This window comes from Rufibacter latericius, from assembly GCF_003721515.1.
GTDB lineage: Bacteria > Bacteroidota > Bacteroidia > Cytophagales > Hymenobacteraceae > Nibribacter > Nibribacter latericius.
In genome coordinates this window covers 1-57,671 of record NZ_RJJD01000007.1, presented here as the reverse complement: position 1 = coordinate 57,671, position 57,671 = coordinate 1, and the positions used below count along the sequence as shown (strand labels likewise).

The 57,671-nt window shown below is 50.3% G+C and carries 44 protein-coding genes (1 of these 44 running past the window's edge); 30 read left to right on the top strand and 14 right to left on the bottom strand.

Going from position 1 to position 57,671, the window contains the following annotated elements:
• The 13 genes from EFB08_RS11770 to EFB08_RS11710 all read left to right on the top strand — a co-directional run.
• Positions 1-107, top strand: the end of a protein-coding gene (locus EFB08_RS11770) for an NADH-quinone oxidoreductase subunit A (protein ID WP_227006312.1). 346 nt of this gene lie to the left of the window's left edge; 107 of the gene's 453 nt are visible here — the last part of the coding sequence; its start codon lies beyond the left edge, outside the window; it ends in the stop codon at positions 105-107.
• A complete protein-coding gene (locus EFB08_RS11765; RefSeq protein ID WP_123127167.1) occupies positions 88-726 on the top strand; it encodes an NADH-quinone oxidoreductase subunit B in 639 nt (212 codons plus the stop codon). Before EFB08_RS11770 ends, EFB08_RS11765 begins: the two co-directional genes overlap by 20 nt.
• Positions 727-864: 138 nt before the next feature.
• On the top strand, positions 865-2,616 hold the full coding sequence (gene nuoC, locus EFB08_RS11760; protein ID WP_123127166.1) for an NADH-quinone oxidoreductase subunit C/D: 1,752 nt from the start codon (positions 865-867) through the stop codon (positions 2,614-2,616).
• A gap of 343 nt (positions 2,617-2,959) precedes the next feature.
• On the top strand, positions 2,960-3,424 hold the full coding sequence (nuoE, locus tag EFB08_RS11755) for an NADH-quinone oxidoreductase subunit NuoE (RefSeq protein WP_123127165.1): 465 nt from the start codon (positions 2,960-2,962) through the stop codon (positions 3,422-3,424).
• 18 nt (positions 3,425-3,442) lie between these two features.
• The gene (gene nuoF, locus EFB08_RS11750) at positions 3,443-4,717 is read left to right on the top strand and encodes an NADH-quinone oxidoreductase subunit NuoF (protein WP_123127164.1); all 1,275 of its coding nucleotides are present in this window, start codon (positions 3,443-3,445) and stop codon (positions 4,715-4,717) included.
• Position 4,718: 1 nt separating this feature from the next.
• Positions 4,719-7,454, top strand: a complete 2,736-nt coding sequence (gene nuoG, locus EFB08_RS11745) for an NADH-quinone oxidoreductase subunit NuoG (protein ID WP_123127163.1) — start codon at positions 4,719-4,721, stop codon at positions 7,452-7,454.
• Entirely contained in the window at positions 7,424-8,389 is a 966-nt protein-coding gene (nuoH, locus tag EFB08_RS11740) for an NADH-quinone oxidoreductase subunit NuoH (RefSeq protein WP_123127162.1), read from the top strand. The genes nuoG and nuoH overlap by 31 nt, the downstream gene beginning before the upstream one ends.
• 52 nt (positions 8,390-8,441) lie before the next feature.
• Positions 8,442-8,957 (top strand): NADH-quinone oxidoreductase subunit NuoI, encoded by a 516-nt coding sequence (gene nuoI / locus EFB08_RS11735; protein WP_123127161.1) that lies wholly within the window; start codon positions 8,442-8,444, stop codon positions 8,955-8,957.
• Positions 8,958-8,968: 11 nt separating this feature from the next.
• Positions 8,969-9,496, top strand: a complete 528-nt coding sequence (gene nuoJ, locus EFB08_RS11730; protein WP_123127160.1) for an NADH-quinone oxidoreductase subunit J — start codon at positions 8,969-8,971, stop codon at positions 9,494-9,496.
• On the top strand, positions 9,493-9,801 hold the full coding sequence (nuoK, locus tag EFB08_RS11725; protein WP_123127159.1) for an NADH-quinone oxidoreductase subunit NuoK: 309 nt from the start codon (positions 9,493-9,495) through the stop codon (positions 9,799-9,801). Before nuoJ ends, nuoK begins: the two co-directional genes overlap by 4 nt.
• A 2-nt stretch (positions 9,802-9,803) precedes the next feature.
• Positions 9,804-11,696, top strand: coding sequence for an NADH-quinone oxidoreductase subunit L (gene nuoL / locus EFB08_RS11720; RefSeq protein ID WP_123127158.1), 1,893 nt, complete (start codon positions 9,804-9,806; stop codon positions 11,694-11,696).
• Positions 11,693-13,270: an NADH-quinone oxidoreductase subunit M gene (gene nuoM / locus EFB08_RS11715; protein ID WP_123127157.1), complete on the top strand. Its 1,578-nt coding sequence runs from the start codon at positions 11,693-11,695 to the stop codon at positions 13,268-13,270. The genes nuoL and nuoM overlap by 4 nt, the downstream gene beginning before the upstream one ends.
• A complete protein-coding gene (locus EFB08_RS11710; RefSeq protein ID WP_123127156.1) occupies positions 13,257-14,708 on the top strand; it encodes an NADH-quinone oxidoreductase subunit N in 1,452 nt (483 codons plus the stop codon). The genes nuoM and EFB08_RS11710 overlap by 14 nt, the downstream gene beginning before the upstream one ends.
• 173 nt (positions 14,709-14,881) lie before the next feature.
• On the opposite strand, the gene EFB08_RS11705 is transcribed toward EFB08_RS11710, so the two are convergent.
• Positions 14,882-15,904 (bottom strand): alcohol dehydrogenase catalytic domain-containing protein, encoded by a 1,023-nt coding sequence (locus EFB08_RS11705; RefSeq protein ID WP_123127155.1) that lies wholly within the window; start codon positions 15,902-15,904, stop codon positions 14,882-14,884.
• A 436-nt stretch (positions 15,905-16,340) separates the two neighbouring features.
• Between EFB08_RS11705 and EFB08_RS11700 the strand changes: the two genes are divergently transcribed.
• Both EFB08_RS11700 and EFB08_RS11695 read left to right on the top strand, forming a co-directional pair.
• Entirely contained in the window at positions 16,341-16,577 is a 237-nt protein-coding gene (locus tag EFB08_RS11700; protein ID WP_125077720.1) for a hypothetical protein, read from the top strand.
• Between the two features lie 335 nt (positions 16,578-16,912).
• The gene (locus EFB08_RS11695) at positions 16,913-17,128 is read left to right on the top strand and encodes a hypothetical protein (protein WP_125077719.1); all 216 of its coding nucleotides are present in this window, start codon (positions 16,913-16,915) and stop codon (positions 17,126-17,128) included.
• A gap of 236 nt (positions 17,129-17,364) precedes the next feature.
• On the opposite strand, the gene EFB08_RS11690 is transcribed toward EFB08_RS11695, so the two are convergent.
• Positions 17,365-18,486, bottom strand: coding sequence for a PAS domain-containing sensor histidine kinase (locus EFB08_RS11690; RefSeq protein WP_123127152.1), 1,122 nt, complete (start codon positions 18,484-18,486; stop codon positions 17,365-17,367).
• 496 nt (positions 18,487-18,982) lie between these two features.
• Here EFB08_RS11690 and EFB08_RS11685 point away from each other — a divergent pair, with 496 nt between their 5' ends.
• Complete coding sequence (locus tag EFB08_RS11685; RefSeq protein ID WP_123127151.1) at positions 18,983-21,028, top strand: DnaJ domain-containing protein; 2,046 nt, start codon at positions 18,983-18,985, stop codon at positions 21,026-21,028.
• A gap of 249 nt (positions 21,029-21,277) precedes the next feature.
• Here EFB08_RS11685 and EFB08_RS11680 read toward each other — a convergent pair whose 3' ends face one another.
• Entirely contained in the window at positions 21,278-21,610 is a 333-nt protein-coding gene (locus EFB08_RS11680) for a hypothetical protein (protein WP_123127150.1), read from the bottom strand.
• Between the two features lie 133 nt (positions 21,611-21,743).
• Between EFB08_RS11680 and EFB08_RS11675 the strand changes: the two genes are divergently transcribed.
• The 4 genes from EFB08_RS11675 (at position 21,744) to EFB08_RS11660 (ending at position 26,572) form a co-directional block, all read left to right on the top strand.
• Positions 21,744-22,772, top strand: coding sequence for a glycoside hydrolase family 43 protein (locus EFB08_RS11675; protein ID WP_262707481.1), 1,029 nt, complete (start codon positions 21,744-21,746; stop codon positions 22,770-22,772).
• A 188-nt stretch (positions 22,773-22,960) separates the two neighbouring features.
• Entirely contained in the window at positions 22,961-23,152 is a 192-nt protein-coding gene (locus EFB08_RS11670) for a cold-shock protein (protein WP_062545387.1), read from the top strand.
• Positions 23,153-23,382: 230 nt separating this feature from the next.
• Complete coding sequence (locus tag EFB08_RS11665) at positions 23,383-24,459, top strand: DUF4145 domain-containing protein (protein ID WP_123127148.1); 1,077 nt, start codon at positions 23,383-23,385, stop codon at positions 24,457-24,459.
• A 157-nt stretch (positions 24,460-24,616) separates the two neighbouring features.
• Positions 24,617-26,572 (top strand): T9SS type A sorting domain-containing protein, encoded by a 1,956-nt coding sequence (locus tag EFB08_RS11660; RefSeq protein ID WP_123127147.1) that lies wholly within the window; start codon positions 24,617-24,619, stop codon positions 26,570-26,572.
• Between the two features lie 36 nt (positions 26,573-26,608).
• Here EFB08_RS11660 and EFB08_RS11655 read toward each other — a convergent pair whose 3' ends face one another.
• Positions 26,609-27,331, bottom strand: a complete 723-nt coding sequence (locus EFB08_RS11655) for a pseudouridine synthase (protein WP_123127146.1) — start codon at positions 27,329-27,331, stop codon at positions 26,609-26,611.
• A 482-nt stretch (positions 27,332-27,813) separates the two neighbouring features.
• Between EFB08_RS11655 and EFB08_RS11650 the strand changes: the two genes are divergently transcribed.
• From EFB08_RS11650 to EFB08_RS11640, 3 genes are all read left to right on the top strand, one after another.
• Positions 27,814-28,830, top strand: a complete 1,017-nt coding sequence (locus EFB08_RS11650; RefSeq protein WP_227006310.1) for an SDR family NAD(P)-dependent oxidoreductase — start codon at positions 27,814-27,816, stop codon at positions 28,828-28,830.
• Between the two features lie 298 nt (positions 28,831-29,128).
• Positions 29,129-29,884 carry a class I SAM-dependent methyltransferase gene (locus EFB08_RS11645; RefSeq protein WP_227006309.1) on the top strand — a complete coding sequence of 252 codons (756 nt, stop codon included), beginning with the start codon at positions 29,129-29,131 and terminating at the stop codon, positions 29,882-29,884.
• Positions 29,885-30,685: 801 nt separating this feature from the next.
• On the top strand, positions 30,686-32,662 hold the full coding sequence (locus tag EFB08_RS11640; protein ID WP_123127145.1) for a cellulase family glycosylhydrolase: 1,977 nt from the start codon (positions 30,686-30,688) through the stop codon (positions 32,660-32,662).
• Between the two features lie 200 nt (positions 32,663-32,862).
• Here EFB08_RS11640 and EFB08_RS11635 read toward each other — a convergent pair whose 3' ends face one another.
• Positions 32,863-34,269, bottom strand: coding sequence for a S8 family peptidase (locus tag EFB08_RS11635; protein ID WP_227006308.1), 1,407 nt, complete (start codon positions 34,267-34,269; stop codon positions 32,863-32,865).
• A 712-nt stretch (positions 34,270-34,981) separates the two neighbouring features.
• Here EFB08_RS11635 and EFB08_RS11630 point away from each other — a divergent pair.
• Complete coding sequence (locus tag EFB08_RS11630) at positions 34,982-35,707, top strand: hypothetical protein (RefSeq protein WP_165864870.1); 726 nt, start codon at positions 34,982-34,984, stop codon at positions 35,705-35,707.
• Between the two features lie 543 nt (positions 35,708-36,250).
• On the opposite strand, the gene corA is transcribed toward EFB08_RS11630, so the two are convergent.
• Positions 36,251-37,201 carry a magnesium/cobalt transporter CorA gene (gene corA / locus EFB08_RS11625; protein WP_123127143.1) on the bottom strand — a complete coding sequence of 317 codons (951 nt, stop codon included), beginning with the start codon at positions 37,199-37,201 and terminating at the stop codon, positions 36,251-36,253.
• 409 nt (positions 37,202-37,610) lie between these two features.
• On the opposite strand from corA, the gene EFB08_RS11620 reads away from it, so the two are divergent.
• The 3 genes from EFB08_RS11620 (at position 37,611) to EFB08_RS11610 (ending at position 43,769) form a co-directional block, all read left to right on the top strand.
• On the top strand, positions 37,611-37,976 hold the full coding sequence (locus EFB08_RS11620; protein WP_123127142.1) for a BlaI/MecI/CopY family transcriptional regulator: 366 nt from the start codon (positions 37,611-37,613) through the stop codon (positions 37,974-37,976).
• A gap of 11 nt (positions 37,977-37,987) precedes the next feature.
• A complete protein-coding gene (locus tag EFB08_RS11615; protein ID WP_123127141.1) occupies positions 37,988-40,378 on the top strand; it encodes a M56 family metallopeptidase in 2,391 nt (796 codons plus the stop codon).
• 913 nt (positions 40,379-41,291) lie between these two features.
• Positions 41,292-43,769: an outer membrane beta-barrel family protein gene (locus EFB08_RS11610; protein ID WP_123127140.1), complete on the top strand. Its 2,478-nt coding sequence runs from the start codon at positions 41,292-41,294 to the stop codon at positions 43,767-43,769.
• Here the strand turns inward: EFB08_RS11610 and EFB08_RS23345 are convergent.
• Positions 43,756-43,986: a hypothetical protein gene (locus EFB08_RS23345; protein ID WP_125077718.1), complete on the bottom strand. Its 231-nt coding sequence runs from the start codon at positions 43,984-43,986 to the stop codon at positions 43,756-43,758. The two genes, EFB08_RS11610 and EFB08_RS23345, sit on opposite strands and share 14 nt — an antisense overlap.
• Before the next feature lie 124 nt (positions 43,987-44,110).
• Between EFB08_RS23345 and EFB08_RS11600 the strand changes: the two genes are divergently transcribed.
• Positions 44,111-44,476 carry a hypothetical protein gene (locus tag EFB08_RS11600; protein ID WP_123127138.1) on the top strand — a complete coding sequence of 122 codons (366 nt, stop codon included), beginning with the start codon at positions 44,111-44,113 and terminating at the stop codon, positions 44,474-44,476.
• Positions 44,477-44,558: 82 nt separating this feature from the next.
• Here the strand turns inward: EFB08_RS11600 and EFB08_RS11595 are convergent, their stop codons facing one another.
• The 4 genes from EFB08_RS11595 to EFB08_RS11580 all read right to left on the bottom strand — a co-directional run bounded on the left by EFB08_RS11595 (position 44,559) and on the right by EFB08_RS11580 (position 50,694).
• A complete protein-coding gene (locus EFB08_RS11595) occupies positions 44,559-44,813 on the bottom strand; it encodes a hypothetical protein (protein WP_123127137.1) in 255 nt (84 codons plus the stop codon).
• A 253-nt stretch (positions 44,814-45,066) separates the two neighbouring features.
• The gene (locus tag EFB08_RS11590; RefSeq protein WP_123127136.1) at positions 45,067-47,493 is read right to left on the bottom strand and encodes an FtsX-like permease family protein; all 2,427 of its coding nucleotides are present in this window, start codon (positions 47,491-47,493) and stop codon (positions 45,067-45,069) included.
• 68 nt (positions 47,494-47,561) lie between these two features.
• A complete protein-coding gene (locus tag EFB08_RS11585; protein WP_123127135.1) occupies positions 47,562-49,970 on the bottom strand; it encodes an ABC transporter permease in 2,409 nt (802 codons plus the stop codon).
• 19 nt (positions 49,971-49,989) lie between these two features.
• Positions 49,990-50,694, bottom strand: a complete 705-nt coding sequence (locus tag EFB08_RS11580; RefSeq protein ID WP_123127134.1) for an ABC transporter ATP-binding protein — start codon at positions 50,692-50,694, stop codon at positions 49,990-49,992.
• Positions 50,695-51,095: 401 nt separating this feature from the next.
• Here EFB08_RS11580 and EFB08_RS11575 point away from each other — a divergent pair, with 401 nt between their 5' ends.
• Both EFB08_RS11575 and EFB08_RS11570 read left to right on the top strand, forming a co-directional pair.
• A complete protein-coding gene (locus EFB08_RS11575) occupies positions 51,096-52,454 on the top strand; it encodes a sigma-54-dependent transcriptional regulator (RefSeq protein ID WP_123127133.1) in 1,359 nt (452 codons plus the stop codon).
• Positions 52,444-53,796 (top strand): sensor histidine kinase, encoded by a 1,353-nt coding sequence (locus EFB08_RS11570; protein WP_123127132.1) that lies wholly within the window; start codon positions 52,444-52,446, stop codon positions 53,794-53,796. The genes EFB08_RS11575 and EFB08_RS11570 overlap by 11 nt, the downstream gene beginning before the upstream one ends.
• A 143-nt stretch (positions 53,797-53,939) precedes the next feature.
• Here EFB08_RS11570 and EFB08_RS11565 read toward each other — a convergent pair whose 3' ends face one another.
• The 3 genes from EFB08_RS11565 to EFB08_RS23510 form a co-directional block, all read right to left on the bottom strand.
• On the bottom strand, positions 53,940-55,352 hold the full coding sequence (locus tag EFB08_RS11565) for a Gfo/Idh/MocA family protein (RefSeq protein WP_123127131.1): 1,413 nt from the start codon (positions 55,350-55,352) through the stop codon (positions 53,940-53,942).
• A gap of 233 nt (positions 55,353-55,585) precedes the next feature.
• Positions 55,586-56,770, bottom strand: a complete 1,185-nt coding sequence (locus tag EFB08_RS11560; protein ID WP_193553968.1) for an MFS transporter — start codon at positions 56,768-56,770, stop codon at positions 55,586-55,588.
• A gap of 190 nt (positions 56,771-56,960) precedes the next feature.
• A partial coding sequence (locus EFB08_RS23510; protein ID WP_123127130.1) for a hypothetical protein occupies positions 56,961-57,671 on the bottom strand: 711 nt, incomplete at its 5' end.

Genomic DNA, 57,671 nt, shown 5'->3' with positions numbered 1-57,671 from the left:
GGCGCAACGGGGCCCTGGACTTCGGTCCGGATGGCAGGAAGATTCTGCAGGCATATAAGAAAATCACCTTTAAAGAAGAGACCCGGCATGAAGTGGTGGCTGAGTAGACCAGAACAACCCACGGGCACCGTGAAAGGCACGGGCTCTTACGAGGACACCATGCAGCAGAGCATTATGCTCAGTTCCATGCAAAGTCTGCTGGCCTGGGGCCGCCGCAATTCCATGTGGCCGTTCCACTTCGGGCTGTCCTGCTGCTTTGTGGAGATGGCCACCAGCATGACGCCCAAGTACGACCTGGCCCGTTTCGGGGCAGAGGTGATCCGGGGCACGCCCCGCGAGGCCGATGTCATGATCATCGCCGGCACGGTCTTCATCAAAATGGCCCCCATTATCCAGCGCCTCTACGAACAGATGATGGAGCCCCGCTGGGTGATCTCCATGGGCTCCTGCGCCAACTCGGGCGGCATGTACGATATCTACAGCGTAGTGCAGGGCGTGGACAAATTCCTGCCCGTGGATCTGTACGTACCCGGCTGCCCGCCCCGCCCCGATGCGTTCATGGAAGGCTTGGTGCTGCTGTCAGAATCGGTGGGGAAAGAGAAGCGCCCGCTGAGCTGGAGCGTGGGCGAACAGGGCATCATCCGGCCGGATAAAACCGAGGTAAAGGCGCGCAAAGTGGAATACCGCCGGCAGATGACCGATTTCCGGTCGCCGGACGAGATATAGTTCAGGATACCTTCAAGTAGAATTCAAGACATCAGGATAAACCCAAATAGTTAGTGGAACCCCGTCAGTGTAGAGGAATGAAATAGGTACGCAAGGAAAAGGATCTGCCCCTGAATGGGGGTACAAAACTCCTGTACAATGGAAAGCAACGGCAACCTTCTGGCGCAACTGCAATCCCGTTTCGGTGAGGGCACCTTCACCGTCCAGACCACCAAGGATGAGATCCTCACCCTCTGGATGCCCGTGGCCCAAGCCAAAGAGATCCTGCATTACCTCAAGAAAGAAATCCCGCAGCCTTTCCCTTTCCTCTACGACCTCTGCGCCCTGGACGAGCGCACCCGCAACCGCGCCACAAACCACGTCCCCCACGCTGATTTCACGGTCGTCTACCACCTGTTCTCCTACACCCGAAACCAATTCATCCGGCTGAAGGTGGGTTTGTTTGGCGAGTACCCTTCCCTGCCCAGCATCACCGGGCTTTGGGCTAACGCCAACTGGTACGAGCGGGAGATCTATGACCTGTTCGGGATCAAGTTTGAGGGGCATCCGCACCTGTCACGTATTCTCATGCCCCGCACCTGGGAAGGCCATCCGCTGCGCAAAGAGCATCCGGCCCGGGCCACCGAGATGGGACCGTTTCGGCTGTGGGACGAAAAGCAGGATCGCGAACAGGAGGCCTTGAAGTTCAAGCCCGAGGAATGGGGCATGGCGCGCCAGAGCGAAGACAGCGATTTCATGTTCCTCAACATCGGGCCGCAGCACCCGGGAACGCACGGCGTTCTGCGCATCATCCTGCAACTGGACGGCGAAGACATAGTGGATGCGGTGCCCGAGATCGGGTTCCACCACCGCGGGGCGGAGAAGATGGGCGAGCGACAATCCTGGCACACCTACATTCCTTATACTGACCGGGTGGATTACCTGGGCGGCGTGATGAACAACCTGGCCTACCTGCTGGCGGTGGAGAAACTGGCGGGCATTGAGGTACCCGAGCGGGTGAAGGTGATCAGGGTGATGATGTGCGAGTTCTTCCGGATTGCGAGCCACCTGGTGTGGTACGGCACCTTCGCGCAGGACCTGGGCCAGCTCTCGCCGGTCTTCTACATGTTCAGTGACCGCGAGAAAGTCTTTGAGGTGGTGGAGGCCATCTGCGGCGGGCGCATGCACCCCAACTGGTTCCGCATCGGCGGCGTGTCGCAGGATCTGCCCAAAGGATGGGAAACGCTGGTGCAGGGTTTTCTGGACTATTTTCCCAAAAGGCTCAAAGAATACGACAGCATGGTGCTGAAAAACAGCCTGTTCAAAGCGCGTACCGTGGGCATAGGCATCTTTACCGCCGAGGAAGCCATTGAGTGGGGCGTGACCGGCGCCAACCTGCGGGCCTGCGGCCTGAACTGGGATTTCCGGAAAACGCGGCCTTACTCCGGTTATGAGCTGTTCGACTTTGAGGTGCCCACCGGGCAGAACGGCGACTGCTACGACCGGGCGCTGGTGCGCGTGGCCGAGATGCGGCAGAGCCTCCGCATCATTGAGCAGTGCCTCAAGAACATGCCCGCGGGTCCGTTCAAAGCCGACCACCCTTTGACCACGCCGCCCATCAAGAAACACACCATGCAGGACATCGAGACGCTCATCACGCACTTTTTGAACGTGAGCTGGGGACCGGTAATCCCGGCCGGAGAGGCCATGAGCTGCATTGAGGCCACCAAAGGCGCCAACAGCTATTACCTCACCTCAGACGGCAACACCTCGGCCTACCGCGTCCGCATCCGCACTCCTTCCTTCCCCCACATGCAGATGCTGCCCTACATCACCCGCGGCTACACCGTCGCCGACCTGCTTTCCATCCTCGGCGCCATGGACTACGTGCTGGCGGATATTGACCGGTGAAGAATGAGTGAATGAGTGAATGAGTGGTTGAGAGAATGAAGATGGATCATTCGGCAGAAGCGCTACCAACAGACTTCCGTTTTGAGGCCGATTTTTGGAAAACAGGTCTAAAACGACCTAGCAGAAATCTGGAAGTTGAAGGTTGCGGCAGAAAGCCGAGGAGTTCTAAAGATACAGTGAATGTCCGCCTGAGTTCTCTGTTTTTAGGCTGGTTTCTGGAAAACAGGCCTGAAACAGGGAACATCAGGTGAGTTAACCAAGACGAAAACATCGACTTAAGCTATAGAACAGCGGGGCTGCTGCCTTTGCTGAGGAAAACAACCAGAACCTAACCCAAGAACAGATGCTGACCACGGAGGAAATCGCGCAGATTGAACATGAGATTAGCCTGGTGCCGCAGAAGAAGGCGGCCTGCATTGAAGCCCTGAAGGTGGTGCAGCAGCACCGCGGCTGGGTCTCAGACGAAAGCCTGAAGGACACCGCTACCATGCTGGGCATGTCGGCGGAGGAGCTGGACAGCGTGGCCACGTTCTACAACCTCATTTTCCGGCAACCGGTGGGCCGCCACGTGATCCTGCTCTGCGACAGCATCAGCTGCTGGGTCATGGGCTACGAGCAGATCAGGGACCACCTCATGCAGAAACTGCAGATCAAGTATGGCGAGACCACCCCAGATGGCCGCTTCACGCTCCTGCCCAACGTCTGCCTGGGCACCTGCGACCATGCCCCCGCCCTCATGATTGATGACCATCTGTACCAGAACGTGACTATTGAGGAGTTAGACGCCATCCTGCACCACCACCGATAAACCGCCCCGGCAAAGCCCATGGAAAGACCCTTGACCAAACACATCCACCCGGATAGAGAGCCTCTCAGCCTGCAGGAGTACGAGCACGTGGGCGGCTACCAGGCGGTCCAGAAAGCCCTGCTGGAGCTCTCGCCCGAGGCGGTAGTGACGCTGGTGAAAGACTCCAACCTGCGGGGCCGAGGCGGGGCCGGATTCAACACCGGGCTCAAGTGGAGCTTCGTACCGATGGGGCCGGACGTACCGAGACCAAAATACCTGGTGGCCAACGCCGATGAAATGGAGCCCGGCACTTTCAAAGACCGGCTGCTGCTGGAAGGCAATCCGCACCAATTGATTGAGGGCATGATCCTAGCCTCCTACGCTATTGGGGCGGATATCTCCTACGTGTTCCTGCGCTGGGCCTACAAAAAGGCCGCGCAAGGCATCATCAAAGCCATTCAGGAAGCCTATGACGCGGGTTACCTGGGGAAGAACATTCTGGGCACGGATTTTAGCCTGGAGATGCATTTGCATACCGGGGTGGGCCGCTACATGTGTGGCGAGGAAACCGCCCTGCTCAACGCCTTGGAGGGCAAACGCGCCATGCCGCGGGCCAAACCGCCGTTTCCGCAGGTGAGCGGGCTGTACGGCAAACCCACCATCGTGAACAACGTGGAAACGCTCTGCTGCCTGCCGCACATCGTGAACCATGGCGCCGAATGGTTCAAAGGCCTGAGCCGCACCCAGGATGCGGGCACCAAGATCTACGGCGTGAGCGGCAAGGTGAAACGGCCCGGCGCCTGGGAACTGCCCATGGGCGTGACCATCCGGGAATTGGTGGAAGAATACGCCGGCGGCATGCTGGACGGCTACAGGTTCAAGGGCGCGCTGCCCGGCGGCGCCTCCACCGACTTTTTGGTAGAACAGCACCTGGACACGCCTATGGATTACACCTCCATCGCGGCGGCGGGCAGCCGCATGGGCACGGGCACCATGATCATTTTGGATGACCAGACCTGCCCCGTGGGTTTCGTGCACAACCTCCAGCATTTCTTCGCGCAGGAGTCCTGCGGTTTCTGCACGCCTTGCCGTGAGGGGCTGCCCTGGGTGGAGAAAGTCCTACTCTCTATAGACCGTGGCGAAGGTCGGCCCGAGGACATGAACATTCTGGATTTCCATACCAAATACCTTGGTCCGGGCAACACCTTCTGCGCCCTTGCTCCCGGTGCCATGGAACCCCTGCAGAGCGCCCTGAAATATTTTAGGGAGGATTTTGAACGCCACATCCACGATCACCAATGTCCCTGGAAGTAGCATGCCCACCATCTACATAGACAACGTGCCCTACGAGGTGAAGCCCGGCAAAAACCTGCTGGAGGCTTGCCTGAGCTTAGGCAAAGACCTGCCCTATTTCTGCTGGCACCCGGCCATGGGATCGGTGGGGGCTTGCCGCCAGTGCGCCGTCAAAGTTTTCAAAGACGAAGCAGATACCAGAGGCCGATTGATCATGTCCTGCATGGAGCCGGTTCGCGACCTAATGCGCCTGTCCATTGAAGAGCCCGAGGCCAAAGAGTTCCGGGAGCATGTGATTGAGTGGCTCATGACCAATCACCCCCACGATTGCGCCGTCTGCGACGAAGGCGGCTCCTGCCACCTGCAGGACATGACCGTGATGACGGGCCACGCCTACCGCCGCTTCCAGTTCAAGAAACGCACCTACCAGAACCAGTACCTGGGGCCGTTCCTCAACCACGAGATGAACCGGTGCATCCAGTGCTACCGCTGCGTGCGCTACTATAAAGATTATGCCGGCGGCAAAGACCTGGACGTGTTCGGGGCGCACAACCACGTGTACTTCGGGCGGGCCGAGGACGGCGTTCTGGAGAGTGAGTTCAGCGGTAACCTGGCGGAAGTCTGCCCCACCGGCGTCTTCACTGACAAAACCCTGAAACAGCACTACACCCGCAAATGGGACCTAACCATGGCCCCCTCGGTGTGCCACCACTGCAGCCTGGGTTGCAACATCACCGCGGGTGAACGCTACGGCTCCCTGCGGCAGATTGTGAACCGCTACAACGGCGAGGTGAACGGTTATTTTCTCTGTGACCGGGGCCGCTTTGGTTATGAGTTCGTGAACAGTCCGCCGCGGTTAAAGAAAGCTTTGGTGCGGAGCAAACTGCCCGAAGCGGTTTCCCGCCAGGAGGCTTTGCAGGAAGTAACCACGCAACTCAAGAACGCCCGCGTCATTGGCATCGGCTCGCCGCGGGCTTCTTTGGAGTCTAACTTCGCGTTGAAGGCGCTGGTGGGCGAAGACAACTTCCACAGTGGCGTCTCAGACACCGACTATGACCTGGTGAACATGAGCCTGAAGATTCTGCAGTACTCGCCGGCGCGCACCTTCAGTATGCGGGAAGTAGAGAAAGCCGATGCGGTTTTCATTCTGGGCGAAGACCTGATCAATACCGCTCCCCGGTTGGGTTTGGCCGTTCGGCAGTCGGTAAGGCAACAGCCCATGGAAACGGTGATGCAGGCCAGTATTCCCTACTGGCAGGATGCCGCCGCCCGCCAACTGGTCCAGGACCAGCACGGCCCGCTTTTCATCGCCACGCTTACCGCCACCAAACTGGATGAGATCGCCACCGCCACCGTACATGCCTCTCCCGATACCATCGCCCGACTGGGTTTCGCCGTGGCCAACCTGATCAGCGCCGAATCGCCGGAGGTGCCGCATCTCGCAGAGGAAGAACAGGTCCTGGCAGAACGGATCGCGCAAGCCTTGGTACACGCGAAAAAACCTTTGATTATCTCGGGCTGCTCCAGCGGCAGCGAAGCCGTGCTGGAGGCGGCGGCCAACCTGACCGCGGCCTTATACGCCCAGAACCCCGAAACCGGCATCGTACTCACCGTGCCTGAGTGCAACAGCCTGGGACTGGCTATGCTGGGCGGTCACCGCTTGGATTCCGCGTTTGCGGCCATCCATAACAACTACGCCGATGCGGTCATCATCCTGGAAAACAACCTACACCGCTGTGCTGAGAAAGCAGAGGCAGACCGGTTCCTGAGCAAAGCCAAACAGGTCATCGTGCTGGACCATTTGCACCACGCCACCTCTGAGCAAGCCCAGATAGTGCTGCCCGCTGGGGCCTTCTCTGAGGCAGACGGAACCTTGGTGAACAACGAGGGTCGGGCCCAGCGCTTTTACCAGGTCTACCCCACCGCCGAGGACATCCAAGAAAGCTGGCGCTGGCTCGCGCAGATAGGCCAGGCGCTGCACGTGCCCTTACTGAGTCAGTGGGAAAACCTGGATGACGTTATCCGGGGGCTCATGGAAGTCGAACCAGGGTTCAAGGGTCTGGAAGCCCTGGCTCCACCTGCCGGTTTCCGGATTTCGGGCCAGAAAGTGCCGCGCGAGACCCACCGGTTCAGCGGCCGCACCGCCATGTTCGCCCACCACAGTGTGAGCGAGCCTAAACCACCCGAAGACCCTGATGCCCCGCTTTCCTATACCATGGAAGGTTACCGGGGCCAACCGCCTTCGCCTATCACGCCTTTCTTCTGGGCGCCGGGCTGGAACTCCATCCAGTCGGTGAACAAGTACCAGGACGAAGTGGGTGGGCATCTGCGGTACGGTGATCCGGGCGTGCGGCTCATAGAACCCGGGCAGAACGGCGTCCACCGCTTTTACCACGAGGCACCCGAGGACTTCCAGCCGTTGAAAGACCACTTACTCGTGCTGCCGCTGCCCCACATCTTCGGGTCTGAGGAGTTGAGCTGTTTTTCGCCCGGAATTGCAGAAAGAGCCCCAAAACCCTATGTGGCTTTGAACCCGCTGGATGCGCAGAACTATGGTTTGGAAGCCGGCGAGATTCTCAACTTCTCCCTGAACAACCAGACCTTCCGGCTGCCGGTGAAACTATATCCTGACCTTCCGGCGGGCACCGCGGGCTTACCCCTGGGCCTCCCCGATGTTCCTTTTGCTGACGTACCCGCCTGGGCCATCATCCTTAAACAAGAACCGGCATGGAAGAATCAACCTCACACTATCTCCTGATCATAGGAGGCGTGTTGTTCGCACTGCTGAACGTAGCGGCGGGCCTCATCTGGGTGGAACGCCGGATGCTGGCGCTCTGGCAGGACCGTTACGGCCCTAACCGCGCCGGTCCCTTCGGGCTGTTCATCGTGCTCGCCGATACCCTGAAGCTGTTCTTCAAGGAGGACTGGATTCCGCCGCTGGCCGATAAGGTGGTGTTTGTGATTGCGCCCGCCATTGTGCTGGTGACGGTGCTGCTGGGTTTTGTGGTGGTGCCGTTTGCGCCCGGCATTGTGGTGGCGGACCTCAACATCGGCATCCTGTTTTTCCTGGCCATGTCTTCCATGGGTGCTTACAGCATCATTCTGGGCGGCTGGGCCTCCAACAACAAGTACGCGCTGCTGGGCGCCATGCGCGGCGCGGCGCAGATGATTTCCTACGAGGTATTCATGGGCCTGGCCTTGATGGGCGTAGTTCTCCTGACCGGTACCTTTAACCTGACCACTATTGTGGAGGCCCAGCGCGACCTGTGGTTTTTCATTCCGCAGATCCTGGGGTTTGTCATCTTCTTCATCGCCGGCGTAGCCGAGACCCATCGCCTGCCCTTTGACATCCCAGAATCGGAGAGCGAGTTGGTGGCGGGGTTCCACTCAGAATACTCGGGCATGAAGTTCGGGATGTTCTTTATCGGAGAGTACCTGGGCATTACGCTGATTTCCTGCATGGTGGTGACGCTGTACTTCGGGGGATGGCTGGGTCCGGGTTTTCTGCCGCCGCTGTTCTGGTTCGCCATCAAGGTGTTCGCCTTCATCAGTCTGTTCATCCTGCTGCGCGCCTCGCTCCCCCGCCCCCGCTACGACCAACTCATGGAATACGGCTGGAAGATTCTGCTTCCCCTTTCCCTGGTGAACCTGCTGGTAACGGCAGCCATTGTTTTGATGCAAAACGAATCATAACGCATAATCCGTCCTCGCTCCCTATGGGCCTGGCATAAAGAAAGGAGCTGATATGTTTAGTATTCTCAGAAGCATGGGGTTAACCTTCCTGCACGCGTTCCACAAGCGCGACACCATCCAGTATCCCGAGGAAAAGGCCAAGCTCTCCACCCGCTGGCGCGGACGGATTGTGCTCACCCGCGACCCGGACATGGGCGAGCGCTGCGTGGGCTGCTACCTCTGTGCCGCCGCCTGTCCGGTAGACTGCATCTCGCTGCAGTCCACTGAGGATGAGAACGGTCGCCGGTACCCGGATTTCTTCCGGATCAACTTCTCACGCTGTATTTTCTGCGGGTTCTGCGAAGAGGCCTGCCCCACCTACGCCATCCAGCTCATACCAGACTTTGAGATGGCCGAGTACAATCGCCAAAACCTGGTCTACGAGAAAGAAGACCTGCTCATTGACGGGCAGGGCAAATACCCGGGCTACAACTACTACAAAGTGGCGGGCATGGCCATTGGGGGCAAGGGCAAAGGCGAAGGAATCAATGAGAATCCGCCGGTAAACGTCAAAAGCCTGCTGCCTTAACCAGAACTGCCATGGAACTGACCTTTTTCATCGCCGCTGCCGTCGCTATCCTGGCCACCATTATGGTGGTGACGCAGTACAACCTCATCCATGCGCTGCTGTACCTAGTGGTGTCGTTTCTGGCTATTTCGGTGGTGTTTTTCACATTGGGGGCTCCTTTCATGGCCGCTCTGGAGATCATCATCTACGCCGGGGCCATTGTGGTGCTCATCATCTTCGTGATCATGATGCTGAACCTCACCCAGGAAGACATCCAGCACGAAAAGGAATGGCTTCAGCCCCGCGTCTGGATCGGGCCGGCGGTGCTGTCTTTCATTCTACTGGTGGAGCTGGTCTACATTTTCACCATTGACACGCCAGACACCTACCGCAGCACGCCCGTGGAGGCGCAGGCCGTGGGCATGTCTTTGTTTGGGCCTTACGTGCTGGGCGTGCAGTTGAGCGGCATGCTGCTGATGGCCGGCATTGTGGGCGCCTATCATTTGGGCCGGCAGAAAAAGAAAGTGGTACATCGTTTTTTGGAAAGGACCGACGCATGACTACCCTTCCTATGGAATACGGCTTGCTGCTGGCGGGCACCCTTTTCGTCATCGGGCTGGTGAGCCTGCTCATCCGGCGCAACATCATCTTCATGCTCATCTCGGTGGAGATCATGCTCAATGCCGCCGGGCTGGCCTTTATAGTGGCCGGTGCCCGCTGGGCCCAGGCCGATGGGCAGGTCATGTTCATTTTCATCATCACCATGGCCGCTGCCGAAGTCTCCGTGGGCCTGGCCCTGATCCTCCAGTTGTACCATAACTTGAAAACCCTTGACAGCGACGCAGCCAACCTAATGCACGGATAGCTATGGAAAATCTACTCTGGGTCATTCCCGTTTTGCCTTTTGCCGGTGCCCTGCTGCTGATCCTGTTTGGGGGCAGACTGCCCCGCACGGTGGTGTCTCTGATAGGCGTAGGCAGCGTTGGGCTATCAGCGGTGCTCACGTTGCTGTTGGGTTTTCAGTTTCTGACCGATGCACCTGCAGGAGGCGTGTACCGGCAGGAAGTCTGGCAATGGTTTGACGTGGCGGGGTTCAGCCCCAGCATCGCGTTTCACCTGGATGCGCTGTCGCTGGTGTTCATCTTCGTGATCACGTTTGTGGGTTTCCTGATTCACCTCTACTCCACCGTTTACATGGCCGAGGACGAGGGCTTCACCCGTTTCTTTGCCTACATGAACCTGTTTGTGGGCTCCATGCTGGTGCTGGTGCTCGCGGATAACCTCTTGCTGCTGTACCTCGGTTGGGAAGGCGTAGGATTGTGCAGTTACCTTTTGATCGGGTTTTGGTATAAAGAGCCCCAAAACGGCTATGCGGCCCGCAAAGCCTTCATCATCACCCGCGTAGGCGACACCGCCATGGCCATTGGCCTGTTCATGCTGTTCCATTATTTCGGGACGCTCCACATCCAGAGCATTTCCACCGAAGCCGCGCAAACCTGGCCCGTAGGAGCCCAACCTGCCACTATCATTGCTTTTCTGCTGCTGGGCGGAGCCGTGGGAAAATCTGGCCAATTGCCGCTGCAGACCTGGCTCCCAGATGCCATGGCTGGGCCCACGCCGGTGAGTGCCCTCATCCACGCGGCTACCATGGTCACCGCGGGCGTCTACCTCATTGCCCGGATGCACGTCTTATTTGAACTAGCGCCACTGGCCCAGTTTACCGTGGCCGTGATTGGGGCAGTGACGTTGCTGCTGGCGGGCTTCTCGGCGCTCACCCAGTCAGACCTGAAGCGGGTGCTGGCGTACTCCACCATCAGCCAGATTGGCTACATGTTCCTGGCCTTGGGCGTGGGGGCCTGGAGCGCGGGTATTTTCCATTTCATGATTCACGCGTTCTTCAAAGCGCTGCTCTTCTTAGCCGCCGGGGCCATCATCATCTCCCTGCACCACGAGCAGAACATGTTCAAGATGGGTGGCCTGAAAGAGAAGATGCCAGCCGTGTTCTGGACCTTCCTGATTGGGGCGGCTTCGCTGGCGGCCTTGCCTTTGGTGACGGCAGGTTTCTACAGCAAAGACCAGATTCTGTGGTTGGCCCTAGCGGGCGAACGGGGCAATATCTGGCTGTACCTGGCCGGATTGGCAGGCGCGTTCATCACCGCCATTTACACCTTCCGGATGGTCTTTCTCACCTTTTACGGCGACCCCAAAACGCACATGGAGCATCCGCCGGGCAAGCTCATTATCCTGCCGCTGGTGGTACTAGCGATTCTTTCCACGGTAGCTGGTTTTATTGAGTTGCCGCACAACTTCGGGCACGTGGTCTTGTTCTCTTCCTTTTTGAGCCCAGTTTTGCCAAATCTGGCCATAAACGAGAGCATGGCGCCCTCAGAGTGGATGTTCCAGGCCATTGCGGCGGCGTTCTCTCTGGCCGGGGTTTTCATCGCCTATCTGTTGTACTTAAGGCAACCTTCCCTGCACGAGAGCATCCGGAACTCGGCTCGGGCCATGGCGCTGCACCGGTTCTGGTACGCGGGTTGGGGGTTTGATAAGCTGTACGATACCTTATTCGTGCGGCCTTTTGTCTTTCTCTCGACTTTGAACAAGGGAGATTTCATTGATAAAATTTACGCCTTCGTAGCAGGGTTGGCGAACTTCTTGAATCGAGGATTGGCCCAGACCCAGAGCGGCATTTTGCGCTGGTATATGATGGGGGTAGTGGTTGGAGCACTCGTGATTCTCACCATAAGTCTATTCCCATGATACTGGCCTGGATCATTATACTACTGATGGTGGGTGGCGTGCTGGCCTGGATGGGCAGCCGGGTTCATCCCCACCTACCCCGCTGGATCGCTCTGGGAACGACCTTCGCCTGCCTGCTCACCACCTTACTTCTCTGGTCAGAAAGCCCTCCTTCTACAATGGGAAGTACAACCTGGCTGCTTCGGTTTGAAGTGCCCTGGGTGCCGCAATGGGGCGTTTCGTTTTCGTTGGCTTTGGATGGCTTGAGTTTACTCATGCTATTGCTGACCTTCTTTCTGGGAACGCTTTCCATCCTGGTTTCCTGGAACGAGATCAAAACCAAGGTTGGCTTCTTCCACTTCAATCTTTTGTGGGTTTTAGCAGGCATCACGGGTGTTTTCCTCACCATGGATCTGTTCCTGTTCTACTTTTTCTGGGAGGTAATGCTGATCCCGATGTACTTTCTTATTGGCATCTGGGGGCACGAAAACCGACGGTACGCGGCCTACAAGTTCTTCATTTTTACCCAAGCCAGCGGCCTTCTCATGCTGTTGTCCATCCTTGGGCTTTACTTCGTCCATGGCGCAAACTCCGGAACCTTTTCCTTCAGCTATTTTGATCTGCTGAACGCCTCTTTTTCACCTGAAACGGAACGCTGGCTGATGGCTGGTTTTCTGGCCGCTTTCCTGGTAAAATTACCAGTGGTGCCGTTCCATTCCTGGTTACCCGATGCCCACTCCCAGGCTCCTACGGCGGGAAGTGTGATTCTGGCGGGTCTACTGCTTAAAACCGGGGCTTATGGATTGCTTCGGTTCGTGATCCCGTTGTTTCCCGAGGGAGCGCAGGCATTTGCGCCCTGGGCCATGCTGCTGGGTGTAGTGGGAATTCTCTACGGCGCGATCCTGGCCTATGCGCAAACGGATTTGAAACGCCTGATTGCCTACACCAGCGTGAGCCACATGGGCTTTATTGTGCTGGGGGTGTTCGCGTTCAACCAATGGGCGTACCAAGGCGTGGTGATGCAGATGATCACCCACGGGATCAGTACCGGGGCTTTGTTTATCCTGGCTGGGTTTCTGTATGAGCGCCTTCATACCCGGGACATTCGGCTGATGGGCGGTTTTTGGGCCGAAATCCCAAAAATGGGGGTAATTGCGCTGGTGTTTGTAATGGCCTCGTTGGGCCTGCCGGGACTGGGTAATTTCATTGCTGAATTCCTGACATTAGTGGGTAGCTGGAGGGCCAACCCCACGCTCACCATTTTTGCCACTGTTGGGTTAGTAGCCGCCACGGTTTACTCGCTCCGCATCATGCAACGAGTTTTCCTGGGCCAGAACAAAGCCCGACAGGAGTTGCGGGATCTCTCTATCAGGGAATTTGCCATTGCTTTGCCCCTGGTAGGAGCCATTCTCTGGCTGGGACTTTACCCGCAACCGGTACTTGACCGCGCCCAAGCTTCCCTGGAAGAGCAACTGCAGACCTATACTTCCCCGGATGTCAAGACCAAAGCACCGATACCGGTATCATTCGATACCCAAAAGCAGGATTCTATAAAAATTCCTAAACTGAAAGGAGGCAGCCATGCGCTTAAGTGATCTACCCTATCTGATGCCGCTTCTGGTACTGGTGGGCACTTCCATTGTTACCATGCTGTCGGTGGCGGTGAAGCGAAACCACCGCGTTGTCTTTGGGTTAACCCTTTTGGGGCATCTGATTGCCCTCACCACGGTGGTGGATTTGCGGGGAATAAACTACGCCATTCCTCCCTTTCTGGTGGTGGATGGGTGGGGCGTATTCAACATCGGGTTGATTTTGTGGACTTCATTGGGCGTGACCATGATGTCCTATGCCTACTTTGAACAGCGCGAGGAGCGGAAAGAAGAGTTCTACATCTTGCTGGTCCTGGCCACTTTGGGAGCGTGCGTCTTAGTCATCAGCCAGCACTTCATGGCACTGTTTCTGGGTTTGGAACTGCTCAGCGTGTCTTTATACGCCCTTATTTCGTACCTGCGTACCCGGGAGCGCTCCGATGAAGCCGGAATCAAATACCTGATCCTGGCAGCAATGTCGTCATCTTTCCTGCTGTTTGGAATGGCCCTGATGTATGCGGTGACCGGCTCCATGGGCTTCACCCAAATTGCGGTGTACCTTCAATCCGTTGAACAAATTCCTATGTTGCTGTTAACCGGTTTCGGGCTGACGGTAGTGGGCATCGGGTTTAAGCTGGGAGTGGTGCCCTTCCACATGTGGGCCCCCGATGTGTATGAAGGGGCTCCCGCTCCGGTCACGGCTTTTATCGCGACGGTCTCAAAAGGCGGAATGATGGGCTTGCTGATCAGGTTTATCTCCGAGGCTGATGGTTACCGGTATGACAGTATGGTTACGGTGTTCACCATCATCGCCATTGCTTCTATGCTGGCGGGCAACCTGCTGGCCCTTCGGCAGAAAAACATCAAGCGCCTGCTGGCGTATTCGTCCATCGCGCACCTGGGCTATTTGCTGGTCGCTTTTCTGGCTGGAAACCAACTGGGGGTGGAAGCGGTCAGCTTTTACCTGGTGGCCTACTTCATTACAACCCTGGGCACCTTTGGAGTCGTGGCCCTTTTGTCTGACAACGAACGCGACGCTGACCAGATGGAAGATTACCGGGGTCTGTTCTGGCGCCGGCCCGGCACTGCCGCGGTATTTACGGCTATGCTGCTTTCCTTGGCGGGCATTCCGCTTACGGCCGGATTTGTGGGTAAATTCTATCTTCTGGCCTCCGGGGTTAACACACAGCAATGGATTTTGGTCCTCATGCTGGTGTTGAACAGTGTGCTGGGGTTGTATTATTACATCAGGATTATTGCGGTCATGTTTGGGCCGGCAGAGCAGCCGCAGGAAATGCGCAAGGTTTTACACCCCGCAATTTCCTTTGCCAGCGGGGCAACCATGGCTGTACTGGCCCTTCTGCTGATCTGGATTGGGGTTTACCCTAGCACCTTGGTGCAAATTATCAGGGGCTTGCTTATCACTTTTGTCTCATCGAGGTAAAACCAAAACCCTTCCAATCCTCGCCCAAAAGTTTATTAGATGGATATTCCTGTTTCTGCCTTGTTTTTCAAAATCTGGTCAAAAACAGGTTTTGTCTCTTTCTACCTACATTTGAGCTTACCTGATGAACCCCTTTCAGATAAGGGTATTATCTACTCTTTCTGAAAAGGCAGCTACACCGTCACCACTACTTTGCCAATGGTTTTTCCTACCTGGAACAGGCGGATGGCTTCGGGCAAGGCCTCAAAAGGAAACACATGACCAATGTGCTGGGGCTTCAATTGGAGGTCCTGAAGTTCGGCCAGAAGCTGGTGCAGGAGATCGGTTTGCTCGTACAGGTAAATCAGGTTGAAACCCATCAGGGATTTGTTTTCGGCGGGTAGCTTCAGGGGATCTATTTTGGGTCGTTGCAGGAACTTGAGGAAAAGCCGCGGGTAGTTGGGTTTAGCGCCGTGGCTGGAAAAACTGGCGTTACCGTACACCACCATCCGACCCATGGGAGCCAGCTCGTTCCAGCCTTGTTTCAGGATTTTGCCCCCAATACACTCCATAATCAGGTGGAGCGGACGCACACCCAGCGCCTCCCGAAGTTTCTCCTGAAAAGCACCATCCCGCAAGAGCACCGCATCGTAGCCTTCCTCGCTGCGCAGGAAATCCAGTTTGTTTTGCTGCCCCACGGTGCCAATGGTGTACGCTCCCACCTTTTTGCAGATGCGGTTGGCCAGAAGGCCTACTCCACCCGCAGCGCTGTGGATGAGCACGTTCATTCCCTTCTGCAGGTTCCCTAACTGGGTAAGCGCGTAATAGGCTGTAAGGCCCTGCACCAGAAAACCTGCCCCCTGCTCAAAACTCCAATCAGCGGGAAGGGCGGTTACGTAGTGGTGATGAATGTTCAGGTGAGAGACATAGCCCCCGAACCTGGTAACGCCCATCACCCGATCGCCAACCTTCCAGGTTTCCACGCTTTCCCCTACCGCCATAATCTCCCCTGCGAATTCCAACCCTGGGATAAACGATCCTTTGGGTGTTGCGCTGTAAAGGCCCTGCATGGCAAAGATGTCTGCGAAGTTGAGCCCGATGGCTTTTACTCGCACGCACACCTCCAATACGGTGGGAGCTTCCAAGGGTTCCTTTTCTAGGGTCAAGTATTTGAGGGAACCCGCTTTTGGCATGCGGTAAACCAGACGTTCAAGCATAAAGGAATGGATGTTTTCAGTGCTTTTAACGGATAAAGGAGGTCGAGTTTAGGAAGACACAATTTTTCTTTTTATAAAAGTGAATCAGGTTTAAGACAGAAGTATTTATAAAGGACCGAAGTACTAATTCCGATTGTTTTCAACAAAATGAATTTAAATCAAGAGAAATTAATCGGAAAATGAATACTAAAAAGAACGAACCTTCCTTTCACAGCCCCTGATTAATTTCAAAATAGAATTCCAAAGTAAACCCTCACTTAAAAACTGGCTCGATTTTGGTGTCCTCCTTTCTCTTTAGAAGTCTAATCTGTATTCAGGAATTTATAACCTATCAGGTATAATACTTTTAAGTTAAAATTAGGTTTGTAAATGACTTAACAAAATACAATATTGCTTATGGAATAAATCGTAGCACGCATTTTGTAGTACAATGGGCATGGTAAATTATGCGAAGGAACAGGTTTCAAAGGAGGTTTTAGAAATTATTCTGGACCATTATACCCCTAAACTCACTTCCAAGGAGTGTAACCTGTTTGGCATATCCATAATCTATTATTTTCCACAGGAAGACCAGATTGAAAACGACTGTAACCCAGTTGCTTTCATCGTAAGGGAAAACGCCGTGGACTCTTGCTACATTCTGGCCAGCCAGGTTTCAGATGCCCATAGATAAGAGAGAAAACCAAAACAGATGAACCTCCTCTTCTATCAGAAGAAGAAATGCTTTATACAAAAGAGCATTTAGATAAAATAGAAGAAGAAAACACCAGTTCTTTCACCGATAAATGCCCATGTTTAAGGCCTTGTTTCCAGAAAAGAGGTTTAAAATAATCAAAAAATAATAACCGAGCCACTGAGTTACTTTGCAAAAAGAGGATTAACAAGTGCCTCTATTTAAAAGTGTATTGAATAGGGAAATACATAACAACAAAATAACCTAAGTTCATTTTTGCCAAAATAATTATTGGGGGAGGCACAATGGAGAAAAAGGATACTATATTAACCGCTATGTTGGCAAGAGTAGGGACTCAACAGGAGCCTTATGACCACCCTACCCTTTCCGGAGATATAGCGCAAGAGACAGCTCTTCCGCTGCCCTTTGTACTGACCCTTTCCGAAGAACTGGCCGAAGAAGGGTTGGTTGCTATTAGTCCGTTGAATGATCCGCCTTTGCTGTACTTAACCAGATCTGGAGTAAGCCGGGCGCGCCGCATTGCTTCCTAAAAAACAAGGCTAACAGGAGACACTTCAGGTCGAGAAGCAGGTGACGGATCTATTCACCTTGCTTCAACTTCTTCTAAAGCATAACTCTACACTTTCAGGGTGTTGAACTACAAGTAAATCTTCCTACTAACAGGCTAACTCTCCTCAGTAGAAAAACGAAGTGGGGCAATAGCTTGCGTTGGGAAGAAGATTTAAGCCTCTTTTATAGAAAACAGCCCCAAAACAACAGGTTGCTTTTATGAAAGAGGCTGCTTTTTTTGAGCCACTTGGCTAGGGTTTCGAGGTAACCGGATGTAGAACGTAGTGCCTTTGTTCTCCTCACTTTCAAACCAGATATTTCCGTGGTGCCAATCTATGATAGTTTTCACGATGGACATGCCCAACCCAATGGTTTTCTCGCCCCTTAGGCCCGGTCTTCTGGCTTGAGTGAATTTATCAAAAAGGGTGGCATGAAACTTCCGGGGAATGCCAACTCCGGTATCAGCTACGGTTACCAGCACAGAGTCAGGTTCCTCTTCCAGCCGGATGTCAATGGTCCCACCATCGGGCGTGAATTTTAGCGCGTTAGAGATCAGGTTGGTGATGACCTGCGCCAATTTTAGATCGTCAATATCAGCGTAGATTTCTTGGCTGCTGCAGCTGAAACTCACCGTCTGGCCCATCAGTTCGCCGCCCACATTCTTATACTCCTCCAGCATCTCCCCAAGTTTCTGCACCAGGTTTACCCGACGGGTCACCAGATCAGTATGCGAGGACTCTAGGAATTCCTGGTTCATGAACTCCCGCAGCAAGTCAGAGCCTTGCCGACTGATCCGTTCAATGAGTTGCAGCACTTCTTGGGTGTCGCCGTCGTCCTCAGGTTTCAACTGCCCCGCTTGCATCTCAGAAAGGTTCTGGATCATGCCTAAGGGGCCGGCCAGATCGTGAGCCAGGATGTTAAGCACCGAGTTCTTTTTATTGGAAAAGCGCTTGAGGTGGTCATTGTAAATCCGTTGTGAAGTTATATCTTCTACATGCCCCATCACCATTAGCTCCGCGCCTTCTCCTCTGGCAGAAGTTTTCATACACACCCATTGCTCCTCCTGCCCTGAAATCCGGCACCGAAACTCCAGGGTGGCAAGCTCCCGTTTGCTGAGCACCTGCGATAGTTGTTCCTGCACATAGGGTTTGTCTTCTTCGTGCACCATAGAAAACAGCATGTCAGGGCCCGAGTGTTCTTCCGGAATCTGAAAGGAACTCAGAAAGGCTGAGCTTCGGAAAAAGAAACTGCCCGTCTGGATGGAATAGACAAAAAATGCTTGTCCGGTTTGTTCAACCAAGGCAAGGGCTAGTTCAGGATGGCCTTGTAGTGAAGACATGCGGTTTAGCTCAGAGTATAGGCGGGAAACATTTCACCTCCATTTACTAAAAACAGTGTAAAATGTTTGATTAAGTACTATTACAGGTTCCTTTTTCTGGTTTAACACGCTTTAAGCCTTAAAATCGGGAACGAAGCCCTAAACGGAAGTACCTCGTTCCAGGGGCAATTCCTAAAAAAGAATTTTCCATAAAATATATGGATATTCTTGACGGAAAAGGTGGAGAGTAAAACGTATTCAGGAAGGTAAAAACCCGGCCTTTCCAGACCTGTGGCTAAAAAAATCAATCCATTTCCTGAATTAACTTTATTCTTCTCCCTAATGACGAAGAAAAGTAATAAACATGTATTTTGTAAAATAATATTTTGAAATTTTATAATTATAACTATATTAGAAGGTCGAAAAACTAATTAGTAAAGCAAAAGGGTTCCCTAAGTCCCTTTTGGGCATTTGGAAGAATAAAATTACCTATTGAATATACCAGATAAAATCAAGGATGAATAAGAACTACTACCAACTACTTGGAATAAAGGAAACGGCCTCGCACCTGGAAATAAAGGATGCTTACCGGAAACTTTCAAAGCGGGTGCACCCAGATCTGAATCAGGGGGAAACCTTCTTTGAAGAGTATTTCAAGGAAGTAAAAGAGGCTTACGAGATTTTATCTGATCAGGAAAAGAAACGCCAGTATGACAGCCGCCGGTTCAGGCCCACCATTACTGCTGCCAGTGCCCCGGTCATGCCCAGCAACATCAAGAACCTGGAGTACCAGGTGAGCAAGCTAGAACTTCGGCTGCGCGACCAAACCGAACAATACAACCAACTGCTGGCGGAGAAAAAGTCCCTGAACCAGGAAATGGAGCATTTTGTGCGGGCTTTGTTTGAGGTGAAGAGCGAACGAAGTTTCTTGCAAAACAAAGTGAAGGAGCTGGAGCAGCAAACCTCCGCTTTGAAAAAAAGCCAGCCTGCCGGTTCTAAAACACAGGATGGTCCCCTACCTTCAGAACTGCAGCGCAAAATACAGGAGTTGGAGCAGGAACTGAAAACCGTCAAGGAAAAGACCTCTGGCTGTGCCCAGGAACTGGCTCGGGAGAAAGAACAGAAACAAGCGTTGGAGAAACGGATACAGTCCCTGGTGTTGGAAGCCGCCCAATTGCCCATCCGGGAGAAAGAACTGCAGGCATTAGCCCAGGAATCTGACAAACAGAAAGCCCGCCTCCTGGAACTAGAAAAACAAAACGAGCAGGTGAAAACCGAACTGCAAGGCAAAGCCAAAGAACTGGCCCTGGCTTTACAGCACCGGAAAACCCTGCAGGAGCAATTACAGGACCAGGAGAAACGCCAGCAACAGCAGCCCCAATCCACGGCCCTAAACGCCCCAAAAGGTGAGAAGAACCACCAGCAGCAAACTCAGCTTCTGGAAATCACGACCCAAAAACAAGCCCTCCAAAACAAAGTACACGACCTGGAAATGGCTGCTGAGCAACTGAACCAGGTTCTGCAGGAGAAAACCAAGCAATTGCAACAGGAAAAAGCCCTGCAGAAGGAACTGCGTGCTACAATACAGGCTCTGGAAACGGAAGCGACCCGCCAGAACGAAGCCTTGGATAGCAAAACCCAGCAACTGCAAACGGAAATCAAGGCTAAGCAGGTTTTACAAGAACAAGTACAGCACCTGCAGAAGGAAACCGCAGGGTACCAGGCCCAGTTGAAAGCGAAAACCGGGGAGCATTCCCAACTCACCCAGCAAATTCAAGGCCTGCAGACACAGATGAAAAACCTGGCGCAGGAAGAAACCAAACGACAAGCCGCACTTCAAAAACTGGAGCAACAAGCCGCCAAAGATCAGGTTGAGTTGCAGGGTAAAGCCAAAGCGTTGGAGACCAGCCACAGCCAAAACCAAGCACTGCAGAAACAACTGGAGGAGCAAAAGAAAGCATCAGCCGCTGGACAAATTGAATTACAGAAGAAAACCCGGGAGTTGGAGCAGGAAACCAGCCAGAAACTGTCGGTTCAGGCCAGGCTACAGGAACTTGAAAAAGAAAAAGCCACTCAGCAACTAAAAGTAACCGAGCTGCAGAAAGACATCGTTTCGGTGAAAAGCCGCTATGCGCACCTGGCCCGCGTTCAGCCTTTCCTGGTGGAGCACATGGACTTTTTCAACTCCGCGTTACCTGATGAGTACGGCAACTCCTTTGACCGTTCCGAGATCAAGTACATGTTCAGCCGCATGAAAATTGCCGTGCTCGCTGACAAACCCGGTAAACTGAACGTGTTGGTGAAATACCTGAAACCCAACGGTCAGCTGTACTTCAACCCGAAGTCCTCTCCTACGGGCTACTCTTTTTCTGCCACCCTCAGCTATAGTCCCCAAAATGAGTACCTGTACCTTTCAGGTTGGGGCAGCGACCGGGATACCACCTTCGTGGCCGGAGACCACCGCGTGGAGATCTACGATGAAAACGGCCGCCAATTGGCCAAAGCCAACTTCGTGGTGAAAGATAAAATCCTGAGCATGTCTAAAATCAAGAGCTTCTTTTAAGTGACTAGGAACAAGCCGCGAAAAAGACCGACTAGCGCTTTAGGGTCGCTTTGAATTTCAAGGCAAAATTTAAGTCCTATGCTAGCAAATAAGGTAGACATACCAAAGAGAAGCTGTTTAAGAGAAGGTGTTTAAGGTAAATCAACAAGAGGCAGGAACAATCACCTGCCTCTCCTTTTTGCCTCCTTTCCGGAAATCAGGTTTAAAATGTAATTGGTTTGGGAATTTCTCAATATTTCGCTCTGTGGCTTATTTCCCCTTTATTGAAGTGGTAAAAAGAAAGTAAAGCGGCAGTTGTGTTCTTATTCCCTCTTGAACCAATTCCATTTGCCTAATTGGTGCCTTTAGTCTATTTGGAGTTACTGGAATAAAAAAAGGTGTTTCTAAACGGGCAACTTGATTTGGTGCTTCTTTCGGCAAAAGAGGCCTAAAACAAAAAGAAAAATCTTGTAAGGTTTCCTGGTTACACCTCTCTCTTTCTGCATTACCTCTATAATACAGGCTTTTACCATCCATTTCGGCTCTGGTTTCCCCTTTCGGTGCTGCTTTCTTTTTCTTATTTTTAATTCGTCCTAACCTCACCTTGTCAATGATCTGGAGAAAAAGCTTTCTGATAATATCCCTTGGCCTGGGGATAGCTGCCTGCCAGCCTGCCCAACCAACACAGGCTCCCGGAGTTGCTACCCAGGTGCAAACGGGCGTATACCAAAACCCTTTGAAGGTTGCCTTCGGAGATCCTTATGTGTTGTATGATGCGGCCAGCCAACTCTATTATATGTACGGTACGGGTGGCGGGGCTAAGGAGGGTTTCGCGACGTACTCGTCCAAAGATCTGGTGAACTGGAAAAGCGAGGGACAGGTTTTCTTTGGCAATACCTCCGGCTCCTGGGACGTGAAAAATTTCTGGGCTCCCGAGGTCTACCAAGTGAAAGACAAATACTACCTGTTTTACTCCGCCGATTGGCGCCACAACCCCGGCAACGAGGAAGAGAATTTCCGGATCGGTGTTGCCGTGGCCGATAAACCCACGGGTCCGTTCAAGAACATCGCAGACAAACCCATCTTTGATCCGGGTTATCCTATCATTGACGCCAACGTGTACTTTGAGCCCAACGGCAAAATGTACCTGTATTACTCGCGCTGCGCCTATGAACACCCTGTTGAAAGCGAAGTTGCCGATTGGGCCCGGAAAAACGGCACGTTTAAGGAGGTGGAGGAAAGCTGGGTCTATGGCGTGGAGCTGAAATCCGATTTCAGCGGGGTCATCGGAGAGCCGGTCCTGCTACTCAGGCCACCGGTGACCATGAACGATACCCAAGCCGAGTGGGAAAGCCGATCGGTTACTTCCAAAGAAGTGAATCGCCGCTGGACCGAAGGGTCCTTTACCTTCAAGCACGGCGACACTTATTACATGATGTACTCGGCTAACTTCTTCGGGGGCAAGAATTACGCGGTTGGTTACGCCACAGCCAAACATCCGCTGGGTCCTTACACCAAGGCGGCGAACAACCCCGTGCTGCAAAAGAACACCGAACAGGGCGGCGAAGTTACCGGAACAGGCCACAACAGCATTGCGTACTCACCGGACGGCAAAAAGATGTTCTGTGTCTACCATGGCCGCACCACTGCCTCAGGCGAAGAGCGGGTGGTTTTCATTGATCCCATGCACATAGAACCAGACGGCCGTCTGGTAGTGGAAGGCCCCAGTACAACTCCTAAACCTTTGCCCTTGAGTAAAAGGTAGCCCTAGACTTTCTTACACCTGCGGAAAAGGCTGCTGGCACTACCATGAAAGTTCTTCCCGAAAAAAGTTTGCCTGTCTTTCTGCCTTGAATGGCTCCAAACCAGGTTTCTGAAAGTATCTGGTTTATCTTCCAGCTATAATGAACGATTCCCCGTATAGGAGTGTCATTACAGTATAATAACAACAATATGAATCAAGGAACAGTAAAATTCTTTAATGATGATAAAGGCTTCGGCTTCATTAAAGACAGCAATTCAAATCAAGAGTACTTCGTACACGTGTCTGGTTTGATCGATGAAATCAGAGAAAACGACGAGGTAGTCTATGAGCTTCAAGAAGGAAGAAAAGGACTAAACGCCACCAACGTAAAACTGGCTTAGTCTTTCGCTATAAAGACAGATTGCTTTAAAAGCCTCTCCCACAAGGAGAGGCTTTTTTATTGCCATTTCATTACTTTAAAGCTTTTGAAATAAACCCACATCTTCATCCCTTTAGGTAATTAAATCTTTTATATTTCTATTTCTACAACACCATAGTACTGAATTTCAATTTTCAAATATTTAGCAATACAAATTAAAATTCTATTTTTATCAACTGAGCCTCTCGCAATATGTCGTATCCCAACTTTAGCTATCTAGAAAAAGAATTTCCTATTCTATTAAACATTGGACAATCAGCAGAGTTTCACCTATTCCAGGGCCCTGTAACTTCACTTTTCAAGATCCGGCTGCTTGGGGAAAGGCTCACTGAAAAGCTTTTTGAGGAGCATGCACTGGAGTTTCCTTATGAGAACTCCTTTCATAACCGCTTCAAGACGCTTGAGTATGAGAGAGTGCTGCCTTCTAATAACAAAGATCTGCTCTTTTACATCAAAGATAAAGGCAATGTGGCGGTGCACCAGAACAAGGCTACGGTTTATTATGCTAAGCATGGGCCAATTTCTGCCTTTAAACTAAGCAAGTGGTTTTATGAAACCTATGTCTGTGCTCCTCAAGAAATTTCAGGGGTTAAGTTTCATGTACCTGAGAACCTGGATAACCGCCATGCGCTGCTTGTGCTGGAACAAGAGTACAAAGAACTGGAGCAGCAGTTTAAACAACTATTGGAGGAACGCGAGACAACTGTTTTACCAGAAGAACAGCAACATGTTATTCAGCAGAAATCTGAGAAAGCGGCCAGTAAGATAAAGATCCCTGAAAGTGTGTTTGACTATGATATCAAGCAAATTTCCAGAAAAACTTTCGCCGAGTATCTGCTTGAAAAAGAACAGGGCGAGCTCTCAGAAGCTTTCTGGTCCGCTTCCCTGCCGCAGAGTTTAGATACCTCGGTAGCCAGTAGCACATCCTTTCTGGTGTTCCGGGCCGGGCAAGTAAAAGCCAATGACAAAGGTTTTCTCTCCATATTCATCACGGTAGCAGACCTAATTACACATAAAGGAGACATTCATCACCTGTTTCCTAATGAATACCTGAAGAAGAACGGGCTGGACAGAGGCAAGTACAACCAGAATGCAAACTCCGCCTACATGCAAACCGAGATTAACATAAAAGTAGGTAGCAAATCACCAGCAGAATACTTCCAAATTATCACCGACCAAATTCAAGAACAGAACTTACAGCTAACCGGTCTTTCATCAGGTCAGGAGCTGAATGAAAACTTAAAAAAAACGCCGTTCCTACATTCTTAGGAGGCGTAAGTGTGCAGCATTACCAAGATTTACTGATTGCCCGCCGCAGGCTTATGTCAGAAAAAATAAAAGAATACTATTTTTCTCTCTAGACGCAAATACATTACATTAAAAAAATTTAGTCTCTTAATTTTACTAGAGTAAAAATCAACGCAACATGAAACACCTTTACAAAATTGTATTCATATTCCTTTTAGTTGTAAGTAGTTTAGAGACTTATGCACAAAGTTGGACTTGGGTAGTAAACGCAAAGGGCAACCACCAAATGTCTGATGCTGATCGTAAAATAGTGACAGACCATGCAGGGAACGTATATATAGCAGGTTATTACACTGGATCATTTAAATTAGGTGAATTTACTCTGGTAAACTCTTCTTCTTACAATAGTAAGATTTACTTGGCAAAATTAGATCCGGAAGGTAATGCCCAATGGTTGCATGATTTAGAAACAGGTGATTCTTACGCACATGGAATTGCTATTACCTTAGATGAGGCAGGCAACTTCTATCTTACCGGTACTATTGGTGGGTCAATTTTCGTGTCTAAGTATGATACTTTAGGCAACCTGACCTGGTCAAATAATTTTAATAATGAGTTTTATGGTTATGGTAAAAGCATTGCACTTGACCAAGCAGAAAATATCTATGTAATTGGTGAAACTGGTTGGTCTCCAAAATTCAACAATGGAGTTTTTCTATCAAAACTAACCTTAGAAGGTGAAACGGTTTGGTTGAAAGTATTTGAAAGTACATGTCACAGCAACGGGGCTTCTGGAGGCGATATAGCCGTTGATGCATTGGGGAACAGTTATATCACCGGGCTATTCGCCTGTGACAATCTAAGTTTTGATGGGATCAAGGTTGCTAATGGAGGTGGTTGGCAGGACAAAACCTTCCTGGCAAAAATCAATACTGATGGTCAGGCGCAATGGGCTCAACAGATCCCTAATTTAGTCAATATTATTCCACAGGTTTCCTTAACTGAGACAAATGAAGTAGTGGTAGCAGGTATGGCAAGTTTTTGTTGTTCACAGGCTACTCCTCAGCTATTTAAGTTCTCTGCACTGGGCAATTTGCTCTGGATAAAGGAAGGAAAAACATACCAGGGTATACCCCAAGACATTGCCACTGATTATGAGGGTAACATCTATCTGGGAGGAACCAGCTTTGGTAACTACGGAGGAACCGAAATGGATTTCCATCTGGAAAAATATGGGCCTGATGGAGAACTGCATTGGAATAGAGAAGTCAAACTAAGCGTGAGCGAGTACCTCATGGGCATCAGTTTAGATAACAAGGGTAATCTTTATGCTATTGGGAGTTCAATGGTTGAAGGATTGGGAGTAATAGGAAACAGTTATTCCCAACCCTCCACCACCTTTGTGGCAAAGCTAAATACGGGTAGTACAACAACTCAGCGTCCTTATAAACCAGTGGTTCCTTCTTTGTATCCAGTGTGCGATGGCCAAAAAATCCCTGAACTAAAAGCAATAGGTGAGCAAATAACCTGGTATGACTCTCCCGCATTACAGGTACCTATTTCTAAGGGAAATACTTTTTCTCCTGTACTATCTAAGACTGACACCTTCTATGTTACGCAAACCATTGACCAAATGAGAAGTTGGGCCAAGCCGGTTATTGTGCAGTTTTCAACTCTAAAAAGCTTTTCAATTAATGAAAGCAATGACACCCTTTATGCACCCGCATCTGTAGACTATACTTACAAATGGTTCCATAACAATATATTGCTAGAAGATAGTACACGTTCTTATATTGTAACGGATACTACCGGTATTTTCAAAGTTGTTATTTCAGATACCTATTGTTCCAAAGAAACTCAAATAACAAAGAAGGATTTGATTGAAGAAGATCAATTAATAGCTTACCCAAACCCTTCACCCGACAAGATTACTTTGCAAGTAAAAGTTAATAAACCAAGCAATTTTACGTTGAATGTTTACAGCAGTAATGGACCTTTAATTTTTAATTATACTTTAAAAGATAAGAAGGAATTAAAGAAAGAAATTGACATAAGCCATTTACCAAGAGGCTTGTATCTATGTGAATTGATATATGGCTCTGAACGAAAAAATGTTAGAGTGTTAAAGGAATAGAATATCACTTAAGTTTGGGTAACTTTAACCAAAGGTTTAAGGTGTGTACGGAATGTCTGCCTTGAACCTTTTTTTACAATCAAATTCATAATTACTTAACTCACGCCACTCTCCCGGCTGCAACTCCCCCAATCCAATATTGACCATCCGCACTCGTACCAACCGCTCCACTTCATAACCCAGCTTATAGCACATGCGCCGAATCTGTCGGTTCAGGCCCTGGGTTAAAACAATGGAAAACGCCTTCTCTCCTATCTGTTGTACCTGGGCAGGCCGCGTCTTTTTGCCCATAATGACCACACCTGTGGCTAGGTTATTTAAAGCCTCAAGTGTCAAGGGCTTGTCAACCGTCACCACGTATTCCTTTTCCTGATGGTTTTCTGCGTGGCTGATGCGGTTGTAGAGGGCACCGTCATTGGTGAGCAGCATCAACCCTTCCGATTCCTTGTCCAGCCGCCCCACCGGGAACACCCGCACATGGAGGTTTAGGGCCTGGGCCAGGTTGTCCTGGATGTTCGGGTTGAGGGTAGATTCCACGCCGCGGGGTTTGTAGTAGGCCAGATACGTAAATGTTTGGGGCGCTTTCAGGACCTTTCCGTCTAGTTGCACTTCATCCTCGGGGTGAAGCACCTGCTGCAGCTGGCCTTTCTGCCCGTTCACCAGCACCTTACCCGAAACAATGCACCGTACTGCTTCTTTGTTTGACAGCCTGCCTCTCTGAACCACAAAATGCTGCAAGGAAGACGTTAGGGATTTCATTTTAAACGAAAAGGAATTGCGATAAAGAAAGTAGCTGGCTTGAAACCTCTGCAAAGGTAAGGGTACCTGAAATACGAAGGTTGAAGTTCAACATAACATTCCGGTCTTTATGCCATTCAAAATAAACAAGGGGCTTCCTTATAGGAGTGATCCTCCATGCTCCTTCTTCAAAGGATTTCGTTCCTGAGGCTTCATGAGATTAAGGAAGTGATTTCCGGTGAGATAAATCCAGAATAAAGTATGGAGCTTACCTGGTATCGGGATATCCGAGCTGAGGGCTTCACAACCTTTTCCCAGTTCTCCCGTGGAAATCCTGAGGTAGAGGCAATTGCCTGAAGACTCATTCCACCATTTAAATTTCCCCCATGATGAACCTTTTACCAGGGAATACCCCTGCTTTTCCACTCTTTCCTTTTTCAAGGAAAACAACCGAAGTGCCAGAGCATCCCAAGCAGAACCCCAAAAAGATTCTTTTTCGAATTTTGAAAAGAGGCCACCTCTTGTTGCTCCTGGTGCTGGGAGTATTTCTGAGTAGCTGCGCCACCTCAGAGCTGGGCTCATCGGGCCAGAAGAAAATAGCCGGGAAAACGGTGGTGATTGTAGGGGCTTCCAGCGGATTTGGCCGAGGCGTGGCCGAGAAATTAGGTGCCTACAAAGCCAATGTGGTGCTGGCTGCCCGCCGAGGGGAGTTGCTGGAGGAAATCGCGACCCAGATCAGGGCAGCCGGCGGAACAGCCTTGGTAGTTCCTATGGACATCAGCAAACCCGAGGATGTGCAACGCCTTACGGCTACCACGCTGCAGCAATACGGCAAGATAGACGTCTGGATCAACATGGCCGGAGTAGGCGGCATCGGGAAATTCTGGGACATACCGCTGGAAGACCAGGCCCGCATTGTAGACGTCAATCTGAAAGGCGTGATCTACGGAAGTTATGCCGCCATCCGGCAGTTTCGGGCGCAGGGGTACGGCACCCTCATCAACATGGGCTCGGTGGAAAGTGTGAATCCATTGGCCTACCATGCCTCTTACGCGGCCACGAAGGGAGGTATCAAGAATTTTGGGCAGGCACTTAGCCAGGAATTACGGCTGAACGGGCACAAGAACATACGGGTGGTGACGGTAGAACCCTGGGCAGTGGACACCCCGTTTTGGGGCCATGCAGCCAATTACAGCGGGAAAACGCCCCGCATGGCCATGATGGACCCGCCCAGCAAAGTCGTGAATTCTACCATCAGGGCAACTTTGCGGGGCCGGAATGAGCGTCCGGTGGGTTGGAAAGCCAAAGCCGCCTGGATGTCGCACCGCTACTTTCCGCGCCTCACCGAACGGATTTCGGCCAACGTTATCCATAAATCGCAGATGAAAAACGGACTTCCCAATCCTCCTACCCCAGGATCAGTGCACGAGCCCATGTCATCGGGAAGAGGCGTGGATGATGGGGTCCGGCCGCGTATGAGAGAAGAAAACCGCCAGCGCAAGCAACAGAAGAAACAATAAAGTTATTCAATAAGGAAGCACTGGGGAAGGTTTGTCTTTTTCCAGTGCCTCCTGTTTTTGGGTCAGTTTTGCGAAAACGGGTTCAAAACGGATGGACGGGAACCGCTTTCTACAAAAATAACTTTTCTGATGGAAATGGGTTTTGCCTTTATACTAAGCTTCAGTTTTCAGCCTGCTTTTTGGAAAATTGGGTTAAAACGTACTTGCCCCTCCTTCAGAGTTGGTGCTCTGCCATCAGAGTAGCCTTTGGAACATAGCCTTCGTTTATAGAGTATCTTTTAACCTTAGCGCTTTTATCGTGAACGCATTCTCCCTTCGCCCGGCCTATCTAACTAAACTCCTTTTCTACGGTTTAGGGATTTTGTTGTGCACGGCTTGTGAATCGCAGCCGGTAAAAAGCCAGAAAGCAGCTTCTTCGGGATATGTCTCCAAAGCCGCGCACCCAGATGGCACCGGCAAGGTGTACCTGGGCCGAGAGATTGCGCACGTCATGTCTGCCTCTGGCGGCGAGTGGCTTGAACGGGATTCGCGGCAGAAGGAAGAAAACGTCACCTTGGCCATTCAGAAGTTAGACCTGCAACCCAACCAGGTAGTGGCCGATGTTGGCGCGGGTACAGGGTACTACACGTTCAGGATCGCCCCGCTGGTACCGCAAGGCAAGGTGTTCGCGGTAGAAGTGCAGGATGAATTTGTAGCGGCGCTGGAAGCCAAAGCCAAGGAACTTCAACTTTCCAACGTGAGTGTGGTGAAAGGCAGCGCCCAGTCGCCCAACCTTCCCGAGGCTTCGGTGGATCTGGCTTTGATGGTAGACGTGTACCATGAACTGGAATATCCCCGCGAGATGCTGCAGGCACTGCACCGGGCCCTGAAGCCTACTGGCAAACTCCTGCTGCTGGAATATCGTGCCGAGGACCCATCGGTGCCCATCAAGGAACTGCACAAGATGAGCGTGGCCCAGGTGAACAAAGAACTACAGGCAAATGGGTTTACCTTGGCGCGGCAAGAGAACTTCTTACCCATTCAGCATTTCCTGTTGTATGAAAAGGCAAAGTAACCCGCGGTCCGGTAGAACTCAATTGTTTTGTGGGGCTCTTTTTCTAAAACAAGCCTCTAAACGACTCCTTAGGGAAAGCAGAAATTAACCAAAGTGAGAACGGTAAAGCTTCAGTTAAGCGTAAAGGGAAATGCATCTTGGGCTTCTGATTTTCCTTTCTTTTCAGAAATTAGAGCTGTAAACATCAGGTAAAAAAAACCGCCCTGAGTTAAATCAGGACGGCTTTCCCATTTAAACAACCTGTTATTTAAAAACGCTAAAATTCAAACTCATGCCCGATGAGGTATTAGCTGCTAACGCAATCTAACCCTCGGTGGTGTTGTCGCATGAAGAAAACTCAGATTACATTTTTTCATGCTTGCTCGTGTGGGTTAGAAACTGATCGTTCACTAATTGATGAATTTAAAAGCGATCTTCAAAGGAAAAAAACCATAGAGGCCTAACTTATAATTTATCAAAAGCAAATAGCACCTTTCAGCGAGAACTCACCATTTAAGCCCTTTCCTCCGGAGAAATCCTTTTGTTTTTTGAGCCATATTCCTGTTCGGAGTAACTATATACTTTTTATATATTTAGATGAACCCTTCCTGTTAATGTCAGAATAGAGGCTTAATTTCAGGAAGAAAAAAGTCCTTCGGGGAATGACATTTCAAAAAAAAACTTTCTTGGAAGGAGCGCCTGCTAAGATAATTTGCCAGAAGGGGTTTTAGAGCTGTTTTTGAAATTCTAGCCAGAAAACACGGGCGTCTTAAACCTTTTTAGAACAACTGGAACAAACTTAATAAAGAGAAGACCTTACCTATGAAACAGCGTTTTACCCGAAAATTCAAGGCTTGGCTCCTGCCTGCCTCACTCCTATTGGCTTTTTTGATTCATTTTCCAGTTTTCGCCCAGGAAACACCGTTCAAAAAGGGTGTAAATCTTTCTAATTGGTTTCAGGCCAACAGCGCGCGGCAGATTTCCTTTTCCAGGTATACTAAGAAAGATTTCGAGCAGATTAAAAGCCTGGGTTGTGATGTCATCCGGTTACCCATCAACCTGCACGGCATGACCAAAGGTGCCCCGAACTATACCCTAGACCCGCTGTTTCTCTCCTTCTTGGACCAGGCCGTGACCTGGGCCGAGGAACTGGACCTGCACCTCATCCTGGACAACCACTCCTTTGATCCCCTGGATAATACGCAACCTTCAGTGGAGGGAATTCTGGAGAAAGTCTGGACCCAGATGGCGCAACACTACAAAGACCGCTCTGACAAGGTATACTTCGAGATCCTGAACGAGCCCCATGGTATCTCAGACGCGCAGTGGAACGCCATTCAAGGCCGCATCATCCAGGTTATCCGCCGGCACGATACCCGGCACACCTTAATAGTAGGCGCCACCAATTTCAACAGCTACCAGAACCTGGCCCAGGTGCCGGTGTACCCAGACAATAAACTGATCTACACCTTTCACTTCTACGATCCGTTTCTGTTCACCCACCAGGGAGCCACCTGGGTAGCTCCTTCGCTTTTGCCGCTGGCCAACATGCCGTTCCCATATCGGGCCCAGGACATGCCTGCCTTTCCGAACAGTTTGCGGGGTTCCTGGATGGAAGGCGCTTACAACAACTATGCGCAGGAAGGCACCGTAGCCAAGGTGAAACAACTCATTGACATTGCCGCGCAGTTTAAGGAAGCCCGGAAGGTGCCGGTGTACTGCGGAGAGTTTGGTGTTTTTCAGGACAACAGCCGAAACGAGGACCGGGTATTCTGGTACAATGAAGTGCGCCGCTACCTGGAGGAAAAGAAAATAGGCTGGACCAGTTGGGATTACCACGGAAGTTTCGGGTTGTTTACCAAAGGTGGCTCTGACCTGTTCCAGCACGACCTGAACGTGCCCTTGTTGCAGGCTTTAGGCTTTACCGTTCCTCCCCAAACGCCGTACGTAAAACAACCAGAGGGCAAAGGTTTTCCCATCTACACCGATTTTCTGGGCCAGAACATTCAGAACGGCAGTTTCGGCAACGGGCCTCTGGATTTTTATTTCGATCAGAAGCCTAACAACGGGCGCTACAGCCTGGCTTGGACCGGGGCCGAACAGTACAGCAGCATCGGGTTTGATTTTACCCCTGATAAAGACCTTTCCAAACTGAAGCAGGAGAATTACGCCGTTGATTTCCTTTTCCGGGGAACCGCACCGGCCGTAAGCTTTGACCTGCGGTTCATTGACACCAAAACCACTGACCCCTCTGATCATCCCTGGCGGTCTGGCATCACCATTACGCCGGAGCAGGTTCCTTTTGACGGGCGCTGGCACCATGTGCGCCTTCCGCTGAACTCGTTCACCGAGAAAGGCTCCTGGGACAATGCCTGGTTCAACCCCGAAGGCAAGTTTGACTGGACCAGCATCGATCGCCTGGAAATCACCGCTGAGCACGCTCCGCTTGGGCAAACCAAGCTCTGGTTCGATAACCTCGTGATTTCGGACCAGGATACCGCCAAAATCTATGACCCCTCTGTTTTCTCGGGGGCAGTGACGGGAGTACAAACCTCGCTTTCTTCAGCGGAAATAAAAGTGTATCCTAACCCAGCCGCCGGATTCCTGCTTCTGGAAACCACCCTACCCGGCACTCTCACCGCGGAGTTGCGCAACAGCGTGGGCACTCTGGTTTGCCGGGCCAGGTTCACCCGTAAACTTGAACTCTCCACGGCTTCGTTTGCGGCCGGGGCGTACTTTATAAAAGTCATACAACCCAACGGGCAGTTCATTACCCGCAAAGTCATGCTTCAGAGGTAAAGCCGAAGTTCAGGTCAAAGGTTAAACCTCATTTCGATCCACTTACCGCAGTTTCGTTTCAAGCCTGTTTTTCTAAAAAGGGGCTTGAAATTCCACCCTTTCCATAGGAAATAAAGGTGGGCTACCTCGTAACAATATCCTTAACAAAAAAAGGCCGGCCTGATGATTCAGGCCGGCCTTTCCGTTTATAAGCTGATTTCCTAGAAGTTGCTCATGTTCAAGCGACCACCAGTTACCACTTTTCCGGTTAGAGAAGAAGTAGGGGTTGCGCTGCTCAGGATAGCGTTCTTGATAGCTGCTGCCGTTGAACCTGGGTGAGAAGCGGCATATAAAGCTGCTGCACCGGTTACGTGCGGAGTTGCCATGGAAGTACCGCTGTAGTTTGAGTAAGAGTTATAGGCAGTAGTGGAGTAAATAGACTGGCCTGGGGCTCCAATGTGTACTGTTTTAGCGCCATAGTTTGAAAAAGTAGCTCTTCCACCTGATGAAGTAATGGCGGCAACCGCAATCACGTTTGGCAGGTTGAAGTTAGAAGGGTAGTTGGCTACGACATCGTTGTTGTCACCGCGTCCGTCGCTTCCACCGTTACCGGCAGCAGCAATGAACAGGATGTTTTTGGCATTGGCGCGTTTGATGGCGTCATACAGAGCCTGAGAGTAGCCACCGCCACCCCAAGAGTTGTTGCTGGCCACAATGTTGATGCCGTGACGGTTTTTAAGGTCGGTGAGGTAATCAAGGGCTTTTACTGCCTTAGCAGTGCTTCCGCCGTTTGGTCCCAGGAACTTGCAAACGATCATTTTCACGTTCCAGTTAATACCTACCACGCCAGAGTTGTTGTTTTTGGCACCAATGGTACCGGCTACGTGCGTTCCGTGGTCATCTTGGCCGCCAGTGGTTCCTCCGTCATACACAGAGTTGTTGTTCGCGTCGAAATCCCAACCGTTCACGTCATCAATGTATCCGTTACCGTCGTTATCTCTGCCGTCTTTCGGGTCGAAAGGGTTTACCCAGATTTGGCCTTGAAGGTCTGGGTGAGTAGTTTGCACCCCTTCGTCAATGATACCAATGGCCACCGAGGTAGAACCGGTATGGTTTTTAGCCCATGCTTCACCGGCCTGGCTGCCATACACGTTCTTAGGTGAAGTTAGATCACCGTACAGGCCCCAAAGTTGGCCGTTTGTGAAGAAAGGTTCTGTGGTGGTGGCTTGGTGGTGGTACACGTAGTTCGGCTCCACGAACTCCACTGACTCATGCTTCAGTTTGTTAATGGCATCAGCAGCAGCACCGGACACTTCTACCAAAGTAAGGGCTTCTTTCTTTCCTAACCGCTCAATGGCTTTGCTGTTGAGTTTCTCCTTGGCTTTACCGTGCACGCGGGCTAAAACCAATTCTTTGGCACTCTCAGATGTACCCTCTTTGAATTGGATCAACACCTCATTAGGCACAACTTCCTGGCCATCGATAAAGCGAGCATCCGCTTGCTGAGGTGCTACTGTCACTTCTTCGCTCTCCATTAACTGATCTGATTCACAGGCAGTCAAAAAAGAAACTGAAAACATTGTCGCGGCAACGGCAACCTTTCCGAATGTGAGTGATTTCTTCTTCATGATTGTTTGTAGGATGGATGAAAAATAGGAATAATCAATTACTTGACACTGCAAATGTATTCAATCAAAATTGGAAAACTACAAACTAATTTGAAACCAATATTCCTAAACCAACGTAAAAACACAATTTGCCTATTTACAATCAACTTGATTTTCCAAGTTCCTTCCTTCTTTTTTCCTCTTTCCTAGACCTTTACCAAGCATAGTATTCTTCTATATTAAGTTATATACCCTTTAAAATTTTCTTAAATTTTTTTTTATTTTTTTCTTCTCAATACCCTACACACCACCATTTTAGCCTTTTTGAAGCCTGCTTATACCTTCCTAATCCTTAATTAACCTCTCAAATCTTCAGAGTTCCTTTATTTCAGGTTGTTTGTTTTGAAGCGGCTACTTACAACATGTAAAATCCTGTATTTAAAACCTTAAATCCATTTTAATAAAAACAACACTTAAGAAGAAGATGAGATAATCACGTTTTTGCAATATTTTTACTTTTCCTTGCTTCTTATATTTTACAATTCTTTCTAACATTCACAATTAGACAGGTTCCAACGTTACAACTTGAAAGCCTAAGGATGCAAAAGCTTTTTAAGCCCGGTTTCTAAAACAAGGCTTTAAACCATAGTTTTCGGCAGGCACGACCTTAGCTGGAAGAATTTAGCTTTTCATTGCCCATCTTCGTGCCCCTTGATTTTCGTTAACAGGTTCTATGAACAGATTTTTCCCACAGGAGATTGCCCTTCAGGTGTTGCAAAAGATTCAGGACTTAGCGCTGCCCACGCACTATGATTATGAGAAACATCGATTGGTGCTGCTAGATGAAAAGAATAATGAGCAAGTCTATTTGCGGCTCCCTATCACCTTGCCTCCCCTGCAAAGCCTTACCTACCCTGATGAAGTAAGGGTTCATTATGTAGTTGTGCTTATTCAGGCTGGCAACTGCGCCATGGGGTATTTTGAAAACGGCGTGAACCTGGATCACAAAGTATTCAGGTCGTACATGGTCCGGAAAAAGCAAGGGAAAAGCCAGATCAAGTACCTGAAGACAAAAGGTAAATCGAGGGCGGGGTCACGGGTCCGGCTGGGGGAAACCGCGGAATTCTTCGAGAACATCAATGGCCGCCTTCAGGAATACTTTGAAGAGCACCCAATAGACCGTATCGCACTGAGTTGCTCTAAAACCCTGCTCCCTTACCTGTATGATTCTAAAATACCTACCCCCTTCGATAAACGGGACGAACGGATCTTAAAAATCCCCAAACACGTGCACACCCCCATCTACCAGGTTTTATTAGACACTAACCGGTTCCTCACTCGGGGCGAACTCATTTACGACCCCAAGCACCAGGAATTGTTAAACCAACTTCTTCCCAAGGATACCCTGTTTTTGGAGGAGGAAGAGGATTTTAGCTCAGACGAGGAAGCTGAAGATTGATTTTATTTTTAGCGGTATGATTAAGTCAGGATAATATTCTTTTCACCTTAACCCTTATAAAGCGAGGAGAGGAAAACAAAAATCTCACCCCAAGCACAAACCAAAACCTACAACAATTTATCAAGCAGAAATGGCCAGAACGGCAACGTGGTGTCACTTTTTACTGCAGAAAAGGCTGTCTGAGCGTCAGCGAGTTTCTTTTCTGCTTAATTCTTTTAGTTAGGTTGAGCATCAAGGATCAACCTGACAAACGCGCGCACACGGCGACTCCAGCCCCGGAGTTTGTAAAAAGGGAGCAGAAAGTCAGTACCCATACAAGAGGTTTGAGGCTATCGCCTCACTGATTTGCAAAACTCAGCCCGTGGTAGGTCCAAGTTACAGATTTGAACCATGGTAATTAAAACCCCTTGAAAAAAGGTATCAGCAGCAGAAGAAGCCATCCCCCTATTCCCTTCAAAGGGGACATGTGCTTAAGATCGTTGGTGAGCTATTAAGGTTATTATATACTAGTAGAATAGAAATTTGAAGAAAATCAACTCTCTTCTACAACCATTTCTTTCTTTTAAAATACCAAAGAAACGCCAAAGAAGAAAGCACCATCATACCCAGGGCGAAAGGATAACCCGCCACCCAGCGGAGTTCCGGCATAAAGTTGAAGTTCATGCCGTAGATGCTGGCAATTAAGGTAGGCGGCATAAACACGACGGTCATCACCGTGAAAATCTTGATGACCTGGTTTTGCTCGATGTTCACTAAACCAAGAAAGGTATTCTGCAGGTACTCCAGGCGTTCAAAGCTGAATTGGGTGTGCTGCAGGAGCGAGTTGATGTCTTTGATGATGGTGCGGAGCCGTTCTTTCTCGGGTTCTTCCACAGCGTAACTGCGGAGCAAGGAAGACACCAGCCGCTGTTTGTCCACGATGCTCTCCCTGATGAGGATGGTGTTTTCCTGGAGTTCGGTGATTCTAATCAGGATTTCCTCTTCAATGGATTGCTCTTTCACCAGGCGCTTACTCACCACATTGGTGGTGCGGGTAAGGAGCTCGATAAAGTCTGCGTCGTAGTCAATCTGAGTTTCCAGGAGGAGCAGCCAGATCTGGAAGGCTTTGGTGGTGGTACTCCGGAAGGTTTTCAATTTACGTACCGTTTCCCCAAAAGACTTCATTTCTGTGCGGCGCAGGGTGAAGAGGATCTCGTTCTTTAAGATAAAAGAAACCTGCCGAGTAATATAGGAACCCTCCTGGTGCATGACAAAGGCACTGTTGGCCTCAAAGATGTTGTCATCTTCAAAGTAGCGGGAAGAACTCTCAATCTCGGCGGCTTCCTGTTGGGTGAAAAACTCAATCCCGAACTCCTCTTCCACCAGCCGTTGCTCATGGTCGGTGGGTGACTGCAAATCAACCCAGATAATGCGCCCTTTCTCCTCGGTATGAAAATTCTCGGGATTCTTCTCCCAATAGATCTCTCCTCCTTTTATATAGAAGCCTCTAATCATCGCTGCTGTTCTAGTATGTGCCTCACCCCTCGGAATACCTGGTCAGAGCGTCTGCTCCTGCTGCAAACTTATAGATTTTTGTTTGCAAGCTGACTATTTCGCGTTCGCATCTATCGCATAGAAAGAGTGGAAACAAGCGGTACATTCTTACCTGAACTGGGAAAAATTGGTTGCCTTATAGGACTTTCTTCGTTTTAGAACTCAGCGCGTAATTGGTTTCCACCTCTGCAATAAGGCCTTACTCCTTCTTATTAAAGCTTAAAACCAGAATTTATAAAGGGACAAAAGGAATTGAAACAATGCTAACAAAGCGTATTATCAAACAACAACTCCTACTCAATTAGTTTTTATCCTAATTCATTAGGATTACTCCTAACTTATTAGTAGACTTGTTTAAATATTTACTTTTATGCAGAAACTAGGGAAAAGGGAAGAACAGATCATGCAGATCATCTGGCAACTGGAGAAAGCCTTTATCAAGGATATCATTGATTTGCTACCAGAGCCGAAACCGCACTACAACACCGTGGCCACGATGGTGAAGATCCTGAACGAGAAAGGATTCCTGAGTTCAGAGAAAGTGGGCAATACCTTGCAGTACACGCCCATGGTTCCGCTGGCCGAGTACCGCACCCAAGATGTGGCCAGTATTAAGAAGAAGTACTTCGGGGGCTCTTTCTCCAAGATGATTACCCATTTTGCGAAGGAAGAGAACCTTTCCGATGCAGAACTAGACGAGCTAATCCAGATCATCAAATCTAAAAAAACTTCTTAACCTCAGAAGCCATGATAGAATACCTCCTCAAAGTTTCTTTCGTGATTGGCGTGGTTTTCCTGTTCTACAAAAGCGTACTGCAGCAGGAAAGCTTTTTCACCACCAATCGGTTGTACCTGCTGGGCGGCATTGCGCTGGCGTTTGCTCTGCCCTTTGTCACACTACCTAAGTTGGTCAGCAATCAAGGGGTGATTTCTGAGGTCTTCAAACAAACAAGGGTAGCCGAGGCAGAAGCCACCCAGTTTCTGGATACTTCTCCCAAAACAGCCCCAAAAAGCATTTCTGATCCTAAAGGAACCTCATCAGTCAATCAGGCTTCAAGACCGGAGGAAGTAGTAAGTTCCAACCTTTCCACTCCCTCTTCTAATACTTCATTCGTAGAGGAGGCGGCTCCCACTACCTGGATCTTTTGGTTGGTGTTGCTGTATTTGTTTGGAGTAGGCGTCTGCACCCTGAACCTGGTCTTTCAGATAGCCGGAACCCTTTGGAAAGCCTTCCGGAGCCAGGACAAAATTGAGGAGAAAGAATTCGTCATTGTGAATGTAGAAAGCAAGCAGGCCCCCTGCTCCTTTTTCAAGTACATCTTCATTCACCCCGACAGCTACGATTTTGACACCTATGAACAGATCATCGCCCATGAAAAAATACACGTGCGCCAGGGCCATACCCTTGATTTGCTATTGGCCGAGGTAGCCGTGGTTCTGCTGTGGTTCAACCCGCTTATGTGGTCTTTCAAAAAAGAAGTTGAAAAGAACCTGGAGTACCAAACAGATGCTTTGCTGCTGGAGAAAGAGCAGGTAAGTAAAACCCAATACCAGTTAAACCTCTTACAGATTGCCTGCCCTAACAAGCCCTTGTCCATTACCACCAACTATAATCAGTCACTACTAAAACAAAGGATTTTCATGATGAACGCTAAAAAATCTACCCCACACGCATTCTGGAAGTACACCTTTCTGGCTCCTTTGTTTTTCGGGACGCTATTGCTCTTGAACGAACCAGCGACCAGCCAGGGCATCCTGGAAGATGTTTCAGACACTTACACTGCGGTATCCGCCCGAATGCCACAGGTAGGTCCCGCGCCCCAGGCAGTTCCAGGTCCAAAACCAGCTGAATTACCAAAGCAGGCTCAAACACCACCTTCCTTCTTAGCGGAACCCGGCCAAACTCCTCCACCACTTCCAGGTAACCCAGGCGATCCGGGCGCACCGGGGAACATGCTACCCACTCCCCCCAAACAGAGGAGAGGGATGAATTTCCAATTCCACACCGACATGTCGCAGGGATATTGGTACAGCCATGCCACGCAAAACGAATACTGCATTGAGCTGAAAGGCAATCAAAACAACTCCAACTGGAACATCAACCGTTGCTACCCCAAAAATGCCTTCACCAAACAAAGTGATAACGTGTTCGTGCTAACCCGAGAATCTGGCTCTCTTCAACTCACAGGCAACCTCTCTGAGGAGGTTAGCCAGGGAAAATACTTTTTCAAAGAAGATGGCTCCTTTAAAAGCTATTTGACCAAACAAGGCATCAACTACGCAGAAGACAATTTCCTTTTCCACCTGTTCTTAGCCGATGTAAATAAAAAGTACATTGATTTTCTGAAGTCTAACTACCAGGAAGTGGAAGGAGAACGCCTGATGGAACTGGCTATTCACGGCGTCACCCTGGAGGCTTATCAAGGCTACCTTACCCTTTTCAAAAAGAATAGCGATAAAAAACCTTCCATGGAAGAGGTAATCAATGCCAGGATCCACGGAATCACCCAGGAATATGTCCAGCAACTTCAAGAATTGGGTTACAAAGACCTGCCCCTGAATAAAATGATGGAAGCCAAAATCCACGGGGTGACTCCTGCATTTGTTGAGGGCTTACGGAAAGCAGGCTTTGACAAACTTTCCCTGGACAAAGTGATCCAAGCAAAGATCCACGGGATCACTCCGGCTTATCTCTCTGAGGTAAAATCACTTGGGTTCGGAGACCTTTCCCTGGATAAATCCATTGAGTTGAAAATACACGACGTTAATGCAGCCTACATCCAGAACCTGAAATCGGCGGGGTACGGCAATCTAACGTTAGACAAAATTGTGAATGCCAAAATCCATGGAGTTACCGCCCAAACCGTGAAAGACATGGAATCTTACGGGTTTAAAGGCCTTACCTTGGACAAAGTCATGGAAGCCAAAATCCACGGCGTCAACAAAGCTTACCTGGATGACCTAGCCGAAGCCGGTTTTAAGAACCTGGAGGTAGACAAAGCCATCGAAGCTAAAATCCACGGCGTCACAAACGACTTCATCAAACAAGCCCGCAAAGATGGCTACAACCTGAAAACCCTGGACGAATACATCAACGTCAAAATCATGGGCATGGCCCGCCGCTCACGTAAGAACTAAGGACAAAGAAGTTTGATCAGAAAAGGATTCTTCTTTTTTGCCATGTTTAAAAAAAAGGCCCTAAAACAAAGATGATGTGCTGGGTAAGGCTTGATTTATATTTCGTCCTTATTCGTAAAGAATTTTAAATGAACTCTGCGGCAGGTCGGGACTAAGGCCAACCATGAGGCCGAGGCACGGCCTGCCGCACGGTAGAACAGTCCAAGCTGCAACAACCTACGTGGTCGATGAAACAGAAGACAGCAACGAGGTGGTACATTGAGGCGTAAAAAGCCTGTCTGAGCATCAGCGCGCTTCATTTCTTCTTGATTCTTTTGGTTCGGATGAGCATCAAGGATCAACCTGACAAACCCAAGCAGGAAGCTACTCCAGCCCTGAGGCTTGGTAAGAAGGAAATGGAAGGTAAAGGTTTATAGCTAACCGGAGAGGCACTCAGGGTCGTTGGTGAGAACACCAACAACGGCGGAAAAGACCTATAAAGTGATTTTGAGGCTGTCGCCTCATTGAAGTTTCAAACTTCAGTTCATGGTAGGTCCAAGTCTCAGACTTGAACCATGGATTCCGGGTCTTGAATCATCCCCCTACCCCCTTCAAAGGTGTACGTGCGTTTAAGATACCTTTTCGGAAAAGAAGCCGGTAAAGAACATTAACATTAAAAAATATAAAAGCCTCTAACCTGATGAAAGGAAATTATGGTTTAGACCTTATTTCCAAAAAACAGCCCTAAAACAAATACCAATACCACAAACCAATTCCTCATTTCATAAAGCCAACCCTACCTACCACCAACTCCTTAAACCTAGCTTTTTTACAAAATATTTTCGGCTCGCGTGCAACGGTTGAATTTTCCCGGTGTCTTTAGAATACAAATCCCGGATCTCCACAAAACTTAGTTAACCTTACTTCTTGCTCTATGAAAAAAAGAACCCTCTTTTTGCTGGGACAGCTATGCCTATGCCTGTACTTTTCGGCGGGGGCTTGGGCTCAGGTCAATCCGGCCACACCTGTGGCGACAGCGCCAAAGGGACCTGGAAAGATCTCAGGGGTGGTCACTGATTCACTGACCGGTAAACCGGTGGAATACACCACCGTTTCCTTACTGCAGAAGGGGTCCAAAAAATCGGTTGACGGTACCCTAACCGATGCCCGCGGCAACTTTTCGTTTACGGGAGTATTGCCGGGAGAGTACAGCCTTCTGTTCAGCTTCATTGGGTATGAGTCCCGGACAAGGCACGGCATTGTGGTGTCAGAGCAAGCACCGGAAGTGGTCGTGGGGAAAGTCATTTTGAATGCGGCCACCACCAAACTGAAGGAAGTGACGGTAGAGGGATTACGGCCCACCATTACCCAGGAAGCCGATAAAATGGTGGTCAGTGTGGAGGGAACGGCATTGGCTGCCGGCAGGACGGCCTATGATGTACTCGCCCGGGCTCCGGGGGTCTTCATTGACCAGGAAGGGAATATCCAACTCAACGGGCGTGCCGGGGTGACGGTGATGCTGGACGGCAAACTCACCTACCTGGCGGCTCGGGATTTACGCACCTTACTGGAGGGCATGCCCGCTGAAAACCTCAAGAACATTGAGATCATCGCCAACCCCTCGGCTAAGTTTGACGCCGAAGGTGCCTCCGGAATCCTCAACATCAACCTGAAGAAAAACGAAATCCGGGGTATGAACGGGAGCCTGTATGCGGGGTACAACTACAACGGATACCAGCATGCGTATTCCTCAGGGGCCTCGCTCAACTACAAAACAGGCAAGTGGAACACCTTCCTTACCTTGGACCAGGCCCGTCGTACCTTTGGGCGGCAAGCCACTTTTACCAGGGTGTTTTATGGCGAAGAACAAACCACGTACTTTGACCAGGTGGCTTACGGGAACACCGAAGTACAGGGTCCGCCCAGCGTACGGGTAGGCTCAGATTATGACCTCACCGAGAAGCACAGCATTGGCGTAATGGGGTATTTCGTGACCAATACCCTGCACGGCGATTTTCTGACCGATACTTACCTGGGGAATGCGCCCAGCCAAGCCAACCGGTACATAGATGCCAACAACTTCAACACAAACAAATTCACCAACTACACCGGCAACGTGCATTACCGGGGAAAACTGGATACCGCTGGCACTACCCTTTCCGCTGATCTGGATCTGGTGAAAATCACTAACCGAGGCTATGCCAACTTTTACAACAAATTTGTAGACCTGACCGGTACCACCGCCGATTCTCTGGACTATCTGTACACCGATACTCCCAACGGGTACAACATCTACGCCGGGAAAGTAGATTACTCCCATCCGTATGCCAAGGGCAAAAAGTTTGAGGTGGGTTTGAAAGCCAGCCGGGTTGAGGCAGACAATGACTCCCGGTTCTTTTTCAACAACGCTGAGGCCCTGGAATTAGACCTCAGAAGAACAAACCATTTCCTTTATGATGAAAATATTTACGCAGGTTACGTGAACTGGAGCAGCAAATTTGGGGAACGGTACACTGTGCAGGCTGGTTTACGGGCCGAGCACACCATGTCTACCGGAGAGTCGGTTACTACGGGTCAGAAAACCAATAGAGAGTACCTCAGCCTTTTCCCCAGCCTTTTTGTGCAGCAGAAAATGAGCGAAAATTACCAGGTCAACTACAGCTACAGCCGCCGCCTGCAACGGCCCAATTATGGCAACCTGAACCCTTTCCTGGCTTACCGTGACCCGTACACCTATTGGCAAGGGAACCCGTTTTTGCGGCCGCAGTACACGCACGCCATCGGGGTGACGCAGACTTACAAAAAGGACTACAGCCTAGCCCTCAATTACCAGATCATCAAAGACAACATGGCCGAGTTGGCCCTGCTGGATGTACAAAGACTAACCACCGTTTATACCATCGGGAATGTGGACGACGCCTATAACTTAAGCGCCAACCTCAATGTGCCGGTGAAAATCATGAAGAACTGGGATACCCAAAATTCCATGCTGGTGTCTTACAACAAATACAAAGTAGTGCTCAACCAAGAGATGGCCACCAACGACCAGGTGCATTACCAGATCCAATCAACGAACAACATCCTGCTTCCGCGGAGCGTGAAACTAGAAGTGAATACCGGCTACCGGGGACCAGCCGCTTACGGGATTTACCGGGTAGCCAGTCAATGGTGGTTTAACGTGGGGGTAAAGAAAAGCTTCCTGGATGATAAACTGGCCCTCTCTGTAAATGTCAATGACATTTTCAAAGGCATGCGGGTGAAGATTTCCACCGTAGGCCGGAACGTGCACGAGTTTGACCAGTATTTCAGGGCTCGCAGCGTGGGCATTAACCTCCGTTATAATTTCAGCCGGGGCGAAAAATTTGATCCCAAACGACAGAACAACAACCTGGAAGAGCTTAACCGTACCTAAGGCTCACCCCTTTATTACCTATTTCACAGAACCCTGCCCCACTCGCTTTTTTTATGAAGACGAAGATGGGCAGGGTTCTGTCTTTTTTCTTACCTATTCCTTTTACAAGCAATGTCATTGCTCCTGAGCATGTTTTAACTTCTTTCAAACTGGGCATATCCATTCCGCTGCAGGATTCGTTTCTGGAAGACGGATCAGGGCCAACTTCTAGGGGCATAGATGGCACGGCTTTTGTCGCCGACTCTCTGGGGTTGAAGATGTCCTGAAAAATCCTCCATATCCTCCTTCCGCCGGATGGTAAAACCTAAGTTGGGAAAGAGGGATAAACCTTATATTGCAGCATGTTTGCAAATGAACTTCGGCTGGGAAACATCGTCTTGGAAGCAGGGAAACCTGTTGCCCTGGACGTACCCAGGTTAATCTCTATCCTGAAAGGCAACGGTGCCCCTTTTACTCCAATGCCCCTGACCGAAGAATGGCTTTCCGGCGCCTCCTACAATGCCCTTGAACATGAATTCACTTTTCCCGAATTAAGCCAGTGGGCCCTAGACCCTGAGTACAAAGAGATTGTCTTCAACGGGGGGTACATTGCCACCAGTGCCCCGGTAGAATACGTGCACCAGCTCCAGAACTTCTTCTTCGTGATGACGGGTGAAGAACTCAATTTACCCCTGGAAGCCTTCCAGAGAACTTCTTCCTCCTCCTGAGCCTCCTTCGGCGTTTTAAACCTGATTTCTTAAAACCACCGCTAAAACGATTCTTTCTCTCTGCTGTAATCTTGGGACGAAACTAGTGCCGGGCAGCCTTTTCTGCTTCTTGTAAACCTTCTTCCGTGAACCGGCAAAACAAGGTCATATCAGGCGCGTGGTCAATCTGCACCAGTTTCTTCACCTGCAAGTCCCGAATCTCCTGTTCTATTTCGCCTAAAGAAAGCCCAGGCGTTTGGGCCGAAATGGCAGCCGCATCCATAGGCCAACCGGTTTTACTTTCCTGATCTTTCACCAGCGCATACATTGCTTTCAGAATTCTGCTTTCCTTTGCCATAGATCCTTATTTTTAGTCTTCTTCTTCTAAACTGCCGGTAAAGCTTTAGGCTCTAGCCAACTTTCAGGGTGTACGGAGAAAGAAAAAAGAAGGACTACGAACCAACCAATCCATTATAAAACCAAGGACTAGTCACCCGTTAAAAGCCTCTGGGTTTAGGGCCTGTTTTTAAGAAAACAGGCCCTAAACCCAGAGGCTTTTAAAATTAAATTTCGAATGGAAAGGCTGGTAGAAAGACTTTCAGAAAGCAGGATCAATCCATCCGGAGGTTTTTCACGGGGTTGAGGGTGGCGGCTCTCAGGGCTTGGTAACTTACGGTGAGGAAAGCGACCACGCCAGCCAGGATTACGGCAGCCCCAAACACCCACAACGGAATGTCAATGCGATATGCGAAATCCTGCAGCCACTTGCTCATGGCGTACCAAGCCAAAGGCATGGCAATCACCGCCGCAATCAAAACAAGTTTCAGGAACTCTTTGGACAGCAAGGCCACGATGGACGAGGTCTCCGCACCCAGAATCTTCCGGATGCCGATCTCTTTTTTCCGGCGCTCAGCCGCGTAAGCCGCCAACCCGAATAAGCCCAGACAGCCCACGAAGATGGCCATGCCGGTAAAGATCCAGAGCAGGGTTTTCAGCTTGTCCTCAGATTTGTACATCACCTCAAAGTTGTCATCCATGAACTTGTATTCAATAGGATACTCGGGTGAGAAATCATCCCAGACGTTTTTCACGTGCGCGATTGCCCCGGCCACGTTGCTGCTTTTCAGCTTAACGGCCACCTTCCAGTTGGCTCCCGGGAAAATCTGCAGAATGGTGGGGTCCATTTTGTCAAAAAGGCTCTTAAAATGGAAATCTTTCACTACACCAACTACTTCGCCTTTCTTGGTAGAATCTTTCCTTGTCGCTCCCCAGATGGGCCATTCCATTTTTTGGCCCAAAGCCTTCTGCGGGGTTTCAAATCCCAGCTCCTTCACGGCGGTTTCATTGATCACGAACGCGGCGTCTTTGTCGGTGGGGAAATCCTTAGACAAGCCCCTACCTGCTACTAACTTCAAGCCAAGGGTATTGATGTAGTCATAGTCTACCATGAGGTGGGTAACTGAGTGGTTCACCCGCTCCCCGTTCCTGGTGATATAGATCCCGTCGCCGGCCGTGGCATCGCCCGGGAACCCGTACCCGATGGACACGCTGGCAATGTTGGGGTTTTTTAGCAACTCGGTTTTAAAGGTTTCATAGTTTTGGTACATGTTGTCACCGCGCATCTCAAAGAACATGATCTGGTCTTTGTTGAACCCAAGGTCTTTGTTGTGCAGGAAACTCACCTGCTGGTACACCACCACGGCGCAGATGATAAGGAACACCGACAAAGAGAACTGCAGCACAATAAGGCTGTGGCGCAACCAGGGCGTTTTACCCGGACCACCATCACTCACCAATGCGCCTTTGAGAACGCTCACCGGCTTGAAGTTCGCCAGCACCAAAGCCGGATAAAGCCCCGCCAAAATACCCACCACCAGCAACAGACTTAACAGCAACAGAACCAAACCCGGGCTGTTAAAGACATTGAACGACATTTCCTTCTCAGTGAAGGCATTCAAAGAAGGCAACAGCAAAGACGTGAGCGCTGCCGCGAACACCACGCTGATGAACGTCAGCAGCAAGGTTTCGCCCAGAAACTGCAGCATCAACTGCCCGCGGCTGGCACCGATGGTTTTGCGCACCCCTACTTCTTTGGCCCGCTGCAGGGATTTGGCCGTGGCTAGGTTCACGAAGTTAAAGCAGGCAATGACCAGGATGAAAACGGCAATCACGCTCAGCGCTTTCACATAAGTGATATTGCCTCGGTAGGACTGGTCAAATTTGAAACTGGCGGAGTACAGGTGTACCTCCCGCAGGGGCTGCAGGGCCGGAGTGTATTTAAAGGGTTTATGTGTCTCCTCGTCAATCTGCTTTCTGACTTGGGCCTGGAACTTGGAAAGCAACAGGGCGGGATCAGCACCTTTCTTCAACTTAACATAAGTATAGAACTGTTGCCATCCCCAGCTTTTCATGCGTTCCGGGTCAAGCTGCATCCGGGCGATGTTTACTACGAAATTGACCGGCAGGTGAAACTTAGGGTTGCTTTCAAATACCCCTTTTACCAGGTAGGATTCCTTGTCAATGGAAATTTTCTTGCCAACCGGGTCTGAATCACCGAATACTCTGCTGGAGAATTTATCTGAGATCACCACTGACGCGGGATCATCCAGCACTTTTTCGGGTGAGCCAAAGATAAATTTGAGCGGAAACACCTGGAAAAAAGTGGGGTCTGAAACCAGCCCGCCCTTTTCATAGATGCGTTTGTCACCAGCCTCCACCAAACTCTTCCCTTCCCAGGGCTGCATAATGATGCGCAACACTGTCTCGGCCTCCGGAAAGTTCTCCTGAATGGTAGTACCAAACATAGGCGGCACGCAGGTGATCTGGTCAGTAGACTCATCAGACTGCACATTGTTGTACACCCGGTAAACGCGGTCGCCTTCGGGCAAGAATTTGTCATACTGCAGCTCATCGTACACAAACAAACCCAGCAGCAGGCAGGCCGTCAGACCTAGGGCCAACCCGGCAATATTGATGAAGCTGAAACCTTTGTACCGTAACAGGTTACGGTAGGCTATCTTAAAGTAATTCTGGAACATATCCTTGGATTTTAAACTGTTCTTTTTCTTTAGTTTTATTAAAGGATCTTGGCAGGCAAAATCCTGCTTTACTCCACCCTTATATTCCTGACTGGGTTCGTAGTCGCCGCTTTAATGGCATGGAAACTGACTGTCACAAAGGCGATGGCAGCAGCCACGGTTCCGGCGGCCAGAAAGGCCCAAACCGGGATCTCTATTCGGTAGGCAAAATCCTGCAGCCATCTCTGCATGGCGTACCACGCCAACGGAAAGGCAACAATTGCGGCTACCGCAATGAGTTTCATGAATTCTTTATTGAGCAAAGCCACAATGGCCATGACATCAGCCCCCAGGATCTTCCTGATACCAATCTCTTTTTTCCGGCGCTCAGCGGCGTAGGCAGCCAAGCCAAACAGCCCCAAGCAGGCGATAAAAATAGCCACGGAAGTGAAGATGGTCAGCAAGGATTTGAGTTTATCTTCTGCCTGGTACATATGAGCAAAGCTTTCATCCATAAAGACAAATTCAATGGGATAATCAGGCGAGAACCGGTCCCAGACAGCTTTCACATCTTGGATGGACTGGGCCATTCCCGCGCTCTTGAGCTTCACGGCAACTTTGCCGTAAGCATTGGGATAAATCTGCAGCACGGCCGGTTCTACTTTCTCATAGAGGCTCTTGAAATGGAAGTCTTTCACCACACCAATCACCTTGCCTTCTTTGACTGAATCTGGGTTGGCCCAGGTATTCCAGAGCAGGGTTTTGCCCAAGGCTTGTTCCGGGGTTCCCAAGCCATATTCCCGGGCGGCGGTCTCGTTGATGAGGAAGGCTTTGTCCTGGTCAGTGGGGTTGTTTCGGGAGAAATTACGGCCGGCGGCCAGGTCCAGTCCAAGCACCTTCAGGTAGTCATAATCCACCATCATCTGGGTGGCGTACCCTTCCCGAGTCTCTCCGCCGTCCTGCACTTTCATGGGCCCGTTCCCAAAAGAATCACCCGGAAAACCGTAGCCCACCGAAACGCCTGACACGCCTGGTAGCCGCAGCAGCTCGTTTTTAAACGTCTCATAGTTCTCCTTCATCTTATCGCCTCGCAGGGAGAAGAACATGATTTGCTCTTTGTTAAAGCCTAGCTCCTTGTTGTGCAGGAAATTAACCTGGGTATTCACCACCACGGCGCTGATGATGAGTAAAACCGAAAGGGAGAACTGCACCACCAATAATCCGTGCCGCAGCCAGGGCGTTCTATTGCCGCTGCCGTGGCTGACGATGGCACCTTTCAAAACCTTTACCGGTTTAAAAGCCGAGAGAAAGAGCGCTGGGTAAAAACCCGCCAGTACTCCCACCGCTAACGTCATGGCGAACAGTAACACCAGCAGGGAAGGGTCCTGGAAGATATTGAAGCTGATGCTTTTGCCGGTAAACACGTTCAGGGAAGGCAGAAAAAGCGAAGTCAGTGCCGAGGCGAAGATGATACTAATGAAGGTCAACAGGATGGTTTCGCCTAGGAATAGCAGGATCAATTGACCCCGGCTGGCGCCGATGGTTTTGCGCACGCCCACTTCTTTGGCCCTCTGCAGCGATTTAGCCGTGGCTAAGTTCACGAAGTTAAAGCAGGCGATGATCAGAATGAAAACCCCGATGATGCTCAAAGTATTCACGTAAGTAATGTTGCCTTTCTGCGCCATGTCATACTCAAAATCGGCGGCGTGCAGGTGGATTTGATGCAGCGACTGAAAGAATGGCAGGTAAGGAGAGCCGGCCTCGTTGAGGATGGGCGGTGCTTTCTGGGCTACAAACTTCTGGAACTTGGTTTCCAGGGCCTTGGCATCAGCGCCTTTCACCAGCTTCACGTAATTGTTGATTCCGTACCAGGTCCAGCTGTGCATCTGGTCCTCAGGGATCTGGGCGGCCGCCAAAGGCAATACATAGTTGATGGGCAGGTGAAATTTGGGATTGTTCTCAAACACACCCTTCACCTGATAAGACTCTTTGCTCATCTGCAGCACCTTGCCCACGGGGTTCGCCTCCCTAAAAAACTTTCGGGCCATCTCCCTTGAGATCACAATGGAACCAGGGTCTTTCAAAGCTCCATTTGCGGAACCATATTGAAAGGCAAGCGGGAAAAAATCAAAGAAAGTGGGCTCGGCCATAATGCCGCCCGTTTCATAGAGTTTCTGGTCTCCGGCCTCAAACAGGAATTTGGATTGCAGGATATTGAGGATCCGGAGGGTTTTCTCCACCTCGGGGAACTCCTGCTGCAAGGTGGTGGCAAACATGGGCGGCGTGGTGGCCACGTTGCTGCCGGTACTTTTGTAATAAACGCGGTAGACGCGCTCCCCTTCCGGGATAAACTTGTCATACTGGAGCTCATCATAGACAAAAAGGCCAATGAGCAGGCAGGCCGTGAGCCCCAGCGCCAGGCCAACAATATTGATAAAGGAGAAGCCTTTGTGTCGCACCAGGGTCCGGTAAGCAACTAAGAGGTAATTCTTGAACATATCAGCGGAGTTAAACTTTCTAAGGAACTAGGGTCTGCTTGGCCTGGTCGGCCATTACCTCAGACAAGATGGTCTTGCCATCCAGCATCCGGATGATGCGGTGGCTAAAGCGGGCATCATGCTCAGAGTGCGTGACCATGACAATGGTGGTACCCTGCCGATTAAGTTCAGACAACAGATCCATCACTTCGTTTCCGTTGGAAGAATCAAGGTTACCGGTGGGTTCATCGGCGAGCAGCAAGTGGGGATTGTTGACCACCGCCCGGGCCACGGCCACCCGCTGCTGCTGTCCGCCCGAGAGTTGTTGCGGGTAATGGTTCATGCGGTGGGTGATCTGCACTTTCTCCAGCACCTCCTCCACCCTCTGGCGGCGCTCTGGGTTTTTCACGCCCAGATAGATCAAAGGCAGCTCCACGTTTTCAAACACGGTAAGTTCGTCAATCAAATTAAAGCTTTGAAACACAAAACCAATGTTCCGCTTGCGCAAATCGGCGCGTTGGCGCTCAGAGAACCGGGCTACTTCGGTCCCGTTGAACAGGAGACTGCCGGTGTCGGGGTCGTCCAGCAAACCCAGCAGGTTCAGCAAGGTAGATTTTCCGCAGCCCGAGGGCCCCATCACCGCCACAAATTCGCCTCTTTTCACCTCCAGGCTTACTTTGTTTAGGGCGGTGGTATGCACCTCGTCGGTTCGGTACACTTTCTCTAGGTTTTTGATCTGTATCATAGGTCTGGGTTTGGCTGGGGGACAGCTCTCCAAACACACATCAAATGCCAAAACCGGTACTTCCTGTTTTTCAATCACTTATCAAAAAACAGCCTCTAAACGACGTGCAGATTCGCTCCCAATGTGTGCGATTTCGCACGTGGTGTCACTTTACAAACAGGTAAAAACATTCGTTTTCAGGCAGTTGTAAGAATGGCATAATTATCGTTTTTTCGTCTGACAGAAAGCACCCTCCGGAAAATACCTTAAACCGGAAATCAAAATCGCCTTTATTCTTCCCTCCTGCTTTTAAGCCGATTTACCTAAAATGGCTCTAAAACTAAAGAACGGCGGAAAGGAGGCTAAGAAGAACCTTTGTATCAACCTTGAGAAGACACCTACCCTTTAGCACCTGATAGCTTATGCAATTAAAGAAAGCGACCGTTTTGGTGATTGATGATGACCCCGATGTGCTGACCGCGGTGCGCCTGCTGCTGAGGCCGCAGGTAAAGGAGATTGTGGTAGAGAAAAACCCCGAGAACATTCCGGCCTTGCTCAAGCAGCATACCTTTGACGTGATTCTGCTGGACATGAACTTCGCCTCTTCCATTAACACCGGAAACGAAGGAATTTTCTGGCTGAAGGAAATTAAACGGCTTAAATCTGGAGCGGCAGTCATTATGATCACAGCTTATGGCGACATTGACCTGGCCATCCGGTCGTTGAAAGAAGGAGCTTATGATTTTGTGGTGAAGCCCTGGCACAATGAGAAACTCTTAACCACGCTTCAGGAAGCCGTCAGCGGAAAAGAGAAAACGGCTGTCTCGGCACAGGGCAAAAGCTCTTCCGGTGCCATTGGTCCTGAACTGCTAGGTGAATCTGAGGCCATGCAGGACATCTTCTACAAGATAAAAAAAGTAGCACCCACAGATGCCAACATCCTCATCCTGGGGGAGAACGGCACCGGAAAAGAACTCATTGCCAAAGCCCTGCACCAGTATTCCCAGCGAGCCAGTCAGCCGTTTATTAAAGTGGACGTTGGCGCTTTGACCGAGTCCTTGTTTGAGAGTGAGTTGTTCGGGCACAAAAAAGGCGCCTTCACCGATGCCCGCGAAGAACGCGCCGGGCGCTTTGAGGCGGCCCACAAAGGCACCATATTTCTGGACGAAATCGGCAATATCTCCCTGCAACAACAGGCCAAACTGCTGAGTGTGCTGCAGAACCGGCAAGTGATTCGGGTGGGGTCTAATGAGCCCATCAACGTGGATGTGCGCTTGCTGTGCGCCACCAACGTATCGCTTAACGATCTGGCCAGCGATGCCCGCTTCCGGAAGGATTTGATTTACCGCATCAACACCGTGGAGATTGTGGTGCCGCCCCTTCGGCAGCGCGGCAATGATGTCATTCTGCTAGCCAGGCACTACATTCAGGTGTATTCAGAGAAATACCTCAAGCCTCCGCTGGAGCTTACTTCCAGAGCCGTTGAGAAGCTGAAAAGCTACTCTTTTCCGGGAAACGTGCGGGAATTGCAGTACGCCATTGAACGCGCCGTGATCATGGCCGATGACCACGCCCTGGATGGCAAGGACATCATCTTTTCTCCTATTGAAACCGCACCGGCAGCGGCTATCCAACCTACCGCCACCAACCTGGAGGAATTGGAGAAGGCCACTATCATCAGGGTACTGGAGAAACACAATGGGGTCATGACCAAAGCCGCTAAAGAGCTGGGAATTACCCGCACGGCCCTGTACCGGAGATTAGGAAAGTATGAACTTTAAGAACTTTGAAGGAAAGCTGCTTTTGCGGGTGTTCCTGCTGCTGGTTTCCCTAAGTCTGCCATCTTTGTTCATTTTTAAGGGCTGGGCCGAGGCGCTGGTTTTTCTGGTGCCGCTGCTGCTGTACCAGGTGTACGAATTGTATCAGTTCCTGAAAAAGGCCCAGGAAGAGCTTAACCTGTTCATAGAAGCCATTCAATACCGCGATTTTTCCCGCTACTTCAGTGAGAAATCTTCCTCACCTCAGTTACAACACCTCCGCAAGGGGTTCAACCAGATCAACACCACTTTTAAGACCATCAACCAGGAAAAAGAAACCCAGCACCAGCACCTGCAGCGCATTTTGGAGTTGGTAGACACCGGTATTATGTCTTATGACCTGGACAGCGGCGAGGTGGTCTTGATGAACGAATCCCTGAAAAAGCTCCTGCAGATGCCTTTTCTGAAGCAGGTGCACGCGCTGCAGAAAAGAGATCCCAGTCTGTACAAAGAGGTCATGGACCTTCCGCCCGGCCACCCCAAGATTGCCCTGATTCAGACGCCCAGCCTGGAGCGGAGCACCTACAAGTTCATGCTGTCGGCCACGGTGTTTTTGAACGAAGGGCGGCGGTACAAATTGGTGGCGTTTCAGAACGTGAACGATGCCCTGGAAGAGACCGAGTCCCAGGCCTGGCAGAAACTGTTGAACGTGATGACGCACGAGATCATGAACTCCATTGCCCCTATCTCCTCGCTAGCCGATACCCTTAAAAACCGCCTGCAGGAAACTGTGGCAACGGGCGTCTCTTCCACTGATCTGGAGGATTTAGAAGAAGGAATCGGCACTATTAAATACCGAAGCCAGGGTTTGCTGAAGTTCGCGCAGACGTACCGGAACCTGAGCAAGATCACGCAACTGAACCAGGAAAAGATCCACATTCAGGACATTTTCGCTAACCTGAAAAGACTCATGCTTCCCTCACTGGCCCAGAAGAACATCCGCCTGAACCTGCTGCTGCACGACCAGGATTTAATCCTGGAGGCCGACCCAAACCTGCTGGATCAGGTTCTGATAAACCTGTTGGTCAATGCCGTGGATGCGGTGAAAGAACAACCCGAACCTGAGATTTCCCTGGCGGCTTATGCTGCCACAGATGGCAAGGTGGTGATCAAGGTCTCGGATAATGGCATGGGCATGTCTAAGGAAGTGCAGGAAAAAATCTTCATCCCGTTTTTCAGCAGCAAGAAAAACGGCAGCGGTATTGGGTTGAGTTTGTGTAAACAGATCATCATGCTCCACAAAGGCACCATCCAGGTTCAGTCTGAAGAAGGAAAAGGAACCACGTTTACCTTGCTTTTTAAGTAAAACAGACCTAAAACGCCCCTACCAACTATTTATTGAAAAGCCGTTTAGAGCCTGCTTTCCTTAAAACAGGCTCTAAACGGCTTTTCAATAACATTCCTTTTTCCGGGAAGACTTGATTTTATGGCCTAAATAAAACGCACTAGTTACTCCAACTTCGGCTCCGGTCCTCTGAAGGCATCCTTCTTAGCCACAGCGGGAAGTTTCACCGGACGTCCTTCTTTTGCCGATTGGTAGATGGCTTCCATGATGCGGTGGTCCTGCAAGCCTTCTTCGCCGGGCGTAAACGGGGCGATGTTTTTCATGACGCATTCAGAAAAGTGGTCCATCTCGGTGGCGAACTGGTTTTTGTGGGCGATGTCTACGTCTTCTTTCCGGACAATTTTACCGTCTGCGCGGGAGGTTTTCATCTGCTGGCCGGTGTAGGAGAAAGCGGGGTCCATGTTGATCCAGCCACGTTCACAGAGCACGCGGTACCGACGGCTCTCGTGGGTGTCATAGTGTGTGCCGCAATTCGCGACAATGCCGTTGGAGAACTTCATTTGCCAGGACATCATCTCTTCCACTTCCTTGAACAGCGGATCACCCGGCGTGCTGTACTGGTAGCCGAAAACCTCAGTGGGTTCTTCGCCCAGCAAAAACCGCAGGGTGTTCAGGCAGTACAAACCAATATCGGGCAGAGCCCCGCCCCCGGCAAGGGCTTTCTTGTGCCGCCAGTGTTCTGGGTTGGCCGAGCTTTGGGTATTGAAGGCTTCTATGAACTTTACGTCGCCAAATTTCTTGTCGCGCACCAGTTCGCGCACGTGCCGGTTGTAAGGTTCGTATTGGATGCGATAGGCCACCATGAGTTTCTTATTCGCTTTCCGGCAGGCATCAATCATGGCCTGGCATTCAGCGGAGGAATTGGCCATGGGCTTTTCGCAGAGGATGTGTTTTCCGGCCTTGGCTCCTCTGATGGTGTATTCAGCGTGTAAGGCGTTGGGCAGCACGATGTAAATGACCTGTACCTCGGGGTTGTCTTTCAGTTGGTCGTAGGTCTCGTAGCTGTAACAGTTCTCGGGTTTGATGCCGTACTGCTGGGCCACTTTGCGCATCTTCTCCGGGCTGCCGCTCACCAGGGCCACCGGCTTAGATTTCTTGCACTGCCCAAAGGCGGGCAACAGTTCCTCCAAAGTCAGGTGCCCCAAGCCTACCAAGGCATAACCCACCCGCTGATCAGGCGGAAGCGGGGTTGGCGTGGGTCCCGACTGCCGGTCGGCGTCTGATTTCCAGGCTTCCAGTTTGATGGGCTCCTCCTGTTCTGAGGGCACCTGCGCCGGGGGCGATACCGCGGGCAGTTTGGGCACCGTTTGTCCGTTGGGAGCCGTCATTCCTCCGCCTGATGCAGCTGTAGCAGCGTTGGCGCCCGAAGCGGCTTCTGAGGATTTGCAGGAAGCCATGAGCCCTCCTACGATGCCGGCCGCCAGGCCTTTGCCCGTAAGGTGCAGAAAGCTTTTCCGGCTTACCGGTTGGGTGAATTCCTGGGGAACCAGGGTAAAAAGTCTGTCTAGGGGGAACATACCATTTGGGTTAAAGGATACAGAAGTACGCCTGCCTTCCTGACAGACTTCTCTTCTAAACCCTTCTGTTTTGGAAATGTTTTTGAAAAAGAACCCCTTAAATGGAACAGGGATCCATCTTAATTCCTTGCCTGCAAAACCTAGAGGCGTTTCATAGCCTTTTTCAGAAAAGAGTTCCTTAACAGAAAATGCTGTTTGCCACTTTGGATGGAAGACTAACTACTCCCCCTATCTTACTTTCTAAACACCAACCGCCCCATAGCCAGCAATCCCAGCAATGGCCCGATGGCCAGGAACAGAAACCAATACGTAGGAGCCACTGTATTCTGTATGCTGCGCAGAAACTGGATACTCACAATGGTGATGGCAAAGCCGAGAGAATTAACTATGGTAAGTGCGGTACCTTTGGCCGGGGCCGGGGCGTTCTGCGCTACCAGCGTAGAGAACTGCGGTGAATCCATGGCAGCGGCCAATCCCCACACCAGCAGCAAGCCCAAAAACGGAGCCACGTTGAGCTGAATCAACCAAGGCGAAAGCAAACAGCAGACAAAGGAAGTGGCCAAGGCAGCAAATGCCGTTCTCCCGCTTCCTATGCTGCCGGACAGGTACCCTCCGGTAACGCAACCCACGGCCCCCATACCAATGATGAAAAAGGAATGCAATGGATTGTTCAGCGTGGTATCTGGATGGGTTTCGGTATAGAAAGCCAGGATCACGGGCACAAAGGCCCAAAAGGTGTACAGTTCCCACATGTGCCCGAAGTACCCGAAAGCGGCGGCCCTGAACTCCTTTTGCTTGAAAATTTGAAAAAAGGCTTTGAAATCTGGTTGGCTGCTTCGGCTTCTGAATGGACCATCTGGCACCAGCAGAAACAACCCCAAACCGCCCAACACAGCCAATCCTGAGGTTGCCCAAATCACATACCGCCACGGCAGCCCTTCGGTTAGGCTTTTGAGCAAATGCGGAAACGCTGTGCCCAACACCAAGGCCCCCACCAGGAACCCCAGCGCTTTACCCAATCCTTTCTGATGGTAATCTGCGGCGATCTTCATGCCTACAGGGTAAATACCGGCCAGACAGAAGCCCGTGAGAAACCTAGATAGCAGCAACGTAGAAAACCCCTCGGCCCATAGCAAACTAAGGTTAAACCCCGCCCCTGCTATGGCGCAAACCAGAAATACCTTTGACGGCGAGAAACGGTCTGAAATGGTGAAAACGGCAAACACCAGCGTGCCCAGAATAAAGCCTAACTGCACCGCCGAGGTGAGATGGCTTAGGGAACTAGCTTCTAAATGGAATTGCGGTATAAGATTAGGAAGCACCGCGTTACCCGCAAACCATAGTGAGGTGCAGGCAAATTGAGCCAGAACGATGGTGGGTAGAATGTGCTTTGAGGATGAATAAGAGCTTTTTTCCAATTGAAAAATTGGTGTTTAAAATTCGAAACTAATGGCTTTGAACTTTATAAGGTGGTAAAATAAGGAAAAGTATATGATGGTTGTTACACTTTTAAAAACTTGTAATCTATTCGCTTATTATTAACGGTCTCGTGTAAACAACTAGCAAGGCCGTCGGCTAACGATGGCGTTTACAAAGTGTGGGCAATAGTTATTTTTTATTCCACATTCTGTCCACTACTTTGAGTAGAGTGGTTCTGTTTTTTCTGTCCTTAATAAATTGGGGAAGTTTTGCGGACATTGTCATTCCGCTTCGTTCCCTTAAATCAGCAGAGATATAGTTTTTAAGGTAGTTTAGATGGTCAAAGTTGAAAGCCCATAGAATATTCCCTTTGACTTCTTCTTGAAGCCAAAGTTCAACTCCAAATATTGGGTCTTTGGCCCCAACTTGATTTGAATAGAAAACTTTATGAGATTCATTTCTTGGCTTATGCTTTTCGGTATCTCCACAGTGTTCGCATTTAACTGTCAGATATTCTTTTTTCTCTTTTAGATTCGGAATTGTTCTACTAATTTCTTTTCCACAATTGGAGCAATTCTTTTTTAATTCAAGACGATATCGAATTAACTCACTTTGATTTATTGTCAATCCACAGTTAGGGCAATGTATTTCTGAATTATCATTAAAAAACCATTGAAAAACGCTTCTGTCATTTTTCAAAAATGCTCTTTTACTACATGAAGGACATTTCACAAGAGTATCTTTTGACCAATTTGAAATATCTTGGTCAGAATCTTTAAATATGTTTTGTTCTCTTGTGTCCATATTAATTATTGCCAACGTACTTGGCTTTGCAGCGGCCAGGAGACTTACTTGTTGATCCTGCCTGCCTAGAAGGACAAGTTTAGGTAGGTACTGCAT

Coding starts and splice junctions, on each gene's coding strand:
- EFB08_RS11765 (WP_123127167.1), top strand. CDS start 88: ATGAAGTGGTGGCTGAGTAGACCAGAACAACCCACGGGCACCGTGAAA.
- nuoL (WP_123127158.1), top strand. CDS start 9,804: ATGGAAAATCTACTCTGGGTCATTCCCGTTTTGCCTTTTGCCGGTGCC.
- EFB08_RS11615 (WP_123127141.1), top strand. CDS start 37,988: ATGATAGAATACCTCCTCAAAGTTTCTTTCGTGATTGGCGTGGTTTTC.
- EFB08_RS11670 (WP_062545387.1), top strand. CDS start 22,961: ATGAATCAAGGAACAGTAAAATTCTTTAATGATGATAAAGGCTTCGGC.
- EFB08_RS11575 (WP_123127133.1), top strand. CDS start 51,096: ATGCAATTAAAGAAAGCGACCGTTTTGGTGATTGATGATGACCCCGAT.
- nuoC (WP_123127166.1), top strand. CDS start 865: ATGGAAAGCAACGGCAACCTTCTGGCGCAACTGCAATCCCGTTTCGGT.
- EFB08_RS11590 (WP_123127136.1), bottom strand. CDS start 47,493: ATGTTCCAGAATTACTTTAAGATAGCCTACCGTAACCTGTTACGGTAC.
- EFB08_RS11630 (WP_165864870.1), top strand. CDS start 34,982: ATGAACAGATTTTTCCCACAGGAGATTGCCCTTCAGGTGTTGCAAAAG.
- EFB08_RS11665 (WP_123127148.1), top strand. CDS start 23,383: ATGTCGTATCCCAACTTTAGCTATCTAGAAAAAGAATTTCCTATTCTA.
- EFB08_RS11635 (WP_227006308.1), bottom strand. CDS start 34,269: ATGAAGAAGAAATCACTCACATTCGGAAAGGTTGCCGTTGCCGCGACA.
- nuoK (WP_123127159.1), top strand. CDS start 9,493: ATGACTACCCTTCCTATGGAATACGGCTTGCTGCTGGCGGGCACCCTT.
- nuoJ (WP_123127160.1), top strand. CDS start 8,969: ATGGAACTGACCTTTTTCATCGCCGCTGCCGTCGCTATCCTGGCCACC.
- EFB08_RS11690 (WP_123127152.1), bottom strand. CDS start 18,486: ATGTCTTCACTACAAGGCCATCCTGAACTAGCCCTTGCCTTGGTTGAA.
- EFB08_RS11620 (WP_123127142.1), top strand. CDS start 37,611: ATGCAGAAACTAGGGAAAAGGGAAGAACAGATCATGCAGATCATCTGG.
- nuoG (WP_123127163.1), top strand. CDS start 4,719: ATGCCCACCATCTACATAGACAACGTGCCCTACGAGGTGAAGCCCGGC.
- EFB08_RS11600 (WP_123127138.1), top strand. CDS start 44,111: ATGTTTGCAAATGAACTTCGGCTGGGAAACATCGTCTTGGAAGCAGGG.
- nuoE (WP_123127165.1), top strand. CDS start 2,960: ATGCTGACCACGGAGGAAATCGCGCAGATTGAACATGAGATTAGCCTG.
- EFB08_RS11640 (WP_123127145.1), top strand. CDS start 30,686: ATGAAACAGCGTTTTACCCGAAAATTCAAGGCTTGGCTCCTGCCTGCC.
- nuoH (WP_123127162.1), top strand. CDS start 7,424: ATGGAAGAATCAACCTCACACTATCTCCTGATCATAGGAGGCGTGTTG.
- nuoM (WP_123127157.1), top strand. CDS start 11,693: ATGATACTGGCCTGGATCATTATACTACTGATGGTGGGTGGCGTGCTG.
- EFB08_RS11580 (WP_123127134.1), bottom strand. CDS start 50,694: ATGATACAGATCAAAAACCTAGAGAAAGTGTACCGAACCGACGAGGTG.
- EFB08_RS11660 (WP_123127147.1), top strand. CDS start 24,617: ATGAAACACCTTTACAAAATTGTATTCATATTCCTTTTAGTTGTAAGT.
- nuoF (WP_123127164.1), top strand. CDS start 3,443: ATGGAAAGACCCTTGACCAAACACATCCACCCGGATAGAGAGCCTCTC.
- EFB08_RS11595 (WP_123127137.1), bottom strand. CDS start 44,813: ATGGCAAAGGAAAGCAGAATTCTGAAAGCAATGTATGCGCTGGTGAAA.
- EFB08_RS11705 (WP_123127155.1), bottom strand. CDS start 15,904: ATGCTTGAACGTCTGGTTTACCGCATGCCAAAAGCGGGTTCCCTCAAA.
- EFB08_RS11695 (WP_125077719.1), top strand. CDS start 16,913: ATGTTGGCAAGAGTAGGGACTCAACAGGAGCCTTATGACCACCCTACC.
- EFB08_RS23345 (WP_125077718.1), bottom strand. CDS start 43,986: ATGCCCCTAGAAGTTGGCCCTGATCCGTCTTCCAGAAACGAATCCTGC.
- EFB08_RS11700 (WP_125077720.1), top strand. CDS start 16,341: ATGGTAAATTATGCGAAGGAACAGGTTTCAAAGGAGGTTTTAGAAATT.
- nuoI (WP_123127161.1), top strand. CDS start 8,442: ATGTTTAGTATTCTCAGAAGCATGGGGTTAACCTTCCTGCACGCGTTC.
- EFB08_RS11570 (WP_123127132.1), top strand. CDS start 52,444: ATGAACTTTAAGAACTTTGAAGGAAAGCTGCTTTTGCGGGTGTTCCTG.
- corA (WP_123127143.1), bottom strand. CDS start 37,201: ATGATTAGAGGCTTCTATATAAAAGGAGGAGAGATCTATTGGGAGAAG.
- EFB08_RS11655 (WP_123127146.1), bottom strand. CDS start 27,331: ATGAAATCCCTAACGTCTTCCTTGCAGCATTTTGTGGTTCAGAGAGGC.
- EFB08_RS11610 (WP_123127140.1), top strand. CDS start 41,292: ATGAAAAAAAGAACCCTCTTTTTGCTGGGACAGCTATGCCTATGCCTG.
- EFB08_RS11710 (WP_123127156.1), top strand. CDS start 13,257: ATGCGCTTAAGTGATCTACCCTATCTGATGCCGCTTCTGGTACTGGTG.
- EFB08_RS11685 (WP_123127151.1), top strand. CDS start 18,983: ATGAATAAGAACTACTACCAACTACTTGGAATAAAGGAAACGGCCTCG.
- EFB08_RS11585 (WP_123127135.1), bottom strand. CDS start 49,970: ATGTTCAAGAATTACCTCTTAGTTGCTTACCGGACCCTGGTGCGACAC.
- EFB08_RS11565 (WP_123127131.1), bottom strand. CDS start 55,352: ATGTTCCCCCTAGACAGACTTTTTACCCTGGTTCCCCAGGAATTCACC.